This window comes from Klebsiella sp. CB_Kp196, from assembly GCF_040061575.1.
Lineage (GTDB): Bacteria > Pseudomonadota > Gammaproteobacteria > Enterobacterales > Enterobacteriaceae > Klebsiella > Klebsiella michiganensis.
Window position 1 is genome coordinate 1 of record NZ_JBEAFH010000032.1, and the last position, 57,671, is coordinate 57,671.

50 protein-coding genes, 1 tRNA gene and 4 pseudogenes are annotated in these 57,671 nt (G+C 53.6%); 22 read left to right on the forward strand and 33 right to left on the reverse strand.

Features of this window, described 5'->3' with window-relative positions; genetic code table 11:
* Positions 1 to 101 precede the first annotated feature (101 nt).
* The 3 genes from ABLU87_RS05765 to cspF all read right to left on the reverse strand — a co-directional run bounded on the left by ABLU87_RS05765 (position 102) and on the right by cspF (position 9,298).
* On the reverse strand, positions 102 to 8,684 hold the full coding sequence (locus ABLU87_RS05765; protein ID WP_348865954.1) for a glucoamylase family protein: 8,583 nt from the start codon (positions 8,682 to 8,684) through the stop codon (positions 102 to 104).
* 155 nt (positions 8,685 to 8,839) lie between these two features.
* Positions 8,840 to 9,010 carry a YnfU family zinc-binding protein gene (locus ABLU87_RS05770; RefSeq protein ID WP_348868964.1) on the reverse strand — a complete coding sequence of 57 codons (171 nt, stop codon included), beginning with the start codon at positions 9,008 to 9,010 and terminating at the stop codon, positions 8,840 to 8,842.
* A 75-nt stretch (positions 9,011 to 9,085) separates the two neighbouring features.
* The gene (gene cspF / locus ABLU87_RS05775) at positions 9,086 to 9,298 is read right to left on the reverse strand and encodes a cold shock-like protein CspF (protein ID WP_201158888.1); all 213 of its coding nucleotides are present in this window, start codon (positions 9,296 to 9,298) and stop codon (positions 9,086 to 9,088) included.
* 278 nt (positions 9,299 to 9,576) lie between these two features.
* Here cspF and ABLU87_RS05780 point away from each other — a divergent pair, with 278 nt between their 5' ends.
* From ABLU87_RS05780 to ABLU87_RS05795, 4 genes and pseudogenes are all read left to right on the forward strand, one after another.
* Complete coding sequence (locus ABLU87_RS05780; RefSeq protein ID WP_012543040.1) at positions 9,577 to 9,795, forward strand: cold-shock protein; 219 nt, start codon at positions 9,577 to 9,579, stop codon at positions 9,793 to 9,795.
* Positions 9,796 to 10,063: 268 nt separating this feature from the next.
* The gene (locus ABLU87_RS05785; protein WP_201158887.1) at positions 10,064 to 10,291 is read left to right on the forward strand and encodes a hypothetical protein; all 228 of its coding nucleotides are present in this window, start codon (positions 10,064 to 10,066) and stop codon (positions 10,289 to 10,291) included.
* Positions 10,292 to 10,856: 565 nt separating this feature from the next.
* Positions 10,857 to 11,261 (forward strand): H-NS family nucleoid-associated regulatory protein, encoded by a 405-nt coding sequence (locus ABLU87_RS05790; protein WP_201158930.1) that lies wholly within the window; start codon positions 10,857 to 10,859, stop codon positions 11,259 to 11,261.
* A 77-nt stretch (positions 11,262 to 11,338) separates the two neighbouring features.
* Positions 11,339 to 11,473 (forward strand): annotated as a pseudogene (locus ABLU87_RS05795) (arsenical resistance protein ArsH); the annotation flags it as partial.
* Between the two features lie 232 nt (positions 11,474 to 11,705).
* On the opposite strand, the gene ABLU87_RS05800 reads toward ABLU87_RS05795, so the two are convergent.
* The 5 genes and pseudogenes from ABLU87_RS05800 to ABLU87_RS05820 all read right to left on the reverse strand — a co-directional run.
* Entirely contained in the window at positions 11,706 to 12,077 is a 372-nt protein-coding gene (locus ABLU87_RS05800; RefSeq protein WP_201158886.1) for a VOC family protein, read from the reverse strand.
* Between the two features lie 387 nt (positions 12,078 to 12,464).
* Entirely contained in the window at positions 12,465 to 14,861 is a 2,397-nt protein-coding gene (locus ABLU87_RS05805; RefSeq protein ID WP_227636488.1) for an AAA family ATPase, read from the reverse strand.
* Positions 14,862 to 15,211: 350 nt separating this feature from the next.
* Positions 15,212 to 16,171: a zinc-binding alcohol dehydrogenase family protein gene (locus ABLU87_RS05810; RefSeq protein WP_201158884.1), complete on the reverse strand. Its 960-nt coding sequence runs from the start codon at positions 16,169 to 16,171 to the stop codon at positions 15,212 to 15,214.
* 119 nt (positions 16,172 to 16,290) lie between these two features.
* Positions 16,291 to 16,425, reverse strand: a pseudogene (locus ABLU87_RS05815) (RidA family protein); the annotation flags it as partial.
* Between the two features lie 261 nt (positions 16,426 to 16,686).
* Positions 16,687 to 16,866 (reverse strand): annotated as a pseudogene (locus tag ABLU87_RS05820) (type II toxin-antitoxin system PemK/MazF family toxin); the annotation flags it as partial.
* Positions 16,867 to 16,869: 3 nt separating this feature from the next.
* On the opposite strand from ABLU87_RS05820, the pseudogene ABLU87_RS05825 reads away from it, so the two are divergent.
* Positions 16,870 to 17,159 (forward strand): annotated as a pseudogene (locus tag ABLU87_RS05825) (molybdopterin-dependent oxidoreductase); the annotation flags it as partial.
* Positions 17,160 to 17,310: 151 nt separating this feature from the next.
* On the opposite strand, the gene ABLU87_RS05830 reads toward ABLU87_RS05825, so the two are convergent.
* Entirely contained in the window at positions 17,311 to 18,225 is a 915-nt protein-coding gene (locus ABLU87_RS05830) for a LysR family transcriptional regulator (protein WP_224293894.1), read from the reverse strand.
* Between the two features lie 100 nt (positions 18,226 to 18,325).
* Here ABLU87_RS05830 and ABLU87_RS05835 point away from each other — a divergent pair, with 100 nt between their 5' ends.
* Positions 18,326 to 19,324 (forward strand): aldo/keto reductase, encoded by a 999-nt coding sequence (locus ABLU87_RS05835; protein WP_128334955.1) that lies wholly within the window; start codon positions 18,326 to 18,328, stop codon positions 19,322 to 19,324.
* Positions 19,325 to 19,361: 37 nt separating this feature from the next.
* Here the strand turns inward: ABLU87_RS05835 and ABLU87_RS05840 are convergent, their stop codons facing one another.
* Positions 19,362 to 20,288: a LysR substrate-binding domain-containing protein gene (locus tag ABLU87_RS05840; protein ID WP_128334956.1), complete on the reverse strand. Its 927-nt coding sequence runs from the start codon at positions 20,286 to 20,288 to the stop codon at positions 19,362 to 19,364.
* A gap of 179 nt (positions 20,289 to 20,467) precedes the next feature.
* Between ABLU87_RS05840 and ABLU87_RS05845 the strand changes: the two genes are divergently transcribed.
* Entirely contained in the window at positions 20,468 to 21,085 is a 618-nt protein-coding gene (locus tag ABLU87_RS05845; RefSeq protein ID WP_128334957.1) for a glutathione S-transferase, read from the forward strand.
* A gap of 121 nt (positions 21,086 to 21,206) precedes the next feature.
* Here the strand turns inward: ABLU87_RS05845 and ldtA are convergent, their stop codons facing one another.
* The 3 genes from ldtA to nac all read right to left on the reverse strand — a co-directional run bounded on the left by ldtA (position 21,207) and on the right by nac (position 24,201).
* Complete coding sequence (ldtA, locus tag ABLU87_RS05850; RefSeq protein WP_009653331.1) at positions 21,207 to 22,148, reverse strand: L,D-transpeptidase; 942 nt, start codon at positions 22,146 to 22,148, stop codon at positions 21,207 to 21,209.
* A 78-nt stretch (positions 22,149 to 22,226) separates the two neighbouring features.
* Positions 22,227 to 23,177 (reverse strand): HTH-type transcriptional regulator Cbl, encoded by a 951-nt coding sequence (gene cbl / locus ABLU87_RS05855; protein WP_014229985.1) that lies wholly within the window; start codon positions 23,175 to 23,177, stop codon positions 22,227 to 22,229.
* A 106-nt stretch (positions 23,178 to 23,283) separates the two neighbouring features.
* Positions 23,284 to 24,201, reverse strand: a complete 918-nt coding sequence (gene nac / locus ABLU87_RS05860) for a nitrogen assimilation transcriptional regulator NAC (RefSeq protein WP_004852321.1) — start codon at positions 24,199 to 24,201, stop codon at positions 23,284 to 23,286.
* Between the two features lie 330 nt (positions 24,202 to 24,531).
* Between nac and ABLU87_RS05865 the strand changes: the two genes are divergently transcribed.
* Positions 24,532 to 24,607 (forward strand) — tRNA-Asn (locus ABLU87_RS05865).
* 150 nt (positions 24,608 to 24,757) lie between these two features.
* Here the strand turns inward: ABLU87_RS05865 and ABLU87_RS05870 are convergent.
* Together ABLU87_RS05870 and ABLU87_RS05875 are read right to left on the reverse strand one after the other, a co-directional pair.
* Positions 24,758 to 25,243 carry a hypothetical protein gene (locus ABLU87_RS05870; protein WP_046877335.1) on the reverse strand — a complete coding sequence of 162 codons (486 nt, stop codon included), beginning with the start codon at positions 25,241 to 25,243 and terminating at the stop codon, positions 24,758 to 24,760.
* On the reverse strand, positions 25,227 to 26,048 hold the full coding sequence (locus ABLU87_RS05875) for a winged helix-turn-helix domain-containing protein (RefSeq protein ID WP_025106066.1): 822 nt from the start codon (positions 26,046 to 26,048) through the stop codon (positions 25,227 to 25,229). The genes ABLU87_RS05870 and ABLU87_RS05875 overlap by 17 nt, the downstream gene beginning before the upstream one ends.
* Positions 26,049 to 26,851: 803 nt before the next feature.
* Here ABLU87_RS05875 and ABLU87_RS05880 point away from each other — a divergent pair.
* The 9 genes from ABLU87_RS05880 (at position 26,852) to ABLU87_RS05920 (ending at position 35,504) form a co-directional block, all read left to right on the forward strand.
* Positions 26,852 to 27,352, forward strand: a complete 501-nt coding sequence (locus ABLU87_RS05880; RefSeq protein WP_009653324.1) for a LuxR C-terminal-related transcriptional regulator — start codon at positions 26,852 to 26,854, stop codon at positions 27,350 to 27,352.
* Between the two features lie 39 nt (positions 27,353 to 27,391).
* On the forward strand, positions 27,392 to 27,934 hold the full coding sequence (gene fimA, locus ABLU87_RS05885) for a type 1 fimbrial major subunit FimA (protein ID WP_014229989.1): 543 nt from the start codon (positions 27,392 to 27,394) through the stop codon (positions 27,932 to 27,934).
* A gap of 72 nt (positions 27,935 to 28,006) precedes the next feature.
* On the forward strand, positions 28,007 to 28,546 hold the full coding sequence (locus ABLU87_RS05890) for a fimbrial protein (protein WP_014838896.1): 540 nt from the start codon (positions 28,007 to 28,009) through the stop codon (positions 28,544 to 28,546).
* A gap of 76 nt (positions 28,547 to 28,622) precedes the next feature.
* On the forward strand, positions 28,623 to 29,303 hold the full coding sequence (locus tag ABLU87_RS05895) for a fimbria/pilus periplasmic chaperone (protein WP_170927896.1): 681 nt from the start codon (positions 28,623 to 28,625) through the stop codon (positions 29,301 to 29,303).
* A 74-nt stretch (positions 29,304 to 29,377) separates the two neighbouring features.
* Entirely contained in the window at positions 29,378 to 32,005 is a 2,628-nt protein-coding gene (locus ABLU87_RS05900; protein ID WP_128334990.1) for a fimbrial biogenesis usher protein, read from the forward strand.
* A gap of 10 nt (positions 32,006 to 32,015) precedes the next feature.
* Positions 32,016 to 32,543 (forward strand): fimbrial protein, encoded by a 528-nt coding sequence (locus tag ABLU87_RS05905; RefSeq protein ID WP_014229993.1) that lies wholly within the window; start codon positions 32,016 to 32,018, stop codon positions 32,541 to 32,543.
* A 12-nt stretch (positions 32,544 to 32,555) separates the two neighbouring features.
* A complete protein-coding gene (locus ABLU87_RS05910; protein ID WP_348865952.1) occupies positions 32,556 to 33,059 on the forward strand; it encodes a fimbrial protein in 504 nt (167 codons plus the stop codon).
* Between the two features lie 17 nt (positions 33,060 to 33,076).
* Positions 33,077 to 33,982, forward strand: coding sequence for a fimbrial protein (locus tag ABLU87_RS05915; RefSeq protein WP_014229995.1), 906 nt, complete (start codon positions 33,077 to 33,079; stop codon positions 33,980 to 33,982).
* Positions 33,969 to 35,504 (forward strand): EAL domain-containing protein, encoded by a 1,536-nt coding sequence (locus tag ABLU87_RS05920; RefSeq protein WP_206619426.1) that lies wholly within the window; start codon positions 33,969 to 33,971, stop codon positions 35,502 to 35,504. Before ABLU87_RS05915 ends, ABLU87_RS05920 begins: the two co-directional genes overlap by 14 nt.
* Here ABLU87_RS05920 and ABLU87_RS05925 read toward each other — a convergent pair.
* Together ABLU87_RS05925 and ABLU87_RS05930 are read right to left on the reverse strand one after the other, a co-directional pair.
* On the reverse strand, positions 35,483 to 36,811 hold the full coding sequence (locus ABLU87_RS05925; RefSeq protein ID WP_128334989.1) for a 6-phospho-alpha-glucosidase: 1,329 nt from the start codon (positions 36,809 to 36,811) through the stop codon (positions 35,483 to 35,485). The genes ABLU87_RS05920 and ABLU87_RS05925 overlap by 22 nt on opposite strands.
* Positions 36,812 to 36,822: 11 nt before the next feature.
* Entirely contained in the window at positions 36,823 to 38,355 is a 1,533-nt protein-coding gene (locus ABLU87_RS05930) for a PTS transporter subunit EIIC (RefSeq protein ID WP_064391791.1), read from the reverse strand.
* A gap of 259 nt (positions 38,356 to 38,614) precedes the next feature.
* Here ABLU87_RS05930 and ABLU87_RS05935 point away from each other — a divergent pair, with 259 nt between their 5' ends.
* Positions 38,615 to 39,313, forward strand: a complete 699-nt coding sequence (locus ABLU87_RS05935) for a GntR family transcriptional regulator (protein ID WP_128334988.1) — start codon at positions 38,615 to 38,617, stop codon at positions 39,311 to 39,313.
* Between the two features lie 92 nt (positions 39,314 to 39,405).
* Here the strand turns inward: ABLU87_RS05935 and ABLU87_RS05940 are convergent, their stop codons facing one another.
* The 4 genes from ABLU87_RS05940 to ABLU87_RS05955 form a co-directional block, all read right to left on the reverse strand.
* Entirely contained in the window at positions 39,406 to 39,744 is a 339-nt protein-coding gene (locus ABLU87_RS05940) for a DUF1869 domain-containing protein (RefSeq protein WP_049079461.1), read from the reverse strand.
* Between the two features lies 1 nt (position 39,745).
* The gene (locus ABLU87_RS05945; RefSeq protein ID WP_049079460.1) at positions 39,746 to 40,078 is read right to left on the reverse strand and encodes a DUF1971 domain-containing protein; all 333 of its coding nucleotides are present in this window, start codon (positions 40,076 to 40,078) and stop codon (positions 39,746 to 39,748) included.
* 205 nt (positions 40,079 to 40,283) lie between these two features.
* Positions 40,284 to 42,209, reverse strand: a complete 1,926-nt coding sequence (locus ABLU87_RS05950) for an EAL domain-containing protein (RefSeq protein ID WP_057173926.1) — start codon at positions 42,207 to 42,209, stop codon at positions 40,284 to 40,286.
* A gap of 10 nt (positions 42,210 to 42,219) precedes the next feature.
* Positions 42,220 to 42,717, reverse strand: a complete 498-nt coding sequence (locus ABLU87_RS05955) for a molybdopterin-dependent oxidoreductase (protein WP_032693833.1) — start codon at positions 42,715 to 42,717, stop codon at positions 42,220 to 42,222.
* Positions 42,718 to 43,020: 303 nt separating this feature from the next.
* On the opposite strand from ABLU87_RS05955, the gene shiA reads away from it, so the two are divergent.
* Entirely contained in the window at positions 43,021 to 44,346 is a 1,326-nt protein-coding gene (shiA, locus tag ABLU87_RS05960) for a shikimate transporter (RefSeq protein ID WP_025106058.1), read from the forward strand.
* 18 nt (positions 44,347 to 44,364) lie between these two features.
* Complete coding sequence (locus ABLU87_RS05965; protein WP_047723384.1) at positions 44,365 to 45,096, forward strand: lipoate--protein ligase A; 732 nt, start codon at positions 44,365 to 44,367, stop codon at positions 45,094 to 45,096.
* On the opposite strand, the gene ABLU87_RS05970 is transcribed toward ABLU87_RS05965, so the two are convergent.
* Positions 45,089 to 46,006: a LysR family transcriptional regulator gene (locus tag ABLU87_RS05970; protein ID WP_004852363.1), complete on the reverse strand. Its 918-nt coding sequence runs from the start codon at positions 46,004 to 46,006 to the stop codon at positions 45,089 to 45,091. The two genes, ABLU87_RS05965 and ABLU87_RS05970, sit on opposite strands and share 8 nt — an antisense overlap.
* 112 nt (positions 46,007 to 46,118) lie before the next feature.
* Here ABLU87_RS05970 and ABLU87_RS05975 point away from each other — a divergent pair, with 112 nt between their 5' ends.
* Positions 46,119 to 46,508, forward strand: a complete 390-nt coding sequence (locus tag ABLU87_RS05975) for a tautomerase family protein (protein WP_025106055.1) — start codon at positions 46,119 to 46,121, stop codon at positions 46,506 to 46,508.
* Here ABLU87_RS05975 and ABLU87_RS05980 read toward each other — a convergent pair.
* The 6 genes from ABLU87_RS05980 to ABLU87_RS06005 all read right to left on the reverse strand — a co-directional run bounded on the left by ABLU87_RS05980 (position 46,505) and on the right by ABLU87_RS06005 (position 52,612).
* Entirely contained in the window at positions 46,505 to 47,509 is a 1,005-nt protein-coding gene (locus ABLU87_RS05980) for a LacI family DNA-binding transcriptional regulator (RefSeq protein ID WP_049069621.1), read from the reverse strand. The two genes, ABLU87_RS05975 and ABLU87_RS05980, sit on opposite strands and share 4 nt — an antisense overlap.
* 123 nt (positions 47,510 to 47,632) lie before the next feature.
* Entirely contained in the window at positions 47,633 to 48,574 is a 942-nt protein-coding gene (locus ABLU87_RS05985; RefSeq protein ID WP_348865949.1) for a sugar phosphate isomerase/epimerase, read from the reverse strand.
* Positions 48,571 to 49,020 carry a PTS sugar transporter subunit IIA gene (locus ABLU87_RS05990; protein WP_014230008.1) on the reverse strand — a complete coding sequence of 150 codons (450 nt, stop codon included), beginning with the start codon at positions 49,018 to 49,020 and terminating at the stop codon, positions 48,571 to 48,573. Before ABLU87_RS05990 ends, ABLU87_RS05985 begins: the two co-directional genes overlap by 4 nt.
* Positions 49,021 to 49,043: 23 nt before the next feature.
* A complete protein-coding gene (locus ABLU87_RS05995; protein ID WP_014230009.1) occupies positions 49,044 to 50,054 on the reverse strand; it encodes a Gfo/Idh/MocA family oxidoreductase in 1,011 nt (336 codons plus the stop codon).
* 21 nt (positions 50,055 to 50,075) lie between these two features.
* On the reverse strand, positions 50,076 to 51,500 hold the full coding sequence (locus tag ABLU87_RS06000) for a sugar porter family MFS transporter (protein WP_014230010.1): 1,425 nt from the start codon (positions 51,498 to 51,500) through the stop codon (positions 50,076 to 50,078).
* Between the two features lie 380 nt (positions 51,501 to 51,880).
* Positions 51,881 to 52,612, reverse strand: coding sequence for an HPP family protein (locus tag ABLU87_RS06005; RefSeq protein WP_014838906.1), 732 nt, complete (start codon positions 52,610 to 52,612; stop codon positions 51,881 to 51,883).
* Positions 52,613 to 52,797: 185 nt separating this feature from the next.
* Between ABLU87_RS06005 and ABLU87_RS06010 the strand changes: the two genes are divergently transcribed.
* Positions 52,798 to 53,907: an adenosylhomocysteinase gene (locus ABLU87_RS06010; protein ID WP_025106052.1), complete on the forward strand. Its 1,110-nt coding sequence runs from the start codon at positions 52,798 to 52,800 to the stop codon at positions 53,905 to 53,907.
* Between the two features lie 368 nt (positions 53,908 to 54,275).
* Here the strand turns inward: ABLU87_RS06010 and cobS are convergent, their stop codons facing one another.
* The 5 genes from cobS to sbmC all read right to left on the reverse strand — a co-directional run bounded on the left by cobS (position 54,276) and on the right by sbmC (position 57,627).
* Positions 54,276 to 55,016: an adenosylcobinamide-GDP ribazoletransferase gene (cobS, locus tag ABLU87_RS06015; RefSeq protein WP_014838908.1), complete on the reverse strand. Its 741-nt coding sequence runs from the start codon at positions 55,014 to 55,016 to the stop codon at positions 54,276 to 54,278.
* A gap of 70 nt (positions 55,017 to 55,086) precedes the next feature.
* Positions 55,087 to 55,299 carry a bifunctional adenosylcobinamide kinase/adenosylcobinamide-phosphate guanylyltransferase gene (locus tag ABLU87_RS06020; RefSeq protein WP_004852374.1) on the reverse strand — a complete coding sequence of 71 codons (213 nt, stop codon included), beginning with the start codon at positions 55,297 to 55,299 and terminating at the stop codon, positions 55,087 to 55,089.
* A 193-nt stretch (positions 55,300 to 55,492) separates the two neighbouring features.
* Positions 55,493 to 55,828 (reverse strand): DUF496 family protein, encoded by a 336-nt coding sequence (locus ABLU87_RS06025; protein ID WP_004103624.1) that lies wholly within the window; start codon positions 55,826 to 55,828, stop codon positions 55,493 to 55,495.
* Between the two features lie 168 nt (positions 55,829 to 55,996).
* Positions 55,997 to 57,055, reverse strand: coding sequence for an FUSC family protein (locus tag ABLU87_RS06030; RefSeq protein WP_004103626.1), 1,059 nt, complete (start codon positions 57,053 to 57,055; stop codon positions 55,997 to 55,999).
* Positions 57,056 to 57,153: 98 nt separating this feature from the next.
* The gene (gene sbmC / locus ABLU87_RS06035) at positions 57,154 to 57,627 is read right to left on the reverse strand and encodes a DNA gyrase inhibitor SbmC (protein WP_128334802.1); all 474 of its coding nucleotides are present in this window, start codon (positions 57,625 to 57,627) and stop codon (positions 57,154 to 57,156) included.
* Positions 57,628 to 57,671 lie beyond the last annotated feature (44 nt).

Genomic DNA, 57,671 nt, shown 5'->3' on the forward strand with positions numbered 1-57,671 from the left:
AACACAACCCGCTACGGGGGAGACTTACCCGAAATCTGATTTATTCAACAAAGCCAATCAGCGCATTAACGGCAGACGTTAATGCACCTCCGGGATCAGGGTCAGTTCTGAATGATCTCAACCGTATGGTTTTGTCCATCATCCTTCAGCGGTATTCTGTCATCAGGGAGGAGAACACCATCCAGCGTCACGCAATATTCTGCATCGCCGCGTGAAACACTAATCTGATAATGGCTTTCACCATATTGATATGCCATAGAAAAAGACGACCACTCATCCGGTAACCTGGCATGAACACTAAAGTCAGTGCCGGAACGTTTTATCCCCAGTAATTCCTCGGTAAGTAAACGCCAGGCCCAGCCTGCGGAACCGGTATACCAGCTCCACCCTGCACGTCCGGTATGGGGAGCGACGCTGTAGACATCAGCACTCATGACATAAGGCTCAGCTTTATAAATCCCGACAGAGTCCGCATTCAGGGTATGATTTACAGGGCTGAGCATTGACCAGAGTTGCCAGGCTCGTTCGGCATTCCCCATTCGGGCAAAGGCCATCACTGCCCAGATGGCGCCATGCGTATACTGCCCTCCGTTTTCCCGCACGCCGGGCAGGTACCCCTGTATGTAGCCCGGATTTGGACCGTGTCCGTCGAAAGGAGGCGTTAACAGTTTGATCAGCCCTCCTTCGTTATCCACAAGGTGCTTATCCAGCGCCTGCATGGCCTTTGCGCACCGTCCCGGGCTCGCGGCGCCGGACAATACAGACCAGCTCTGCGCAATCGCATCAATCCGGCAGTCCTGTGAGGTTTTCGATCCCAGGGGAGTACCATCGTCAAAATACCCGCGCCGGTACCATTCCCCATCCCAGGCGTGGGCTTCGAGATTACTTTGCAGGCGCAGAGCCTGTGAACGGCACATCGCGGCGACGCTTTCATCCAGCCTGCGCTCCGCCAGCGCTGCAAACCGCTGCAAAATGTCGTACAGGAAGAAGCCCAGCCAGACGCTTTCACCTTTGCCTTCGATACCCACCCGGTTCATCCCGTCATTCCAGTCACCAGCCCCCATCAGCGGCAGGCCATGCTCCCCGAAGCGAAGTCCATAGTGAATAGCTTTGACGCAGTGTAACCAGAGTGTCTCTTCGGTGCCGCTGATGACCGGCGTGTCATAGACAGACTCTTCACCAGGCTGAAGCGAGCGTCCCTCCAGATAAGGAATGCGTATTTCCAGTGCATCCATATCCCCCGTCGTTTCAACATAGTGGCAAGCAGCAAGCGGCAGCCAAAGATAGTCATCGGAACAGCGGGTACGCACACCGTTGCCGTGTGGCGGGTGCCACCAGTGCTGCACATCCCCCTCGATAAACTGCCGTGATGCACAGAGTATTATCTGTTCACGCATCCGGTCCGGAGCAGCGTGGCTCAGAGCCAGCGTATCCTGCAGCTGATCGCGAAAACCAAATGCACCGCCAGACTGATAGTAGCCACTCCGGGCCATAAGACGGCAGGCGACCGTCTGATACAACAGCCAACCATTAACCAGTAAATTTACGGACGTGTCGGGGGTGTTAACTACGATTTTATCGAGAACATTGTGCCAGTGATTATGAATCCGGTTCAGCTCCTGGCGGACCGTATCCTCGTTCATGTAGCGGGCCAGCGTCTCCTGAGCACAGACATCATTCTCCTCTGCGCCGAGGATAAAAATAAACGTCCTCTGGTCCCCGTCAATTAATGTAACCGCCGATTGCACCGCTCCGCAGGGATCCAGACCGGCCCCCGTCTTACCAGAAAGCTTTTGCAGTTTCATGGCCGAAGGGGCGTGAAGGGAACCATTACGGCCAATAAACTCCCGGCGATCCCCTGTCAGAGAACAGTCATTACCGCTGACGGCAAAAAATGCAGTTCGGCCGCCACCATTATCACCATAAAAGTTATTCGCAAGCACCCCGCAGCCGCCGGGCGTTCTGGCCACATGTGTCACAATGTGAGGGGCTGAGCGCGTTCGTGTTTCTCCGAGCGTCCACTCTACATAGCCTGTGACGGAAAGTTGACGTGTCCGTCCCGAAGAGTTGCTGAGCGTCAGGAGCACCAGTTTAACCGGATCTTCTTCAGCAACCAGGACCGTCAACTCGCTGTCTATACCACTCTCACGATGGGCAAAAACGCTGTAGCCAAAACCATGGCGGGTCAGGTAATCACCGTGTCCGCGAACAGGTAAAGCCGTCGGCGACCAGCACTCCCCGCTCTCTTCATCGCGCAGGTAAAATGCCTCGCCGCTGCGATCGCTCACCGGATCGTTCTCCCACGGCGTCAACCGGTATTCATGGGCATTCTCATACCAGGTATAGGCCTGCCCTGCCTCTGAGATCACACAGCCAAAACGAGAATTTGCCAGTATGTTCGACCAGGGAGCCGGTGTAAGCGCATTTTCCCGAAGGACGATCTGATACTCCCGCCCATCCTGAGAAAATCCACCGTACCCATTGAAATGGCATAACTGACTGGTATCAGGGCTCCAGTCCGTATGTTGATTACGGTCGCGCACAGCACGCGGAATGAATGCCCTTGCCGGCGATTTCAGGGTATGAATACGCTGGTTAAGCTGCTCATTAATACCCCCTGCGCGGTCATCAAGATAAAGACAGGCCACGCTCATCAAAAGCAACTTATCCTCAGCGGAGAGATGCTCACCGTTCCGGACAAAAAGCCCGCCCTTTTTATCCAGCAGACTGGCTTCAGACCCGGCATAAATTAACTCCATAATCTGATTTTGTAATCCCTGCTGGTAGCCGCCGGGGCTGTTATTCAGGATAACCAAATCAACATCCAGCCCTTTCTGTCTCCAGTAACGGTGTGCCTGAATCAGTGTGGTCACTGAGGTGATACTTTCCTCGCTGGTTATACTCAGCAGCACTATCGGCAGATCCCCTGAAATTGCCCAGCCCCACAGTCCGGACTGGCCACGCCGGTTGCGGCCGATCGCCTGGCCTTCGGCTCGCAGCTCCTGGACAGGATAAAGCACAGCGCTGGCGAGACTATTGAACAACGTGGCATCATCTTCACTGGCGTTCATCTGGCGCAATACCACCAGACTGTGAGACCAGGCCAGTTCAAAGACGCGATCGGCGATAGGGTAATCGCGATATTTCTCCAGCAACGCCAGGCTCTGCTGACGGGTCTCGCTGATGCCATAAATGATATCAATCGTAACCGGCTGCCCCGGCTGCAGAATGATGGCGTGGCGAATTGCCAGTATCGGATCCAGCACCGAGCCCGACGTGTTGCTTAGCGTCCCTCCCGCCTCTATTGCCAGGGCATTCGCAGGGTTTCTGCCACGTCCAATAAAGCTTGCCCTGTCCGTTTCAAACGACACGTTATGTCGGTTATCGCCGTGCACCACCATCATGTGAAACAGGCAAGGGCCCGGTTCATCCGGTGAGCGCGGGCGCCGGTGGCAAAGAATAGCGTCACGCTCAGGAGCCAGCTCAGTCTGAATAAACAAATTGCTAAATGCCGGGTGTGCCAGATCGCTGACATCAGGTGCCAGTACCACTTCAGCATAGGTTGTCAGCTCCAGAGAGCGAGGTTTGCGACCACGATGAATCAGTGTGAGCCGTCGCAATTCAACATCATCCTCCGGAGAGATCACCACCTGAGTTTTGACGCTGAGTCCCCCGAAGCTGCGTCTGAATTCTGCCCCCGCATCGGTGAATAACACTTCCTCGTCTTGTCCGCTGGTGTAGCCTGTCGGTTGCCAGGTATTGCTCCACACATCTCCCGTCTGGGTATCGCGGAAGTAGCAAAATGCTCCCCAGTTATCACGGGTGGTATCACTGCGCCAGCGGGTTAGTGCAATATCATTCCAGCGACTGTAACCACCGCCCCCCGCGGTCAACATCAGATGATAATGGCCGTTGGACAGCAGTTGAATATCCGGGGTGGGGGTATCCACGCTATAGAAAATACGGGGTTCATAGCGGACGGGTTTGACCCTGCCCTCATGAGATTCAAAATGACGGCGCGGACTGTACAGATCGACCGCATCCGGCACGCGCTCCTGTAACAGCAGACTCGCTGACCGGAATACCGTACTGGACATAAAGCGTTCAGTCATGGGGGCGTCAAGCAGCACATGAGCCAGCGCCTGAAATGCCATACCTTGGTGATGCGCCATCCAGGACTGTACCACCGCATAGAGCTGGCCGGTTGCAAGACGTGAGGGGGTATAGTCCAGCGCTTCATAAAAACCGTATTCTCCGCGTGCACCATTTTTTTGCAGCCTGAACAGGTTCTCACAGGCTCTCTGTGGGGAAACCATCAGCGCCAGCAGCGTGGCGTAAGGAGCAACCACCATGTCATCGGCAAGCCCCCTGCGCAGACCGAGACCCGGTACGCCAAATGCCTGATACTGATAATTATGCTGAACATCAAAAGCATGATAGCCAGACTCTGAAACACCCCACGGTACCCCGCGTTCTTTCCCCCAGTGAATCTGGCGCATAACCGCCGACTGACTCATTTCATCGAGCAGGCTGCCGGGGCTGGTGGGCATCACCAGATTCGGCATCAGGTATTCAAACATGGACCCGCTCCATGACATCAGGGCAGTTTCGTTATCAATCGAGGTAAACAGTCGACCCAGCGCGTACCAGCTTTTAAGAGGTAGTTGATTAGTCGCAATGGCAAGAAAACTGGTCAGCCGGATTTCAGACGGCAGGAGATCGTAGTGGCTCTTGTCAGGCATATTGGTGTCACAGTTATAACCGACGCTGAGCAGACTGGTTGCTTCACTGTACAGAAAGGCGAAATCCATCCGGGCATGCTCATCCAGCCGCTGTTCCAGCTCGGTGATAATATTGAGTCGCATTCGGGCCTGCTCCGCCGCTAACGCCGGAGGCGTTCCTGTACCGGTTAATGTCGGACGGGCAAGCTCGCTCAGCGTCGGCAGCGTCTGTTCATTCCAGCATGCAGGTAACCAGCCAAGCAACAGAGACCACTCATGGCAAAGCTGAACCAGTTGATGCTCCAGATGTCCAGCCCAGCGCATCTGAAGAGGAGATCCCTGATGACATGCGCTGGTCAGATGGTTACACTGGGTGCGCATGCTTTTCAGTTCGCTGAAAAACGCCTGCGGAGAGAGCGACATCGTATTCAGGCAATGCTTGCGCAGCAGTCTCAGGCTGTCAGGTGGGTTCTTACCCCACTGTTTTTCCAGAATATCCAGCGTATCGTTCAGTCCTGCCAGTATCTGTTGGCTGCTTAAAACAGGCTGATGACGCATGGCGGACAAGCCTGCACGCAGGGTCAACAAATGCCCGGCCATGTTGCCGCTGTCGACGCTTGAGATATAGCGTGGACTGAGGGGGACCAGTGTCCGGGTGTCATACCAGTTGTAGAGATGGCCCCGGTAGTGTTCCATTTTATCCAGCGTGTCGAGCGTGAGCGACACGCGCCGGAGCACCTCTCCGCCGGGTAGGTAGCCAAAGTCCCATGCCGTCAGGTTAGCCATAAGGGAAAGACCAATATTGGTAGGAGAAGTTCGGTGTGCCACCGTCGGTTGTGGTATTTCCTGATAATTATCAGGCGGAAGCCAGTTCTCTTTTTCTGTGGCAAACGTTTCAAAAAAAGCCCAGATTTCACGGCTTGTCTGGCGTAACAGCTGTTTTTGTTCCTGAGTTGGCGAAAACACCTTACGCACGGGCTGGCGACTCAGCCAGCTCATCAGCAGCGGGGCCACACACCATACCAAACCGATCGGTAACGCAATCCCCAGCAGCTGTGGGGCAAACTGTCCGGTCAGTATTGTCAGCGTCACGCCACTGGCAACGTTTAGCCACATGGCCTGATAAAAGCTTGCAACAGCGAGTCTGGCACGATCGCTGTCCTGGCTGTGGCTGACCCACTGGCTGAGGTGACGCCTGCTGATCCCCAATCGCCATAGCGTCACGGCGATCGCTTTCAGCGAATATCCGGCTTCGTGCGGCAGTATCGCAAAATTAAGGCTGATACCTGACAAACGCTTCAGCGCGCCCGCCCCCACCAGTAACAGATGCGGCTTCACGCGGCGACGCAGAGGTTTATGCAGAAGGTCATGGCTGATGCAGAGGATGGCTGGCAACAGCCATATCAGCAACAGTATGCCCAGCCAGTAAACAGGATTGGGTACCCAAAGCAGAGTGAAGAACAGCAATATCAGTAAAGAGGGGGCGACCAGACTGCGACGTAGATTATCGAGTAATTTCCAGTAAGAAAGCGCGGTCAGCGGATTCCTGACATGGGTTCCATCGGCTTTTCTGACGCGTGGTTTCAGCCAGTTAAGCAGTTGCCAGTCACCCCGGATCCAGCGTGAACGTCGTGCAACATCCGACAGATAATTATTAGGGTACTGTTCGTAGAGTAACACCTCGCTCAGCAGACCCGAACGTGCATAGCATCCTTCAAGCAGATCGTGGCTGAGTACCAGATTTTCCGGGCAGATGTTGGCAGTGGCCTGCATAAAAATATCAACATCGTAAATCCCTTTGCCCACAAACGAGCCTTCCCCAAAGAGATCCTGATAGATATCCGAAGACATCATCGAATAAGGGTTATTGCCCGGTACGCTGCTGCGCAGGGCTGCGTAACGCCCCTGACCGTTGCGTGGTATCTCCTCCGCAAGACCGGGCTGTAAAATACCGAATCCTTTGACAACCTTCTGGCGTACCGGATCATACTCTGGCGTATTCAGCGGATGGGCCATCGCCGCGACGAGTTTGTGTGCCGTATCGCGCGGGAGCACCGTATCGCTGTCCAGGGTAATGACGTATTTTATGTGACCCGGTAAAAGATGGGCAGGCATGTCTGCAACGCTGACGAATTGCGTTCCGGGATGGCGCAACCAGCTGTTAAGTAACGCCAGTTTTCCCCGCTTGCGTTCATAGCCCATCCACGCTCCTTCCGAGGGGTTCCATTCAGGCTGACGATGTAACAGATAAAAACGTGGTCGGCCGGAGGGGTAGCGGCGATTAAGCGCCTGCGTATCGGCGATAGCCTGTCTGAGCAGCGCGTGACTTTCCGGCGAGGGTTCATTTTCAGAATCAGCGAAGTCTGTGAGCAGCGCGAACCTGAGATTTTCGTTTTGATTCCCCAACCAGCAAACTTCAAGACTGGTGAGGAGCTGGCTGAAACTTTCGTGGCTGGTCAACATGCAGGGAATGACTAACATGGTGGCATTGTCAGCGGGAATACCGGCTGAAAAATCCATCCCCGGCAAGGGTCGAGGAACGCGAAAACGGGTGGTTGCATCACTGAGTAAATCGCTCATTAACTGAGTTAAAGCAATAATCAGAGGCAATATCACCGCGATCAATAGCCAGTCTGCGCCCTGCATGGCGGTTTCGTGCATTATTGCTGCGGTCGCTGCGGTTGTCAGCAACGCCAGGCTTCCAAGCCATGACAGCAGGGTTATTCTGTTGAAACTGTGCCGCAAGCGTATGAGCCTTGAGGCGTCTGCCAGGAGATGAATATCCAGCGCCTGTCGACCTTCGCCCGCAAGATAATAACCAACATGATGTTCCGGTGTATCGGGCGCTTTTTCCTCTGAAAGCGCCAGCACCTTCTCAGCAACCTCAGGCTCGCTGAGACCGCTGTCTCTGGCCAGAACCTCAACTACGTGCCGGTAATGATCCCGGGTATTGAAGTGCATACGGGGATAAATGCCGGCAGGATCATTGCGTAATGCCTGTTCGACAACGCTTATCGTTTCGGCGAAATCAGCCCAGTCCGTTTCACTCAATAATCGCAGGCCCGCGATGCTGTTACTGACGGACAGCTGGCTGGCGGCAAGCTGCTGATTGAAACTATGTATGAGAACGTCAGTGGTGATCCCCTGTTCCCGAAGGCACTGATCAACCCAGGTCAGAGGTAACGACAGCGCGTTGCCATGCCCCTGCAGGCGCCGCACCAGCTCTGCGACAAACGCACTGGTTAACGGAGGTCGGGAGCGCGCCATATCGGCAACCACCATAATTAAATCACCAGGCGCACTCTCTGCGCATTCGACAATCCTTGTTATCCACGTATCGGCAAGGTTTCTGTCCTGCTGCGCTTTTATCACTTCCATACTGATACGACGAAGATTTTCAATCAGCGCCAGTCGCAGCATTCCCGGTAACGCCCAGACTTCACCCAGCGTCAGCGGCGTCACCTGTTGATAGGCTGTGAGATAGCTGGTCAGGCTGGCGGCATCCCAGCGGCCATCGCCGTGAGCAATGGCCTCTGATGCAATATGATAAATTCGTGGGCAATTCAGCGGCGATACCAGCGACGGAAGACCTTTGCCAAAGCTTTTCGGCAGGTGCTGGCGGACAGTGCGGATTTGTTCCTCAATCAGATAATAATTGTCCAGCAGCCATTCACCGGCGGGCATGATACTGGTCTTTTTACCCGCGTTAAGCTCATAGCAGTTTTGGGTAATGACGGCCTCATTGTCGCCAAGCCGTTTCAGAAGATAATAAGGATGCCTATCCGGTGATACTTTATGAGTCCGCGCCAGCTTCTGGCCGTAGCGTTCCATCTGGACGGTCGAAAAGAGTTCTGACCGCGGCGAGCTTTCACCGGCAGGATCGTTCGCCGAAAACGTTATGTTTTCGGCAGCATTCATCAGAATACGGGAGCGGTTAAACCACGCTCTGGGGATCATTTTCATAGCATTGCTCTGATGCGACGTTAGCGCGCAGGAGCAGTTGCGAAATCAGTTCAGAAACGTTCTCTCAGGATGGGCGTCAGGCATCAGGGATTTAACAGCTGCCGGAATCTAACATAAGTATAGGACATGAGCTCTGTTCTGCGGTTTTGGTCGAGCTAACGTCGGGAGATAAACAGAGCCTTACATCCGGGGCAAAGCATGGTTTGGTTGAGCCGGATTTTTGACAACGGATGTACTGATTTTAACCCACAAACAGGACAGGCAGCAGTGGCAGTAGACGCACTGCTGAAGAATTTCATTGCGTAATTGATAACAGACATAACCATTAACCTTTCAATGAATGAGCTTCACCGTACCACATGTGGTTAAGTTTTAATCTATCTATTTTGACACACTGAAAATCAGGAAAGATAAATGTTCGCAGCCACAGGCCCCCTGAGACCGTTTATCCGGCAAAACTCTATGCTGCTTCCAGGGATGAGTAGTTCTGATTCGCGAGAGTTAACGGCTGAAATGTGAAGCAGAACGTCTTTTCGTCCATCAGATGGGATGATGAGGCCTTTACCACTAAGAATATCAAAGCTTTTGACAATTCCTGTCATTTTATGGGACAAGTCAATTCCTTATTGAAAACACTTAAAGACTATACATTGAAAATGGCATTCAGCCACTTTTATTTTCCCTACAGGACCTCTGGACGGCTAAAAGATAATTTGCTTATATCGATTCCCTGTGCCTTAATGAATCCCATCAGTTCGATGTACTAATGAAAGTTAGAAATTTTCCGGGCAGTTCTCATTACCAGGCGCTATCGTTGATATCCCCTCTTTTGAGTACATACGTTTAATCTTATACGTTTACTATCAATACAATCATGTATAACGGAGTCAGTATGACCTCTAGAATTATGGGCCTGGTTAAATGGTTTAATGAAGACAAAGGTTTTGGTTTCATCTCTCCTCTTGATGGCAGCAAAGATATCTTTGTCCATTTGTCTGCACTTAATGGCGACAACTTTAAAACTTTATTTGAAGGTCAGAAAGTTGAATTCGCCATTCACCGCGGAGACAAGGGTCCTGCTGCTGCAAACGTAACACTTTGCGATAAATAAATCATTGTGGGTCTGCGATAACGATGAAGGATTATTCCTGAGTAGACAGATCCATAACTTAAATCAGATGAAAGTCGTTTATTCTTAATATCTGATCAGCATATTTTTCAAAATTATGAGTATGCTAACCGATGTGATGAAGTACAGTACTACTGCATAAAAAGTCTAAAAGCACAAGCTAACCACATGTTAAATAAGAAGTGCGTAATGGCTTTGACCTTAATGGCATCTGCCAGTTAATATCCACGAGAGAACAGGGTAATAGAATATGATTAAAGTCCTTGTTTTCTTTAATGCTGAATCCTGTAAAGTCATGACCGCTCTGGAAGGTATATCCTCTATCAGGCAGGAATATCCAAACGGTGAAGAAACACATCTTCGGATTATGTCTGCAGGTTTTCCTTCCTTAACTGGCGATCATGGTATTGTTTACGTGGCTACTGACAGGGAGTTAACGTCACAGGAGATACTTGATGCGGCCAGGAAATATTTATAGCATTTTTGTCATGCTCTCTGCTCCACGTTTAATTGCATGCTTACCCTATTTATCAGAATCGAACAAAAAATGAGTTAAAAACATTTATGGCCTGCTAACAGCAGGCTTTTTTTTACATTACACTATTTTAGAAACACCTCTATAAAGAGAGAGAGTAATTCGCTACCCTCTGACAAAATGCAGGTGTCTCTCCCCTGCGTGCCATCTTGCCATTTGTGAAAAACCTTGCTAAGCGGCGGCGCTGTCTCTCCTCATTTTAAATCTCATCAGGTGTGACTGAAGCAATAAGTTATGAGGGTATAAAAAGGCTCTCCGGATGACTCCTGGCATCATAGTTTTAAGTACCTTCAAAAATGCATGGACATTTCGTAGGAGTTGTAATTTAGTTCTTGCACATTCCTCTTAATTTTGTCTTGCGATAAGAGATTTATATAACTAGTCTAAACCTCGTTAATAACAATATGTACCAATCGTATTAAAATGCTCAGTAAGAAAAATCGGGTTGATGAGCAACCGTCGACATTGGTATTTGCTGAACAACGAAAAAACTTTAAAAGGTCTCTTTATGTCAGATGCTCTTACACAGTTAAACAATATCCGTACCTTACGTTCTCAGACTCGTGAAATGTCATTAGATGTACTGGAAGATGTTCTGGAAAAGTTTAAAATTATTCTTATAGAACGACGAGAAGAAGAGACATTACGTCTTGCAAATGAAAGTCAGCGCCGCGATAAACTGGAAACACTTCGTCAGATGATGCTTGATGAGGGTATCGACCCATCCGAACTTATGGCTGCTATTGGCTCTCTGGGTAAGGTTAAAAAGACGCGCTCCCCACGCCCCGCGAAGTATCGATATACTGACGAAACTGGAGAGTCAAAAACATGGTCAGGTCAGGGGCGAATGCCGAAGCGGATCTCAAAGCTGATTGCTGAAGGTGGGGAATTAAAAGATTTTGAAATCAGTTAAAAAGAGCCGGGTTATACCCGGTTCTTTTTTATAGGCCGCAAGTTGCCTTAGAGAATAGTCGAGAAACATTTATTTCCGTCGATGTAGCCGAGGAGCTGTTTAAAATCACAGTGCAGCTTAAGGGACAAACCGGTTATCTTGCAGATCGTTACAGCGAGCGAAATGAGAGCCATCAGGAGCTTTCATTCCGAGTCAATCAGGACAAAAAATAACGTATGTTCTTCGTGAATCCATACTGCATGAGCTTAACAACGTCTGCTATTGGTACGGAGCGGACCGACCAGCTTGTTGTCAGGTCCGCTTTGAGCGAGGAGCGGAAGTAATGAATCACAACAGGTATTAATAGCTTTACCTTGTCTTAATCAGCGAAGAGCAAGCTACATCTTTCCCTGTCAGTTCGGTCGCCTTTTGTTGGCGACCGATTTACGCAAATACTACCCTTAATTACTTCCTCAGAATCTGTCCAACGTCTATTCGATTTCCATCCGGATCAGCGAAAACAAATGCCCGAATGCCGTATTCTTTATCTTGTATGCCTTTTATAATTCTGGCACCGATATTCTGACATTGGGTATAAAGTGCATTTGCGTCATCCACAAGAAGGTGAGCGACTGGAAAGGAAGGCGCTTTGTGCTGTGGCTGCAGAGTCAAATGTAGCTCAGCGTCTTCACGTTTTAATATCATGAAGCCCACAGGGTCTCCATTTGCAAAAACATCATTGAAACTCAGTCCATTGATGTAGAATTCACTGGAAATTTTTATGTTTTTTACTGGTATTACGGCTGCTATACGACCAAATCTAACGGGATGCTGCATGATCAACCTCATGGTTGTAAATCAATAGTATAGCGATGGGCGGTGCCGTAGCTAAGCGACTGGACGGTGCCAGGTGATTGATAAGATTATTATATTTTCTTCATCAATGAAATTGAAACTTTTAAGTGCAGTGACAAGTACTCATACGCTAACTTTTTTTGTGATATTAACGTCCGATTCAGGAACGAAGCGGACGAGCTAACTGAGCTGAAGGTCCGTTGCGAGCGAGGAGCGGACATTTACTATTCATACCTGTTTAGCGCCACACTCTTTTGAGTGTTCCGATTGTCCGTACATCAGTGAGTACTCTTCCGGCGTGTTTGAGAGGCGCATTCCAGATCCGAATAGCGCCTCGCTCACCGTAAAAAACTCTTTATACTCTTTTTCCTAAGGTGACCTTGGTGGTTCGCCAATGCTTTTTAACAAGGAGTTGTATTGATGCGGATCTGACGCATAAATCTTATCCAATACGTAGTTTGCCACCTTGGAAATTTCTGGTATCTCCACAGGTTTGAATCCGCGATCAGGGATTGATTCGAGATGTGAAAACTCGTTGTTAAGTCTATTCACAAGAGCTATCGCTGTCGGATCCTCTTCGCCAAAGAATTTCTTGATCCGTTCAAAGGCATCGTTCTTGTCATCATGGTGCGGGAACTTAAAGAACAGAAATGCCTCAAGGAACTTGCGGAGGTTGTTACCGAATCCATAGTATGGTTCATGAGATTCATTCGCTCCACCTTGATTACGGCACTTGTAAATCTGATGAAACAGGTAGTTGAATTCAGTGATGTAGTCTCGCAGATATGAAGGCATCAGGAAAATCTGACTTGCCCCTCCATTTCTCTCAACAATGAAATGTTGGCATCCACCGTGATTCCTCTCATTAGGAAGTGATATTTTCTTTAGATATTTCAAGAAATCTAGGTTGTGAGTGGATATAAAAAGCTGCTTGTAGCGATAGCTGTTTGTTCCATCTGCATTCTTGATGGGTTTCGCAATCAGGCTTTCAATCAAGCTGAACATGAAGAAAATGTGATTTCCGTCTAGGCTGGAAATCGGGTCATCTATATAAATGATCAGATCCTTACCTTTGCTTTCTGGCTCTTCCAACTTGGCTATGAAGTAGCAGAAAGCAATCAAGCTGCATTCGCCTTCGCTCAAGTTGTAGGCAGATTTGCCATCTCTGCTGACTTCAAACTTAACCGAAGTATTCTCAACATTGTCTTTGGCTTCAAGCTCGATGCCGTCATGACCAAAGAAGTGGCTGAGCAACTCATTCACTCGCTCCGCGCCCTTGCGTTCATCCTTCTGCTGACCCTGTAGACGGGTCACTTCGGTTTCTTGTTCAAGAATTTCGGCTTCAGCTTCGGTAAATGCAGTGTTGGCTGTGTCAGCATCTATCTTGAGACTGGCAATACGCGCTAATTCAGTATCGTAGGTGATGTCTGCGATAAAAGACGCCACATCGGTAAGCCGTAGAGATTCTCGTGCAGTGCTTTTATCGTTCTCCAGCGAAATTGTGCGGCCATTATTTTTGGCGATCAGATCATTGATGTCGCCCACGCATTGCTGAATTGCAGTCGGATCATGAATATAGACAGGCATGGGAACCTGCTGAAAAATGGCGTTCTTTCTCTTATCCAACGCCGCCTGCAGAGCTTTGAGGTCCTGCATGTAGCCTTTCAGATGTTCAGCAAGTGCTATCCTGCTGGTTTCAAATAATATTTTTTCTTCTGCGTAGAATTTATCGCCAGTCAAAGTCAAGAAGTTAGGAATAGCTTGTATTTCGGTGGCGATAGAAGTCAGACATGAATCGATACTCGACTCCAGAGCCGAGGATTCCTTACTGAAGTGAGAGTCTAATACCTGCCAGATGTCATGAGGAAGATTCTGACGGCAGAATGCGCAAGTGTCCCGCTTATCTTTGTGTAGCGGTATACCTTCCTTCACCCACATCTGGAGAGCCGTCTCATTCAACAACTCCTGAATTGGCAGGGTTGGCTTAATCAATCTTGAAAGGAGTTCTTCAGCTACTTTGCTTATTGATTCGATGTTGAGGTTTATCGATACTGTATCGGTAATATCAGGTAGGGCCTCTTGCTTCAAGAGATTGACCTTGGCTGCTTGTTCTTCGGTTGTCAGAGCTATGAAGCTAGGTTTTTTGACTGAGCCAATGTCTTTTTTGATGCTTTCTATGTTGTAGACAGCAGGACCGTAGATGCGATTCTGTTTAATCTTATTGTTGGCATGAGAACGAAGTTTGCCCTCTAGAGCATCAGACGCAGTTTTATGATTGTCTTTCGTCCGATCTCGCTCTTTCTTTTTAGCTTCAAGCTCATGTCGGAGGCCCGCCTTCGATTCAACACTGCCTAGTCTAGTTTGAATTGCGGTAATGGCATCTTCGATTTCTTTGTTCTTTTCACCAACGATAGCAAACGTCTTGATCTCGCCGTCGGTCTGATTGACCAAGAAGCTTAGGTTATCGCTCACAAAATCCCGGTTGTAGACCCGAACATCGTAGCCATGACCGGCAAGGCCTACCTGTGTCACATCACCTTTGTCACCACGAATAGTGAAATTTGGGTCCACGTAGTTGTGTGGAATGCGCCCCGTTTCCAAAGCGCGGAAAATTCGCGAGAGTGTAGTTTTACCAGAGTAGTTCCGTCCGTAGAGGATGTTGAGCCTCTTGAAATTCTGGACGTTGTTGCCTGCATCCTTAAGGCTATTTTTCCAACTGAGGTCCGTAAAACTACCGAAACTACCGATGTCAACCTGGCTAAACATGAACACTCCCCTAGCGCTGGCTATAGGTTGCCAATTTGCAATTGAAACAGATTGTTAATCTAGTCTACTCTGAGTTTAAGGAATGTTTGAATAGGTTATTGATACATTTGATGAATAATTTTATGAACTGAAATTCAACATCCATCTAAATGCCCCTCAAAAAGTTCATAGGTTGAGGTTGGGTAATGAAGCTGGGACCTGCTCCCACCTGGTTGAAGAACATAGAACGTTAGCTATGTCCGCTCCTGGCACAGAGCGGACATTACAGCTTGCCCCCCGGGCATCTGAACTTAGCCTTGACATCAGAACCAAGTAATTAGCCCGGCGCACTCATACTTGTCAAACGCGCCTCATGGCTTCATAACGATGCGGCCAAGCGGTTTCGCTGTCTCAGCGAATTCGTGGGCCGCGGCAGCGTTAGCTAGGGAGAAGATGCGGTCAATGACAACCCTGATGCGCCCTGCTGCTACAGCCTGCAACATGTCGTCCACACTTGTCCGAACTCCGGGCCTTTCAAAAAGGGGTCCCATGAATACTCCCATAAGCGTCTGGTTAGACTGCATTGCCGGCCATAAGTCGACAGTCAGACTGCCACCGCCGGCATTACCGACGAAGACGAGACGTCCTTCCGGAGCGAGTGCAGAAAGCGAAGCAGGCAACGTCGTCCCCACCGGATCGATGACGAGGTTAACACCGGTGCCATGGGTGTACTGTCGGACACTTTCCACGATGTTATCCTTTGTACGATCCACGACATGATCGGCACCAAATTCACGCAACCGACCTCGTCGCTGCGTTCCGCTTACCACGGCGATGACCGTTGCGCCTGCTTGTGAGGCAAGCTGAACGGCCGCGAGCCCCACGCCACCCGCTGCAGCCTGAATAAGAACGGTTTCTCCTTGCCGGAGCATGCCTCGTGCGAAAAGGCAATGATGCGCGGTTCCAAATGAAATCGGCAAGGCCGCCGCTTCTGCCATACCCACCCCATCCGGTATAAGCCAAGAGCGTTCCGTGGGTACCGCCCAACGTTCCGCATGCGATCCCTGCATGTGAAAAGCAGCGACTCTGTCCCCAACCCTACGGCTACGGACTTTCGATCCGACTGCAACCACTGTGCCCGCGGCCGAGTATCCGATAACCCATGAAGGATGAGGCGGCGGAGTTGAACGGCGGTTAATCAGATCTCCCCCTTCAATCGAGATAGCCTCGACAGAAATAAGGATGTCGTCAGGCCCTGTGACCGGATCGGGGATATCGACATATTTCAGAACGCCGGGAGCACCTTCCGCGTCATAAACCGCTGCTTTCATAAATTTTCCTCTGTCTCATCAGTCAATCCGGACCGTCGGGCAAAGTACCCCGATCCGGCATACACCTCTACAGACTGCGCGGGTTACCCTGGTGCATTTTCGACTGGCGGAAAGACCCGTCACGCACAGGGCAGCCTGACAATCACCTTAATCTCAAACTTGAATCCGTAAAGCCACGTCACGCCGAGCCCGGTCAACGTAGGGTAAGGCGCTTCCCCCCAATATTCTGGCAGGATACTCCAGATAGCGTCGAGGTACATTCCCCCTGTAGGAGACAGAATCAACGCCCCCTAGTAGAGGTAGACATAGTAGTGATGACCAAATGCTACATGGCCACTCAACTAAGATTTAAGTAACCAGCGCTTATTGGTGGTCATTCTGGTGGTCTTGACAGAAGGGGAATTCAGGTTTAGCTTGTTTATCAGCCAGTTAATGGCAAAGGTGATCCCAGTCAGAGGAGCCATATTTGAAAAGCCTGCTTTTGAAGCAGGCTTTTTGCTTTTCTGCGTCCTGCGTTAACTTAAAATTGCATCCAGCCTGGCAAGCACTTCATTTACCACAGCGTCTGGTATGCTTTCCAGCCGCTTGCCGTTCCGGGCAGCCATATCAATGGTTCTGGGCTGGTCGCAGCGAATAACGCCCGTTGTTTTTGTCCCTGCCCCTTCCAGTGAAACGGTGAAACCTGCCGTGCGAGCAAAGTACCGCTAAAGCGCTTCCTGCTGCATGTCGGCGCCGATCTCAGCGCGCTTGTCGACTTTCAGTGCGCGGATCGCTTGATATGGCCACCGCGCTGCATCCGAAAACCCTTCTGGCGCTGGATTTTGCCGGTAAGTCGTTGGCTGTGGAGTATGGTTTTCCGCTACGATTGCGGGAGCCGACCAAACTGAGGTTCAAAAACGCTAGGTATATCGCCGCCATTTTCGTCAGCGATACCAACCCCGGCGGCTACCGGGAGGATCGGGGCTACAATGGGTTTAGCGGTATTTAGCGCTAGCACTGCCCCGGAACCGAGCAGCGTTAACGGCGCGGGATGGCGACCGGACGATAAAGCCGCAGAAGCGTCAGGCGTACAGACAATACAAAAGAGCGTGATAAAATCAGTTTTTCATCCCGTCTATTTTCACCCGCCGTTTCACATGCTATTGCTGCAGGATATTTTTATTCATCGACATTACCCATGTTATAAATGTTCTCAGGGGGACCGGGATATGTTTGCGGCTCGGATAGTAAATATTAAAATGATCGGCAGGATAACGATAATCAGACAGTAAGCGGACAAGCCCGCCTTCTTTAATTTTATCCTGAACCAGATTCTCATATACAAAGGCAATACCTAATCCGGATTCCGCAGCCTGTATCATCGCCGCATCGGAATCCATCACCAGATCGCCCTTCACAGCCACTTCCGTTATAACGCCTGTAGCGCTAATAAACTCCCAGCGGTACAGATCCCCACCTGGAAAGCAACGATTAATGCATCTGAAATTAACGAGATCTTTTGGTGAAGAGGGTGCACCGCATTTTTTTATAAAATCCGCACTCGCCACTGGAATAAGAGATAGCGGCTCTCCAAAGGGTATGGCAATCATATCTTTAGGCACATCTTGCGTATAGCGTATACCCGCATCAAATCCTGAATCTATAATATTGACTTTTCTGTCCGTGGTGAATAACTCAAGTTTAATATCCGGATACTCATTTTTGAACGGTGCGAAGTAACGTTGAAAGTAGAGATCCAGCACAATGCGTGGCAAATTGAGTCTCACCACCCCTTCCGGCTTTGCTCTGTGCTCATTAAGGTTATCAATCACCCGCCTGTAGTCATTGAGCACAGGAGTAACGTCATTCAGAAACTCCTGGCCGATAGCGGTCAGGGAAAGACTGCGCGTAGAACGATTTAAAAGCCTCGCGCCCAGTTTCTCTTCCAGATTATTTATGGCAATAGTTAACGTTGGTGGAGAAATATTCAACTCTTTTGCTGCCTGACGAAAACTTCCATGCTTCACAATAAGAACAAGCATTTCTACATGTTGCAATTCGGGAATATTTTTCATTGTTAACATCCGTAAAATACTGCATTAGAAAGAGATTAATTGTTGTGAATGGAAAAGGGAAGTATATATTTCAGCACATTGTACGAGTGAGGAAAATAAAATGGAAACACGTTATCTGGGAAAGAACAAATTTCAGGTGTCGGCATTAGGTCTGGGTTGTATGGGAATGAATTTTGCCTATGGCGGAGCCGAAGAGTCGCAGGCAATTAACACCATTCACGCTGCGGTTGATTTGGGCGTCACCTTCCTTGATACCGCAGAAGTTTATGGCCCATTTGATAATGAAGTGCTGATCGGAAAAGCAATCAAAGACGTTCGCGACAAGGTACAGATTGCGACCAAATTTGGTTTCCGCATTCTTCCTGGCGGTCAGGGGCTTGAGCGTATGGCCGGCGTTGACAGCCGTCCTGAACATATCCGCGAGGCGGTAGAAGGCTCCCTAAAACGTCTCAACGTCGAGACTATTGATCTCCTTTATCAGCACCGCGTTGATCCCACCGTCCCCGTTGAAGACGTGGTGGGAACAATGGCAGATCTGGTCAAGGAAGGGAAAATTCTCCATATCGGACTTTCCGAGGTCTCTGCCAATACTTTACGCCGGGCCTGTGAAGTTCATCCGATCGCCGCCGTTCAGACCGAATATTCTCTCTGGACCCGCGAGCCGGAAGAAAACATTCTTAAAACTTGCCGCGAATTAGGGGTAGGATTTGTGCCCTATAGCCCGCTGGGTCGTGGATTTTTAACCGGCAAAATCACCGATCGGTCCGGCTTCGCCGAGGATGATTTTCGGCGCAATCTTCCTCGCTTCCAGCACGATGCCATGCGGAAAAACCAGCAGCTACTCAGCCAGCTGCGGGATGTGGCCGATAAATATCGCTCTACCCTGGCCCAGCTCGCTCTCGCGTGGGTGATGAGTAAAGGCGATGATATTGTCCCCATTCCCGGCGCGCGCCAAATCGCGCATTTGCAGGATAATGCCGGCGCAGCCAGCCTGGCTATTTCCGATGTTGATATTAAACTCATCGATCGTATCTTTACCCCTGACAATATTCACGGATTAAGATATACCCAAGGTGATTTTCATTTAATCGATAAGTAATATCCTGCTATAAATTCTCCCGCCTTTCCGGTGGGAGCTAAGGTTTACCGTCTCGCGCACATTTCTCCTCCACCGCGCCAGTTTGCTGGCGCCACGCGGTAACCTCCTCATCAAGCCAGGCCTTAAATAGAATGGCTTCGTTTTTCTGCTCTGCGCCCTGCGATGAAACCAGCCAGTAAGGCCACGGATAAGGGGCGGTGAAAGACGTAAGCTGTACCAGCTCACCTCTGGAGAGCGCATCCTGGACTAAAGAGCGGCGTTCCAGCGCGATACCTTTACCGAGCCGGACGGCCTCCAGCACCAGGTTTGAGTCGTTGATGCACAGACCGCCTGGCACAATCTCTCTTTCAAGCCCCGCGTTGATACACCATGCTTTCCACGACTCCATGGAAAAGATAATGTTGCTCTTCGCTATCTCTGACGGCGTACGGGGGAGCACGCCGCCGTTATAGGTTGGCGCGGCCACAACGATAAGCTGATCGGAGAAAAGGTAATGGCTCTCCGTTCCTTCCCAGTCGCCTTTTCCCATGCGTATAGCCAAATCCGCCCCTTCCTGCTGCATGCTGGTTATCGCCAGGCTCGCCTGTATTCGCAGCGAGATATGGGGGTATTTCTCCCGAAACCGTTCCAGGCGAGGCAACAACCAGTGGCAGCCGAACGAGGGCACCATCGCCAAGGTCAGCTCCTGCCGGCGGGGGTTGACCTGCACCAGCCGGGTGGCATCAGCAATATGGTGCAAAGCCTCGCGGACCTGTAAGGCATAGAGCCGCCCTTCTTCATTAATCTGCACGCCGCGGCCGTGACGGATAAACAGCTTGAGGCCGACCATCTCCTCCAGCACTTTAATCTGCTGGCTGATGGCTGAATGCGTAACGTGTAGCTCTTTCGCCGCCAGCGTCACGCTGCCAAGACGCGCCACGGCTTCAAAACTACGTAAACTCGCAATAGGGGGAAAATCCGCCATGTTACCGCTCCCACAACCTGACGCGTAAAACGTGACCCACAATCTGTCAGTAATACTAACCCAACCCGTAAGATACTGAAGATATTCGCCATGACGAATTTACTGTACTGTTTCTTCACCGCCGGCAATGAAGCATTAACCCCAGCCTATTTCACCAGCACAGGAAAACAGGAATCATGATGAAGCTTATTGGCATGATGGATTCGCCTTATGTAAGGCGCGTGGCGATTTCCCTTGAACTCTACGGCGTCGAGTTTGCAAGTCACCCGCTGTCCGTATTCAGCAGCTTTGAAGCCTTTTCCAGGATAAACCCTGCGGTCAAAGCGCCGACGCTGGTGCTGGATAACGGAATTCGCCTGATGGATTCGTCGCTGATACTCTCTTATTTTGAAGCCCAGGCCGCCCCGGGGCGCAAGCTGCTGCCGGTCGCGCCGGACGCGCTGGCAAGCGATCTGCAAACGCTGGGCTTTATTCTCGCCGCGGGTGAAAAGGCGGTACAAAATGTCTATGAACACAATCTGCGCCCGGCGGAAAAGCAGCATAATCCGTGGATAGCGCGCATCACGACTCAGCTGCTGGCAGCCTGCACGGAGTGGAACAGGCTACTGGAGGAGCGTCTGGAGGAGCGTCCGGCGGCCGCGGTTCCCGATCAGGTGGCCGTAACGAGTACGGTTATCTGGACCTTTATTCAGTCAACGATCCCTCACGTGGTTCATGCGGGAGACTTTAATCATATCCGGTCCGTTGCCGAATTATTTGAAACCCATAGCGCCTTTAAAAAACATCCCTTTAGCTAAAGCATCAGCTCAATACGATGAAGCTAAACCCTGAACGTGAATCGCCACGACAACCGAGAGCGCCCGGCAACCGCGGGCGCGTTATCCTGATGGAAGACATCGCCTGGCGTGAGGGAAAGGGTTAAAAACCGCTACCGGCGTGCAGTGCTGCACGACCAATTTCCACCGGCATCCCTGAACGGCGTTCAAGCGCCTGCTCCGCGTGATTCACATCCACCCCCTCGCCCTTCACAAAGGCCTGAATCGCCGGCGTGATGGGGAGCGGCACCTTCCGGTCAGATTCATACTCCGCGCGATTACGCGACAACGGTTCGTGAACTTCAACCCAGCGGCTGCCGTCCGGCTCGGCGGTATACTTCACCGGCTGGTCGATGATTTGCACGCGCGTCCCGACCGGAACGGTATCAAACAGGTATTTGATGTCGTCGTTACGCAGGCGGATGCAGCCCTGGCTCACGCGCAGGCCAATGCCGAAATTGGCGTTGGTGCCGTGGATCGCGTAGAGCCTGCCGATGTAAATCGCGTACAGGCCCATGGGATTATCCGGCCCTGCGGGCACAAACGCGGGCAGGCTTTCGCCACGGCTGGCGTATTCACGACGGGTATTGGCGGTGGGCGTCCAGGTCGGCGCCTCCTGCTTACGCTCCACGGCGGTGACCCAGTTACGGGGAGTTTCGCGTCCTGCCTGGCCAATGCCAATCGGCAGAACGTCAACCGTTGTGCCATCGGGCGGATAGTAGTAGAGACGCATTTCGGCCACGTTGATCACGATCCCGTTGCGAACCGTGGCGGGCAGGATAAGCTGCTGCGGGACCACCAGCGTGGAGCCCGACTTCGGCAGGTACACGTCGACGCCGGGGTTGGCCTCAAGCATATTACTCAGGCCCTGACCGTACTGAGCGGCGAAGGCCTCCAGCGGCTGGGTATTGTGTTGCGGAATGGTGATGGTCAGCGGGCTGCCCACCAGGCGGCTTCCTTCCGGCGGCAACGGATAGCTCACCGCCAGAGCGCTCTGGCTGGTGAGGATCATAATAAGAGAACAAAGCAGTTTCACACGCCGCACAATTTCCCTTCCTTTGTGGCGATAATCGTGAATGAATTATAGCTTCGTTTACTCTTTCATATCTGATTTATCATCCTGCTAAATCTGATAATCGATTGCGGCCTCTTCCGGCTCCATCGCCTGACGTTTAATTTCCTCCAGCGACAGCCCCGCGTTACACAGTTCAATAAAGCGCCAGACGTAATTTCGCTGCAGCTGACCGCGCTTCAGGCCCAGCCAGACGGTATTGGCATCGAACAGATGGCGGGTATCGAGACGCGTAAAGGTATCAGATTCCCGCGCGTCGCCTGACTGCTCCGCCACCAGCCCTACGCCCAGCCCCAGCTCGACGTAGGTTTTGATAACGTCGGAGTCCTGAGCGCTTAATACGATATCCGGCATCAGCCCTTTACGGTTAAAGGCTTCGTCAATACGTGAACGCCCGGTAATCCCCTGGCGATAGGTAATGAGCGGCCAGCGGGCGATGGCATCGAGGGTTAACGGCGTCACCTGGGTCAGCGGGTGATCTTTGGGGACCAGCAGGCTGTGGTGCCAGCGGAACCAGGGGAAAGCCACCAGCGTCGGGTCGTTGCTCAAGCGCTCGCTGGCGATGCCGATATCCGCGCCGCCGTTGTGCAGCAGCGCTTCAATTTCCTGCGGCGTCCCCTGAACTAATTCAAGACGCACGTCGGAAAAGAGTTCGCGGAAGGCTTTGATCACCGGCGGCAGGCTATAGCGCGCCTGGGTGTGGGTGGTGGCGATGGTTAAGACGCCGGACGCATCGTTGGTAAACAGGTCCGCCAGGCGACGAACGTTGCTGGCTTCATTCAGAATACGCTCGGCAATCGACAGCAACGCTTTGCCCGGCTCCGTCATCCCCAGCAGGCGTTTGCCGCGGCGGATAAAAATCTCGATCCCCAGCTCTTCTTCCAGTTCACGAATATGACGGCTGACGCCCGATTGCGATGTATAGAGCATATTGGCGACTTCCGTCAGGTTGTAATCCTGACGGGCCGCTTCACGAATAATTTTGAGTTGCTGGAAGTTCACCCTTTCCTCCGGGCTATCAGACATAACATATGCACTATTGTTAAAGTCTGTTGTCCCTGCTAACAAATAATAAAAACCAGCAACTTATTCCATTCAGGAATATAGCCTAACTTACTAACAATAATTCACGGTTTTCCAGCGACGGACGGCTCACCAGCGACATTAAAATTTCCTTAACCGCCTGCGCCTGCGGCGACAGACTGCCGCGTGCCGACATATTGACCGACAGCGACAGGCTCATTGACGGCGTGCTGATGCGCGCCATCCAGCCATTCGCCGCGCTGCACAGCGAACGGGCGGCGGACTCAGGCAGAACGGTGACGCCCATGCCGCTGGCAATAGCCGCCGTCAGGGTGGTAATGGATTCAATTTCGCCGATAATTTTTGCCGACAGTCGACGCAGAGTGAAGGCTTCGGTGACCCTTGCGCGAACGGCGCTGTAATCACGCGGCAGGAACAGATTCATTTCCGCAACCGCCGTCAAATCCACGCTCTGCCCCGGGCAATCCCGGGTTCCGACCAGGTAGAGATCTTCCTTCAGCAGCGGCTGACTGACGATCCCGGCGACCGGGGAACGTTCATAGAGCACGGCCATATCCAGCTGACCGTCGATAAGCTTATCGTTGAGGATCGTTCCGCTGCTTTCCTGCAGATAGACCATAACTTCCGGCAGCTCGTTACGCACCGTTTGCAGCAGCGGCATGGTAATGGCCGAAGCCGCCGTGCCCGGAGCCAGCCCAATTGACACCTGGCCGCTTAGCGTCTGACCGACGTTGTTAACCGCCAGCTGCGCCTGCTCGCACTGACGCAGGATAGTCCGGGCGTGGGTGTAAAGGATCTTGCCCGCTTCGGTCGGCGTCACGCCGCGCTTGGTGCGGATCAACAGCTGCTGGTCCAGCTCGCCTTCCAGGGTCGCAACCTGCTGGCTCAGCGCCGGTTGTGCGATGTGCAAGACTTCAGCGGCCTGGGTCAGACTGCCGATATCGACGATTTTCACAAAATACTTCAGTCGTCTTAAGTTCATTTTGCCTCCTGTAAGGAACACCAGTACCAACACTGGCCGTTTAGATGCAGAAGGTTTTGCAATTTGCTTGCCAGCTTTTTTGCAGGGACGCAAATGCCGCTGCAGGCCGCGTAATAAGGGATACTGATAGCAAACCGCGATTTTGTTGCCCGGTAAGCGGATTGCGGTATGCCCCATTAGGGGTATAAATGCACCGCAACGGTGCATCCGGCGGCGCAATGCCGTAAAAACAGGCACTCTGCTGAAATTGTCGGCAAACGAACAAGTTAAGGTGATTCAGGCTTTGACAAGGGGGATGGTCATCGTTAATATGCGCCCCGTTCACACGATTCCTCTGTAGTTCAGTCGGTAGAACGGCGGACTGTTAATCCGTATGTCACTGGTTCGAGTCCAGTCAGAGGAGCCAAATTTAAGAAGCCTGCTTTCGAGCGGGCTTTTTGCTTTCTTACTCTCTCATTTCAGCCAGATCGTCTTCTTTAGTAACCCCCCGCACGCGTTCTGCAACCGCCTCACTCCTCTGGCTGTAACAGAGGAAAAACCCCATAACTTATTAATATCAATTGTTTACGCAAATAAACGAGGGTGAGTACAGGCTGCGGACGATCCAGCCATTTTTCATCTTTTGTATCTTAATATAGCGTCCCGAGTCCGGATCGGGGCTAAAAAAGACTTTTTGCATCATTCCCTCGATCATATTGTCGGCTTTCCGCTTCGAGATGGTCGTTTGGGTTAAGTGGTAAATGTTATTAGCTTTCTTTGCATAGATGAAATGATACGATCTTTCGACATTGTACTTGACGTTATCGACTATCACTTTTCCGGAAACGTCAAAATAACCGCTGTTATTTCCCCGCATCAGCAAGAAAGTTTTAAAGTTTGCATCAAAGCCAAATGAGCCCGATTCAATTCGCAAATTTGCGGAACAATCAAAATCGTTTTGCTGATGAAAATGATTTATCAGCCAGCCGCAAACAAAAACAGCAAATAAAATTGACAACAGAACATAAACGCGCTTTACCTTAACGTTATTCAGGAATTTCATAATCAGGCCTATAGTAGTTCTCACATGAATACAGCGCACCTGGTTTTATTTTTGAGTAGATACAGTGGGCCAAAAAAATCCTTCCCTCATTGGCTTTTAATACAGATTCCGAAATATTAAAGTAAAAAACGCTGTTGCCTAAGCACACCATTTTCTGTTTTGCGATCAGCTGGCGGACCAGAACCATCATCTTTTGCTGTTGCTCATTCGGTATGGCGTTAAAAGTTCTGACCGGGCAAGAATCAATGCTTCCCAGATAATAGCCTTCATCCTGGCCGGCCGCAAAAATCAGGCGATATCGGTCGGCACTCACGCTCCAGAAAAGGATAACCAACACAAATAGCGCAAGCAGCGCATAGCCAGACTTTTTTGCCCATCCCGCAGAAAATTTACGTGTTCCCTTATGTGTACAGCCGCTGCTGCTTAACGCAATAGCTTCCGCATCGTTTTCATTACGTATGACAGGGGCTGAATTATCCACCCTCTCAATCAGTATGCTCGCGGACACCATAAACCCAACCCGGGGCACGGTAACGATAATCTCCTCGACACAGCCCATATTCCTGAAGATGGCTCTCAGGTCAGAAATATATTTATTGAGGCTATGGCTAGAGGTCCGCAGCCCATGCGCATCCCAGACTTTTTCAAGTATCTCGTTCCTGTAAACCACATGCTCCCTGTGGTCTAAAAGGAACTTAAGCAGGCGGCTTGTGGTGGCTGTCAGCGTGACGCATGAGTCTTCATCGAGCCATATTAGCCCATCATCGCTCCTGAAATGGATCGTTCCTTGAATTTTGTAGATCATAAACCAGCCTTACAAATAATCCTCAGTCGCACACAATCCGCACATCAGGCACATGCGCAGTATTTTATACTGATAACAACCTTAACTTTATTGTAAATTGAATTTTAACACCTAAAAACCAATAAAAGAGAATACATATAACTAAAAAAAAACACAATGCTATTATTGCCTTCATCGAAACACACGGCGTAACCAGGCCCATCTGAGCTAACCTTGCGCCTGAAACAATATAGACCACCAGAACATCATTCGGGATGTATGAGCTGAACGCGTCCTGAAGCTGTGAGAACCGAGGAGATAAATGATGATTAAATAATACCATCACGCAATTAACTACCTGATACATGAAATGACCAGGGATGATATTTTCACCGCCTGAATTAGCGTCCTGAAGACAGCGTAAAAGCGAGAATCCGGACACCTCTATAGGGATATACACAGGCAGATAAAAAGAAATCTGATTGGCTAAAGATAAAGATGTCAGACATTTATCAAGGAATGTTCCCTAAGAAAATTCCAATACAAAGAGTGTGCCTATTGTTCAGAGCTTAATGATAACTCAACCCTATCATTTTTAATTTACAAAAACCTATAAAAAAACAAATTATAAACCTTTAACACCATTTACAATGAAAATCACAAACAAAAGACCCACAAAATGATAACTTTGCAGTGGTTACGTCTTTTAGAGCCTCAGCTGCATGCCTCATTGAGACGGGTGATGTTAGATTACTCTCAATTCGCTGAATGGTTTTATTAACGATGAGTTAAAGGTCAACCCAAGGATGAGATCGCGTTCAGATATGAATCTATCAACTAATATTTTATCTAAGGATAAATATTTCACTCTGGGCCTGATTGAACTGCTTGGAGTAGAGTTTATTGACAATTTCTTTTTGATTATAGATTTGGACTCTAACGACCTTTCGGGTTCGGAGTGGATTTATTTTTCAAATAAAAACATTGTTGCCTTCGCATCCAGCGACTTAGCTTTTTATAAGTCCGAGCTATTTGAAAAAATAACCGTACTGGACAAAAAAAGTAATACCAGAAGCATCCTGAATTTCTTTTTAAAGAAAGAAACCTCAGGAAATTATCATACAAAGTACCGGCTAAGCCTGCGTGAAAAGCAGATGTTAAGCATGTTAAGCAGAGGGGAAAGCAACCAGGAGATCGCAGAAGAGTTTGGCGTGAAACTTAAGACTATTTATACGCACCGCCGCAACCTGATGAATAAATTAGGTTGTAAAAACAGGATTACGTTTCAAAAGTTATTTTTCAACAATAAATGTTTTTTTAAGTGAAGCATAGCTTCAGGATTATTCATAAACAGGAGTTTTATCATGAACAAATTAGCACTTATCGTTATTTCAGCACTGTCCCTGAGTTCTGCTGCGGCTCTGGCCGATACCGTTACGGTGAACGGCGGTACGGTGCATTTTAAAGGGGAAGTGGTTAACGCGGCCTGCGCAGTCGATGCTGGTTCTATCGACCAGACCGTTCAGTTAGGCCAGGTTCGTTCTGCAAAGCTGGCGACCGCAGGCAACACCAGCACGGCTGTCGGCTTCAATATCCAGCTGAATGATTGTGATACCACCGTCGCCACCAAAGCCTCCGTCGCGTTTACCGGCACGGCGATTGACAGCGCCAACCCAACGGTACTGGCCCTGCAGAACTCCGCCGCGGGCGGCGCGACTAACGTCGGCGTACAGATCCTTGACCGTACCGGTACCCCGCTGGCGCTGGATGGCGCCGCATTCGGCGCGCAAACCACGCTGAACGATGGCACCAACGTTATCCCGTTCCAGGCTCGCTACTACGCGACTGCCGCAGCCACTGCCGGTACCGCTAACGCTGACGCCACCTTTAAAGTGCAGTACGAGTAATTTTTTCATCAGGCAGGGAAGCGCGTCGGGCCAGGACGGCCCGTTATCCGAATAAGAGTAAGGGTGATAACGATGCAAAGAATGAAGTCTGGTCTGTTGATTTTATTGCTCCCACCGCTGGCGCTGGCAGGAAACCAGTGGGACACCATGCTGCCCGGCGGGAACATGCGCTTTCAGGGGATAGTCATTGCCGAGTCCTGTCGCGTTGAAGCGGGCGACCGGCAGATGACGGTCAAGATGGGGCAAATCAGCAGCAATCGGTTTCATTCGGCCGGGGAGGACACCAACCCCGTCCCCTTCGATATTCACCTGCAGGAGTGCAGTACCGCCGTGAGCCAGCGCGTTGGCGTGGCGTTTCACGGCGTCGCCGATGGTAAAAATCCGGACGTCCTCTCGGTTGGCGAGGGTCCGGGGATCGCGACCGGCATTGGCGTTGCCCTGTTTGATAAAACCGGCAGTCAGATCCCGCTCAATGCGCCCGCAGGGGCATGGACGCAGCTGCACACGGGGCCAACGACGCTGCATTTTGTCGCCAAATATCGTTCCACCGGGAATCAGGTCACCGGAGGAGCGGCAAATGCTCAGGCCTGGTTCTCCCTGACCTACCAGTAATCAGCGCCGGTAACAGGAATTCACCGTGAGAAAGAAAGAGATAAGCATGAAAAATAGACGGGCTACCACGCGCGGGATGCGCGGTTTACTGGCAGGACTCCTGCTGCTCTCCACCGCCGGTTTTACCGCTCAGGCGCAGGCCGGCGTGGCGCTGGGCGCGACCCGCGTGATTTATCCGGCCGGACAGAAACAGGCTCAGCTGGCGGTGACCAATAACGACGACAGCACCTATCTGATCCAGTCATGGGTAGAGAACGCCGATGGCGCGAAAGACGGGAGCTTTGTCATTACCCCGCCGCTGTTCGCCATGCAGGGGAAGAAAGAGAATACTCTGCGCATCCTCGATGCCACCAACGGCCGGCTGCCGCAGGACCGGGAAACGCTGTTCTGGATGAACGTCAAAGCAATTCCATCGATGGATAAATCAAAGCTCAGCGAAAACACGCTACAGCTGGCGATTATCAGCCGTATCAAGCTTTATTACCGCCCGGCCAAACTGGCGCTACCGCCGGATCAGGCCGCGGAAAAGCTGAAGTTCCGCCGCAGCGGAAGCTCACTCACGCTGATTAACCCAACCCCTTATTACCAGACGGTCACCGAGCTCAACGCCGGAACCCGGGTGCTGAAAAATGCGCTGGTCCCGCCGATGGGCGAAGCCAGCGTCAGTTTACCGTCCGATGCAGGTCGCGAGATTACATACCGGACGATTAACGACTACGGCGCACTCACCCCGCGTATGAAAGGCGTCATGCAGTAACTGACCGGGGAGCAGCGCTCTCCCCCTGAACGAAAAAAATAACGATGGCCGGGCGACTTTGGACCGGAGGGACTATGTCACATCTGAAATATGGACTCGACCACTTGGGCTCCCGGCGAATGACTCCAGGATCTGCTCGCGTATTCGCGCAGATCCCCCTTGCCCTTTTACTTTCCTCACCGGCTTTTTACGCGCAGGCGGAGCTCTATTTCAACCCACGCTTTCTGGCGGACGATCCCGCCGCCGTGGCGGATCTGTCCGGTTTTGAAAAGGGCCAGGAGCTGCCGCCGGGTACCTATCGCGCGGATATCTACCTGAATGACGGGTATATGACCACCCGCGATATCACCTTTAATGCCGCTGAAAAGGGCCACGGGCTGGCCCCCTGCCTGACCCGCGGACAGCTGGCCAGCATGGGCGTGAATACCGCGGCCATTGCCGGAATCGACGTGCTGGCGGCGGATGCCTGCGTACCGCTAACCGAGATGATCAAAGACGCCACCACCCGCTTTGATGCCGGGCAGCAGCGGCTGTATCTGACCGTGCCCCAGGCGTTTATGGGCAACCGCGCCCGCGGCTATATTCCGCCTGAGCTCTGGGACCACGGAATTAACGCCGGGCTACTGAACTACAACTTCACCGGCAACAACGTGCACAACGACGTCGGCGGCAGCAGCAACTACGCGTACCTGAACCTGCAGAGCGGGCTGAACCTCGGCGCCTGGCGCCTGCGCGACAACACCACCTGGAGCTACAGCAGCAGCGGCAGTTCGACGACCAATGAAAACAAATGGCAGCATATCAACTCGTGGCTTGAGCGTGATATTACGCTACTGCGTTCGCGCCTCACGCTGGGCGACAGCTACACCAACGGCGACGTCTTTGACGGCATTAACTTCCGCGGCGCGCAGCTAGCTTCCGACGACAACATGCTGCCGGACAGCCAGAAGGGTTTCGCCCCGGTCATTCACGGGATTGCCCGGGGCACGGCTCAGGTATCGGTCAAACAGAACGGCTATGAGATCTACCAGAGCACGGTGCCGCCCGGCCCGTTTACCATCAACGATCTCTACGCCGCGGGCAACGGCGGCGACCTGCAGGTGACCATCAAAGAGGCCGACGGCAGCAGCCAGGTGTTCACCGTCCCCTACTCGTCCGTTCCGGTGCTCCAGCGCGAGGGCCATACCCGCTATGCCGTTACCGCCGGTGAGTACCGCAGCGGCAGCAATCAGCAGGAGAAACCTAAATTCTTCCAGGGCACGTTGCTGCAAGGACTCCCGGCGGGCTGGACGCTGTACGGCGGCACCCAGCTGGCGGACCGCTACCGCGCCTTTAACCTCGGCGTGGGGAAAAACATGGGGGAGCTGGGCGCGCTGTCGCTGGATATCACCCAGGCTAACGCCACCCTGCCCGATGACAGCGAGCATCAGGGGCAGTCGGTGCGTTTCCTCTATAACAAGTCGCTGACGGATACCGGCACCAATATTCAGCTGGTGGGCTACCGCTACTCGACCCGCGGCTACTTCAGCTTCGCCGATACCACCTACAGCCGGATGAGCGGCTACAACGTCGAGACCCAGGACGGGGTGATTGAAGTGAAGCCTAAATTCACCGACTACTACAACCTCGCTTACAACAAGCGCGGCAAAGTGCAGCTTAGCGTCACCCAGCAGCTGGGGCGCACCGCCACGCTCTATCTGAGCGGCAGCCACCAGACCTACTGGGGCACCGGCAAGGCCGATCAGCAGCTTCAGGCAGGACTCAACGCCGCCATCGACGATATCAACTGGACGCTCAGCTACAGCCTGACCAAAAACGCCTGGCAGCAGGGGCGCGACCAGATGCTGGCGGTCAACGTCAATATTCCGTTCAGCCACTGGCTGCGTTCCGACAGCAAATCGGCCTGGCGCCACGCCAGCGCCAGCTACAGCATGTCCAACGATCTGAACGGCAGAACCACCAGCCTCGCCGGGCTGTACGGCACGCTGCTGGAGGGCAACAACCTGAGCTACAGCATGCAGACCGGCTACGCCGGCGGCGGTGAGGGCAACAGCGGAGGCACCGGCTACGCGGCGCTGAACTACCGCGGCGGCTACGGCAACGCCAACGTCGGCTACAGCCGCAGCGGCGGCATCAAACAGCTGTACTACGGCCTGAGCGGCGGCGTGCTGGCCCACGCCGACGGCGTCACCCTGAGCCAGCCGATGAACGACACGGTGGTGCTGATCAAAGCCCCCGGCGCAGACAACGTCAAAGTGGAAAACCAGACCGGGGTTCAGACCGACTGGCGCGGCTACGCCGTGCTGCCCTACGCCACCGAATACCGGGAAAACCGGGTGGCGCTGGACACCAACAGCCTGGCCGATAACGTCGACCTGGACGATGCGGTAGCCAGCGTGGTGCCGACCCACGGCGCCATTGTCCGCGCGGAATTTAAGGCCCACGTCGGGCTCAAGCTGCTGATGTCGCTCATCTATAACGGAAAGCCGGTTCCCTTCGGCGCGCTGGTGACTTCTGACGGCAGCCAGGCCAGCAGCATCGTCGCCGATAACGGCCAGGTCTACCTGAGCGGGATGCCGCTGGCGGGCAAAGTGCGGGCGAAATGGGGCGAAGGTCCGAACGCCAGCTGCGAGGCTGACTACAGCCTGCCGCCGGAAAAACAGAACCAGCTGCTGATCCCGCTGTCCGCCGAGTGCCGCTAAGGAGACCATGATGAGAAAAACCCTGTATCTGCTGAGCGCCCTCGTATCGCTGGCGGTCAACAACGCCAGCGCGGCGGACAGCACCATCACCATCAGCGGCTACGTTCGGGATAATGCCTGCGCCGTGGCGGGTGAGTCGAAAGATTTTACCGTCGACCTGATGGATAACGCCGCGAAGCAGTTCCATGCGGTTGGGGCAACCACGCCGCTGGTGCCGTTTCGTATCGTGCTGTCGCCCTGCGGCAGCTCGGTTACCGCGGTGAAGGTCGGCTTTGTTGGCGTTGCCGACAGCATCAATACCGACCTGCTACAGCTCGACGGCGGCGCCTCAGCGGCGGCGGGGATGGGCGTGCAGATCCTTGACGCGCAGCAGACGGCGCTGCCGCTCAATGCCGCATCGTCAGCGATCCCCTGGACCACGCTGACCCCCGGCCAGACCAACACGCTGAACTTTTACGCCCGGCTGATGGCCACCCGGGTACCGGTGACCGCCGGACACGTTAATGCAACCGCAACATTCACGCTTGAATTTCAGTAACCGGAGGCGCTGATGAACCCGACCTATTCCGGATGGCTGCTGGCCGCGATGCTGGCGGCGTCCTCCCCGACGCTACAGGCCGCCGACGTCACCATTACCGTTAACGGCAAAGTGGTGGCCAAACCCTGTACCGTTTCCACCGTTAACGCCACCGTCGATCTCGGCGATCTCTATACCTTTAGCCTGGTCTCCGCCGGCGCCGCTTCGCCCTGGCACAGCGTGGCGCTCACCCTGAGCAACTGCCCGGTCGGCACGTCGCGGGTCACCGCCAGCTTCAGCGGTACGGCGGACGCCACCGGCTATTACAAGAACCAGGGTACCGCCGGCAACATCCAGCTTGAGCTGCAGGATGAGGGCGGCAACACGCTGAACACCGGCGCGAGAAAAGAGGTACAGGTCGACGACGCCACCCAGTCCGCCAGCTTCCCGCTACAGGTCAGAGCGCTGACGGTCAACGGCGGTGCGACGCAAGGAACTATTCAGGCGGTGATTAACGTCACCTATACCTACGCCTGAGCCAGGAGAACAGAGTAATGAAAAAGATAATCACACTGCTGTTAACGCTGCTGCTGGCGGGCTGGTCGCTTAACGCCTGGTCGTTCGCCTGTAAAACCGCCGCCGGGGTGACAATCCCCATCGGCGGCGGATCGGCGAACGTTTACGTGAACCTCGCGCCGGCGGTCAGCGTCGGGCAGAACCTGGTGGTGGATCTCTCGACGCAGATTTTCTGTCATAACGACTTTCCGGATTCCATGATCGACTACGTAACGCTGCAGCGCGGCTCGGCCTACGGCGGGGTGCTGTCGAGCTTTTCCGGCACCGTCAGGTATAACGGCATCAGCTACCCGTTTCCAACCACCAGCGAAACGGCGCGTATGACCTATAGCTCCATTGTTGATAGCCCCTGGCCTACCGTCCTCTATCTGACGCCCGTCAGTAGCGCAGGCGGCGTCGCCATTTCCGCCGGGTCGTTGATCGCGGTCCTGATCCTGCGTCAGACCAACAATAAGGATAACGACGACTTCCAGTTCGTGTGGAACATTTACGCCAACAATAACGTCGTGGTGCCAACCGGCGGCTGCGACGTTTCTGCTCGCGATGTGACGGTGACGCTGCCGGAATATCCCGCATCCGCCGCCATTCCGCTGACGGTTTACTGCGCGCAAAACCAGAATCTCGGCTATTACCTCTCCGGCACCACGGAGAACGCGGGCAACTCGATATTTACCAATACCGCCTCAGCGTCCCCTGCCCAAGGGGTGGGCGTTCAGCTGACGCGCAACGGTAGCGTCGTACCCGCCAACAGTACGGTGTCGTTAGGCAACGTAGGCACCTCGGCGGTCAGCCTCGGATTAACCGCCAACTACGCGCGCACCAGCGGGCAGGTGACCGCGGGTAACGTGCAGTCGATTATCGGAGTGACTTTTGTTTACGAATAATCTCCCGCCCCCCGGCGGCGGGCAGCCGCTCGTCGCTATCCTGTCGCCCTGTTCGCTGGCTGCCGAGGGGCTGAGCGGGATAATAGCGAAGGGAGGAGCCAGGCCCGTTGTGCTGCCCCCGGAGACGCCGCCCCTGCCTGCCGGCGTTCGCCGCGTGGTGGTGTTTCTCCCGGAAGGCCCCGCCGGGCTACTGGCAACCCTGAAGCGGGCCGCCGCGCTGCTGGCGCGGTCCCCCACGCCGCTGCCCATGCTGTTCCTGAGCCGCAGCCCGGCAAGCTGGCTGTGGCCCACCCTGGTGCATCAGGTCGCAGACCGGCGTTTGCTTACCGCCGTACGGGCCGCCGCTTCCGATTTGCCGGTCCCCTGCCTGGCGGCGCTGCTGCGCGACGCCGTGCTCGAAGAATACCCCTCTCTTGAGCAGCTGGCAGAGGATGAAACGCGAGCGCTCGGCAAGCGCCCCGCCGGGATCACCCGGCCGGAGCTGGACGCTATCCTCGGTTTACTCTGCGGCTACCGCGCCAGCGCTCAGGCTCAACGCCGCGGCATCAGCCACAAGACGCTCTACAATCAAAGAACCGCAGGATTAAAAAAAATGGTGGAACACCACCCTGAAATGGCCGCCCGCTTTCCCGGCAGCCAGATAAGAGACCAGAAAAGCGAGAGCATCGCCGCCCTTTCTGCTTTCGAGCGTGAACTTGTCCATGCGATCCACAGCCGACAGATTTTTCCGGTATTTCAGCCCATTACCGATGAACACCAGCAGGTAAAGGGAATGGAGATCCTCTCCCGCTGGAACCGAAACGGCAGCGTGCTGGCTGCCGGCGATTTTTTACCGCAAATACGCTCGGAATATGCCTGGCTGGTGCTCACCGCGTTTGTCCTTCAGGAAGCGGTGCAGAATATTAATCAGCATTCCGGCGAGTGTTATTTCGCCGTGAATATTCCCGCCGCCGTCGCCGGCAACGAGAACCTGCTTCGCATGATGGAAACCGCGCGCCAGCAGCTGCGTCAGCCGCACAGGTCGCAGAGGCTGGTGCTGGAGTTTGCTGAAAATACCGACCTCAACGGTCACGGCAAAATCGCCGAAAATATCGCCCGCCTGCAAAAGCGCGGCTTCCCTATCATGCTTGATGACTGCTTCTCGCAAAGCAGCGTGATGTTTCCGGTGCGCACGATGAGATTCTGCGCTTACAAGCTGGATATGAGCATCGTCAACGATATGCAGCACGATCCGCACGCGCTGGCGCTGATCAGAAGCCTTATCTTCTACTGCCAGCTGACCGGCAGCCGCTGTATTGCCGAAGGCGTAGATAGCATGGAGAAATTCAACAAACTGCAGGCGCTGGGAGTCGACCGCTTTCAGGGCAACTACCTCTCGGCGCCGGTTGGCAGGGAGAACGTGGCGGAGCTTCTTCAGCCGCTTTCGGGCGAGGCGGAGCATCGCTCCGCCATCGCGGTACCGGTAACGCCCGATGGAAAACATCGGGCATTGGCGACACTTCAGCGCAGCTCCGGCCAGTAGCCACGGTTGGCGACGATCAGTTCATCAAGGATAGCTTTTGCGACCGAAGCGCTGGGTACCGTTTTGGACAGGGTCATCGCCTGCCAGAGCTTCTGATAGCTTCCTTCAACCCAGGCATCGACCACCAGTTTTTCAACCGCCACCTGCTGCTCCATCATCCCCTTTTGAAACAGCGGGATCTTACCCATCGCCAGCGGCTCGGGGCCATTAACGCCCACCAGGCAAGGCACTTCAACCATCGCGGTATCGTCAAAATTCGCGATAGCGCCGTTGTTTTCCACAATCAGCAGCATTCTCTCCTGGGTGTTAAAGGCGATGGCGCAGGCGAGGTCGACAATAAAGGTCGCATGCGCCCCGGCATGGAAATGCGCCTCTTTGGCACTTTGCCGGGCGACGATCTCTCTGGCCATATCAAACACCTCCTTCTCTCTCCCCACCATCACTTCATTGGCGCGAGTAAAGTCAGGGTCTGAATGGGCAACCTCATAGTCGGCATAAAAATAGTACTTCAGATAAGTATTGGGTAACGTATCGGTATCCAGCGCAAAAACGTCCTTCACCTTTTTGAAGGTCTCAATCCAGCTCGGCGCTTTATGCTGAAAATCCTCTTTCGGACTGCAATAGCCCAGCTCGGCAACGTGGTTTTTTAACGCCGGCATTAAATCGTTGCCGGCCTTATCGGTAATGCTGGTCCACCAGCCGAAATGGTTGAGGCCAAAATAACGGACGTTCATCTCTTTACGCGATTTCAGCCCGAGAATATCGGCGAATAACCCTTCAATAGCCACCGGCATATCGCAGATATTAATAATTTTGGCCGTCGGGCGTAGCCGACGCGTGGCCTCGGCAACGATCGCCGCCGGATTGGAATAGTTGAGCATCCACGCGCCCGGCGAATACGTTTCCATGTAGTCAACCAGCTCAAGGACGCCGGCGATAGAGCGCATACCATAAGCGATACCGCCCGGGCCGCAGGTTTCCTGGCCAATCACGCCATATTTAAGCGGAATTTTCTCGTCTTTCTCGCGCATCTCATAGAGGCCGACGCGAATATGCGCCATCACGAAATCGACGCCCGTAAAGGCTTCCTGCGGGTCGGTGGTGAAGCTAAAAGCAACGTGCGGATAATGTTCAGCCACCAGAATCGCACAGGCTTCGCCAATCACTCGCTGGCGATCGTGATGATTATCATAGAGACGAATTTCGCTTAACGGAAACCTGTCCATATTTTCCAGCAGCATCATAACAATCCCTGGGGTATACGTACTGCCGCCGCCGGCTATGGTCACAACGAATTTATTTTTCATCTTCCACCTCATTATTCATGTACATCTAAATAGCGATTCACGGCATTACGGATTTTATTAACCCCTAAACCATAAATAACCTGAACGTGATTGCCTTTGATAATGACGCTGGTACCGCCGCTGGTCTTCAGAATGTGTTCCTGAATTAATGCGGGGTCCCGCACGTCAACCCGAAGCCGCGTAAAACAGTTCTCGACCGAACAGACATTTTCTTTGCCGCCAAGGCCCAGAATGACCTGTTCGCCGGAAGCCCTGTCAGGCGCGCTTACGCTTGCCGGTTGGTTAGCCCCCTCCCCCTGCTGCTCCTGGCCCGGCGTACGCATTTTGAAACGCAGAATCAGAAACTTACCGATATAAAACATCGTCGCGGTTTCCATTAACCCCAGCGCGACAAACACAGGCCAGCGCGTGAGGTGTGCTCCCGCCGGAATGTTGTAAACAATAAAATCGATAATGCCGTTGGTGGCGCAGACCCGCACATCAAGCAGCCACGCCAGCATCTGGAAAAAACCGTCCAGTAATGAATAAACCAGCCATAGCAACGGTGCGGTAAAGATAAATAAGAACTCAAAAGGTTCGGTGATCCCCACCAGGAATGAAGTCACAATCAAAGGAATCAGCGTGATTTTCAACTTTTGCTTATTTTCCGGCCTGGCGGTTGTATAAAAGGCCAGGGCCATTCCGGCGGTACCGAAAATTTTCACCATACCGTAGGTGAGAAATCGCGCCGAGTCGCTTAACGGCCCAGCGCTATGGGCAATTTCAGCGAGGAAAATCGGTTTTGCCCCCACCACCGTCTGGCCATCAATCAACAGCTGTCCGCCAATGGAGGTAAAGACAAAGGGCGACCAAATCAGGTGGTGTAGCCCGGTCGGGATAAGAAAACGATTGAGAAAACCGTACAGAAAAACGCCGGCGGCGCCGAAGGTTTTCATCACCCCGGTCAGCGCCGATATGCCATGTTCAACAATCGGCCAGACGTACACCGTGGCGATGGCAAACACGCCGACCAGCGGGATCATTACGATCAGAACCAGCTTGCTGTTGCCATAAATTGAGAATGCGCCGCGAAACTCGATATCGACAAAGCGGTTATGAATGAAAGCCACCGCGCAGCCCAGAATGATGCCAAGAAACACGCCCATATCAATGACCTGGAAGCCAAAAATAAAGGTTTGCCCGCTGCCGTAAAGCTGCGCGTTGCTGCTCCCCTCAACAAGCCGCCCGGTCAGAGTAAGCCAGCTATTGTTGGCCGCCAGGTACATAAACCAGGTCATTGCGGCAACAAAAGCCGCTTCCGCTTTTCGGGTTTTTGCCAGCCCGCTGGCCAGCCCGAGGCAAAAGAAGAAGCCAAGATTGTTCATGATGGCCCAGAGCATGCTGGAAACGTATTTCCCCAGCAGATAAAGCGAGCTCTCTTCTGCGACCCAGATTTTATTGGTTGTCATACTAAACAACGCAATCAGCAGACCAATAACCGGCAGATACAAAACCGGCCCAATCATGGCCTTCGAAAAATCCTGTAATTTTTTTACCCCGATCATCCTCACCCCCTGTCCCGCACATCGGCCGTCAGCGCCCGATACATGCGTTTCAGCCTATGCGCCGGCAGACATAATTCAGAGCGGTGAAATCGTCATCTGTGATGAAAGTCATATCTCTCTTGCGGCAACAGATATATAAGTAAAAGCAGATAAATAGATGACAGAGACAAAACAACGCCCCGCAATGATAAAAATACGTTAATTATTAAAAAGATAAAATTATAATCCGCTGACAGAACACACCACGAGAAATCTATAAGTGATATATAAAACAATCGCAGACAGGCTAAAAAATCGCATCAATAGCGATGAATTCGAGGTGGGAGATGCGCTACCGAGTGAAAAAGCGCTGGCCGGGGAGCTACAGGTCTCCGTCATGACCCTGCGCAAGGCGCTCACGCTGCTGGAAAGTGAGAAGCTGATCGTCAAACGCCACGGCAGCGGTTCATACGTGGCGCGTAAGAGCAATTATCGCGGCGGGGAACTTGACGGCTTCAACTACCAGATGCACATCGGCGGCGTCACCAACTATCGCAATAAGGTCATTGAGTTCACGATGCTTGATGCGCCTTTGGCTATCGCACAACAGTTGAAAATTGAGCCGGGAGAGAAGGTCTATTACGTCAGACGCATTCGGATGATTGACGACGTACCTATTCTGATTGAGAACAGCTATATACCGGTGGCGATTTTTCCCTGGCTAAGCGTTGGAAATCTGGAAAGATCGAAATTTAACTATTTCAAGAAAGAGTGCAATATCACCATCCTGGAGAGCCACCGCAGCTATACCCCGGTTCTGGCCACCCGGAAGCAAGCAGAGCTCTTACAGGTTCCACAAAACAGCCTGCTGCTACGGGTGCAGTCGATCAGCTATGCCCATAACAATACCATTGTTGATTTATCCGATATTTACCAGAATACCAACAAATACAATGTTAAACATATTACGCGCCGCTAAATACCGCGGGATACGGCTGACGCAGGCCACCGAGAGCCGTCCAGCGTCAGCTGACGATAGACGACAGCTGACGATTCTGCGTCGGCAAACGACTACCAGCCGCAGACGTTAGTCTCTTCGTCGGACTCGTAGCCGCGGACAATATTAATCAGATCTTTTACCGCATCGGCCGCCGTCTGCGGATCCTGCAGCTCAGCCAGAGAAGCAAACTCGCTATCGACCGAGACGCCGTTATTATTGTTGGTCACCGTCAATATAAATCCCTTTCCTCCGGCGTTTTCCACCGACAGCGTGGAAATAAGCTCAGCCACGGCCTGGGTGGCAATATCAGGGACATAAAGGGCCATCGGTTTAAGATACACTTTTTCTTTTTTATCTTTATTATTCCCGTTGATCAGCGCTAACGCATAGCCTTTATTTTCACTGTTCATATTATCCCTCGATAAGAATTTTAGGATCAACGTAAAAGTCCACGTTAAATACGGTATCCTCGGTTAACGCCTCGATGCGGTGCCACTTTTCGGGCGGAAAAACGCCAAATTCACCTTCGGCAATGGTCAGGGTTTCCACCGGTTCCGCGCTGGTTTCATCGGCATATCCGAGATAGCGTATCGCCCCTCGCATCACCGACAGGCGCGGATAGACGCCCTGCCGGGTACCGGCATCCAGATGCCGCTTCCAGATTGAGGCCGGCGCCGTCCGCTTCGTCCACAGCGGCGTGCTCCGGGTATGCACATAGTGGGTAGGAATAATGATTCGCTGCATGATTTCACCTCTCTTAACGCACCACATATACGGTCGAAAATGGGAAAATATGTTGCATATGATATACCCCTTTTAATCATTGCGGGTATTATTTTTTACCAATGCGTTTTCCTACCCCTTATTGTACTCATTAGGGATTAGATCTATTCAAAAATAAATATGGGCGATTTTAGATAAACTAGAACCGCCCATATTAAAAGGCAAATTACTTATTTTCAGGTGAACTGAGCGGTCCCGGTTTACCGATTAAATACCCCTGGACCAGGTCACAGCCTAATTTGCGTAAGGACTGCAGCTGCTCTTCTGTTTCGACACCTTCGGCCACGATGCGCATATGCAGGCTTTTACCCATGCTGATAATCAGCCGCACGATATCGAGGTCATCTTTCTGATCGGGAATGTTAATCACAAAAGAGCGGTCGATTTTTATCTTATCGAACGGGAAATAGCTTAGCCGCGATAGCGAAGAATAGCCGGTGCCAAAATCATCAATGGAGATCTGCACCCCGAGCTCGCGCAGCTGGCTCAGGATCTCGAGAGAACGGGTATTTTCGTTAAAGACGTCAGACTCGGTAATTTCCAAATCCAGCCGATACGGATCCAGCCCGGTTGTTCTTAAGATGGTTACCACGGTATCGGTCAGTGAACTGTTCATTAACTGAACCGGCGACACGTTAACCGACACTTTGAGCGGCGACGACCAGCTGGCGGCCGCTTCGCAGGCGGTTCGCAGCACCCACTCGCCCAGCTGATTAATCAGGCCAATCTTTTCCGCTACCGGAATAAATTCGGTCGGCGGGACGCTGCCGCGCAGCGGATGAAACCAGCGCACCAGCGCTTCGTAGCCGTAGATTTCACCGTTCATGGTGTCGGCTATCGGCTGGTAGTAAACCCTGAACTCACCTTTGTTCAGCGCCTGCATCAGGTCATCTTCAAAGGATTTATTCTCCTGCTGGCGCTGAAGCAGTCCGGGACGGAATACCTGAACGTTGCCGGAACCCTCTTTTTTCGCTTCATACAGCGCCAGGTCGGCGCATTTGTATAAATAGTCGGTACGGCTTTCCCCGTCAGAGATCACAATCCCGATACAGGCGCCAATCTGGATCAGCGAGTCGTAAATCTGATACGGCTGGCTGATCTTTTCCCGGATCACCTTCGCCCGCTCCAGCGCCATCTCTTCGGTTAAATCATGGGAAACCAGGGCAAACTCGTCCCCTCCCAGCCGGTAGAGCGTTTCTGACGTTTTGCGAAAAAAGGAGAGACGGCTGGCCAAATCCTGCAGCAGCTTATCCCCGGCATCATGACCCTGGGTATCGTTGACGTCCTTGAAATTATCCAGGTCAAACAGCATTACGACCGCCGAGCCGTTATAGGGCCGCACCTGATTGACGACCTCCTGCAGACGTTGCCAGAAAGAGAGACGGTTGGGCATCCCGGTCAGCGAATCATGATAGGCATCGTACTGCAGACGGCGATTCTGCACCTGAAGCTTTTCTTTTGAGGCCTGCAGGTCGGTCGCCAGTAATTTCATCCGCACGTGGGCGCGACGCAGGGTGTTATTCTGCTTCAGCATCAACAGCCCGAGCGTGATACAGAGAACAATCAGCAGAATGGAAATCGCCGAATAGATGTAATAGAGATTTTGTATTTTATCGTGGGTCAGATTAACCAGATTAAAATCCTGGGCGAGCGAGGTGGACGCGAGTGAGGTCAACGGCCCGTCCAGGGTACTCATCTCCTGCAGCATCAGCTTCAGCTGCGCTGTCGTCATGGTGTCCAGCTGCTTATCCAGCCGGTCCAGAAGATCAATCAGGCTGTTAACTATCGCCTTACGGTGAGGATCTTTGCCGATAAACTTTCCCAAATCACCCTGCTGCAGCAGCGCAATCTGGCTCATCATAATTTCCAGACGCAGGCGCACCTCATCGTGGTCGCTTCCCTTCACCCCCAGCCCCATCGCGCTGAGTCGCGCCTCGAGGCGCATGTACTCGGAGACTATCTGGGAAACGGACCACGAATCAGTATAACGGGTTAATTTTTGCAGTTCACTTTGCCGCTCATGCACCAGATAAGTAATGTAACCGGTCACAATGAAGAGCGACAAAATAATGGCAGTGAGTATTCGATTCAAGATCAAACCCTTACTCAATTATAATCTTCGAAACCTGCCATGCCGAACGGGAATAATAAATCTGATTCTGCAATTCCGGGCTACTGTCGTAAGGATAAACAATAAATAAGGGCCCTTTATCACGAATGCGCATATATTCGCCGTTCATTTTTAAAGCCAAAATTACCGGAAATTTATGAAAGTCGTCCAGGGGGACAATCGTGGTGTAATCGTTGAGCGCCAGCACCCGGGCTGACTTGCCTTTGGCGCCGACTAAATCCATGAGTTTACTGAGGGAAATGCCGTCAAAGCGGACCTTGCCCGAATACCATGGCGTGGTCGTCACCAGCGTTTCCATCCCCAGCTTTTCTAATGCGGCGACATCAAAAACGGCGGTATCGCCCTCATTCGTATTAGCAATCAGGCCGGAAATAGTTAAAACGGGTTTGCCGACAGGCGCTGGCAGTTTTTCTGCAAAAGCGGAAGGCGAAACCATGACACAAAATAAAGCTGCAAAAATTAAACGCATTTAACTCACCCTTCCGAAATTGGAGACTTGTTAATTATAAACCATTTAAGTCATTTCTTAAAAGGTGTCCCCGTTGGGTTCAAAAATTAAAATTAAAAACAATAAGCGAAGTCCTAAGCTCGCATTCTGAACGGGCTACAAGGGCGTTCATCCCCCGGCGAAGCAAACGCTTTATGCCTTTAAACGCCCAGAGCAGGTAAAAATCTTTTCACATGCCCTTCTGCGCGGTAGTCTCAGGACAGGCGCGAATTCGGAAAGCGTCTCATTCCAATAATTAAAAACTCAGCAACAGACAGGACAGGTATGGACTCAACGTTAATTTCTCAGCGCCCCGGCAAGGAGGCATGTTCACTCAACCGCGCCCGCAGAGCGGCCTGGGGCAGCTTCGCCGGGGCCGTGGTCGACTGGTACGACTTTCTTCTCTATGGCATCACCGCCGCGCTGGTATTTAACCGGGAATTTTTCCCGCAAATCAGCCCGGCAATGGGCACCCTCGCCGCCTTTGCCACCTTCGGCGTCGGCTTCCTCTTCCGCCCGCTGGGCGGCATTATCTTCGGCCATTTCGGCGATCGCCTCGGGCGCAAACGCATGCTGATGCTGACGGTATGGATGATGGGGATCGCCACCGCCTGTATCGGTCTGCTGCCCTCCTTCAGCCAGATTGGCTGGTGGGCGCCGGTTCTGCTGGTCCTGCTGCGCGCCGTCCAGGGCTTTGCGGTGGGCGGCGAATGGGGCGGCGCGGCGCTGCTGGCGGTAGAGAGCGCGCCGAAAAATAAGAAGGCGTTCTACAGCAGCGGCGTGCAGGTGGGCTACGGCGTCGGATTACTACTCTCTACAGGGCTGGTGTCGCTGATAAGCTCCTGTACCACCGATGAACAGTTCCTCAGCTGGGGCTGGCGTCTGCCGTTCCTGTTTAGCGTCGTGCTGGTGCTGGCGGCGCTCTGGATCCGCAACGGCATGGCGGAATCCGCCGAATTTGAACAGCAGCAGCGCGAACAGCAGCTGCAGCCGAAGAAAAAGCGTCTGCCGGTCGTGGAAGCGCTGTTCCGCCATCCGGGCGCGTTCTTAATGATTATCGGCCTGCGCCTGTGCGAGCTGCTGACGATGTATATCGTTACCGCCTTCGCGCTTAACTATTCCACGCAGAATCTCGGCCTGCCGCGCGAGCTGTTTCTGAATATTGGCCTGCTTGTCGGCGCCATCAGCTGCCTGACGATCCCCTGCTTCGCCTGGCTGGCGGACCGCTTTGGCCGTCGCCGCGTCTATATCACCGGGGCGCTGATCGGCACCCTCAGCGGCTTCCCGTTCTTTATGGCGCTCGAAAGCCAGTCATACTTCTGGATCCTGTTTTTCGCGCTTATGCTGGCAAATATTGCGCACGATATGGTGGTTTGCGTTCAGCAGCCGATGTTTACCGAAATGTTTGGCGCCAGCTATCGCTACAGCGGGGCCGGCGTGGGGTATCAGGTTGCCAGCGTTGTCGGCGGCGGTTTTACGCCGTTTATCGCCGCCGCCCTGGTCACCTTATCCGGCGGCGCCTGGCATAGCGTCGCTATCTACTTGACCGCAGGCTGCCTGCTCTCCGCCCTTACGGCGATGCTGATGAAACCCAGCCGCCATGGCGAATAGCATCGATAAGGAGAAATCATGATTCAGGAACCCTGCTGGCCGCTGCGCTTTAGCCACCAGCAGCTACCGGTTGGTTACTTTGCCGATCCCACCCTTGCCGAGCAGCCGCTGTTTGCCCGGGCGCTCGACGGTGAGGCGGTGGCTCAGCTCTGGCAGGCCCCGCAGGGGTTTGTGGTGCCGGGAAGCTACCGGAAATTTGCCGAACTCCCGGCGGTGAGCGAGCAGTTCGCCGGCCAGGGATGGCCGGTCTGGCAGCGCCGCTCCGGCGGCGGGCTGGTGCCGCAGGGGCCGGGAATTGTCAACCTCAGCCTGGCCTGGCCGGTCTATCACTCGCTGGGCGAAGCCGCAGAGCCGATTTATCTTTTCCTCTGCGGCCTGTTGCAGCGCACGCTGGCGACCTTTGGCGTGGCCAGCCACTGCCGGGCGGTTAGCGGTTCATTTTGCGATGGTCGCTATAATCTGGCCTGCGGCGAGGGCGAGCAGGTGCGAAAAATAGCCGGCACGGCCCAGTACTGGCGACCAATGGCGGAAGGTCGAGGCCATGTGGTTCTCGCGCACGCGGTGGTATTGCTGGATGCCGACCTGGCGGCGGCTCACCGGGCGGCCAATGATTTCGAAGCCCGGCTTGGCAGCGGGCGGGAATACCGCGCCGATAAAACCGTGACCCTGGCGGAGCTGGTTTCAGAAGGCGCCGATTTGCTGCCCCGCTTTCGCGAGGCGCTGGCGCAGCAGCTGGAAAATATCAGCTGAAGGTCGCCTTCAGATAGCGGCTAAACGTCTCTACCGCCCGCGATACGCGCGGCGTGTAGGGGCGAATGACGTACAGACTTTCCGCAAACGCATCCACCGGCCGCCATCCCGGCAGCAGCTCCTGAACCAGCCCGCGGCCAATCGCCTCCCTGGCGCTAAAATCCGGCAGTAAGGCAACGCCCAGCCCCGCCAGCACCGCGTCGCGCAGGGATTCGCTGTTATTGGTGGCAAACGGCCCCTGCACCTTCACGCTCACCCGCTCGTCGTCGCGCTCAAAGGTCCAGTGCGGGCTTTGCGGCCCGCGCGGGTAGGTGAGGCATTGATGCTGACGCAACGCGTCAGGCGAATCGGGGCGGCCAAAGCGGCGAATATAGTCCGCCGAGGCGACCACCAGGGTAGCCGTACGGCACAGCGGCCAGGCCACGTGGGTCTCCGGCAGCAGCTCGCGGCGACAGTGGCGAATAGCAAGGTCGAACCCCTCGCTGGCGAGCGACACCAGTCGGTCGGTCACCTCCAGCTGGAGATGAAGCTGCGGATGCTGGTGCAGAAAAGGGGTGATGGCCGGGACCAGCTGCTGACGTGAAAATGCGACCGGCGCGGTCAGGCGCAGCGTACCGCGCAGGGGGCCGCCTTCCTCGTCGCAGGTGCCGGTAAAGATCTCGCGAATCTGCCCAAACGGCTCGTTCAGCTCCGCCACCAGCCGCAGACCATCTTCGCTTAAGGTCACGCTGCGGGTGGTTCGGTGCACCAGCGTTTTACCGGTAACCCGCTCCAGCTCGCTGATTTTCTGGCTGATGGCGGATTTGCTGACCGCCAGCTTTTCCGCGGCGCGGGTATAGCTTTTTTGCTCCTCCAGCACCGTAAGCCAGTACAGGTGGGTCCAGTAAATTTCCGGGCGGATCTCGCGCATAGTAATTGTTCACAGATAAAAACAATGAGTTCAAATATAGCGGTTTTTGCCGGCTTCAGCACGGGTTAGCATCTCTATCACTGAGGTAATCCGACAATAAGGACCATCTGCTATGCCATTACTGACGTTTGATATCATTGAAGGACGCAGCGAAAGCGAGATCAAAACCCTGCTGGATGCGGCACATCGCGCCGTGGTGCAGGCGTTCAAGGTGCCAGAGCGCGATCGCTACCAGATTGTTCACGAAAACAAAGCTCATCATATGATTATTGAAGATACCGGGCTGGGGCTGACGCGAAGCCGGGAGGTGGTGGTGGTGAGGGTATATACCAGCCCGCGCAGCGAAGAACAGAAGCAGCTTTTTTATGCCACCCTGCAGGCTGAGCTCCGGGAGCACTGCGGGCTGAGCGGCGATGACCTGATGATCTCGGTAATCAGCAACCATAAAGGGGACTGGAGTTTTGGCTGCGGCGTGGCGCAGTACATCACCGGCGAACTTTAGCCCTGGCGGCGATGGGACTGGCGCACGATGGGTTCCCCGGTGCGCCAGGTCGCCGACGGCCCTTCAGTTACATCGATGAGCCGATTCAACGCCTCTTCCACCAGCCGCTCGCGCCGCTGATCGTAGGTAGTAAGCTGCCATTCCGGCGCCGCCGCCTCATCGATATTATCGAAACCGACAATACCCATCGTTAAATCGCGCTCGCGCAGCGCCTGAAGCGCGCCTATCGCCAGAATATCGTTTTCACAGAACAGGGCATCCACTCTTTCGCCTGCGGACGTCGCGTCCAGATAGTCGCTCATCGCCGCATATCCCCGGGTACGTAAATACTGTCCGGCAACCAGCAGAGTATCAAGCCGGCAACCTGCCTGCTCCAGCGCCGCTTCGTATCCTTCCATCCTCATTAAATGGTGCGAGGCGGTATCCGGCCCTTTCATATAGCCAAAAGTGCGATGCCCCTGCGCCAGCAGCAGTTCGGCAAGCTGTTTTCCGGCAATCCAGCCGTCAATATTGACCACCTGGATTTCCGGATGATCGGTATTACGGCCAATCTGCACCAGCGGAACGCGATGAATTTCAGTGGCAATCGCGATGAGTTCCGGCGTCAGGACCGTGGCCATAAACAAGATACCATCAACCTGGAGCTGGTAAGCCAGCGCCATCGCCGTGCGGGTGTTTTCTTCGTCGGTAACGTTAATCACCAGCGCCATGTAGCCGCGATTCTGCAGCTGGCGGGTCACTTCGTTAAGCAGTAGCACCATATTGGGATTGCGCAGCTCGTCTACCGCCACGCCGATAATATGCGTTTTCTTTTGCGTCAGGCTACGCGCCAGTAAATTTGGTCGATATCCCAGAATATTAGCGGCTTTCATCACCTCTTCCCGGGTTTTGGGCTGGATAGAAGCCCCGGGGGTAAATGCCCGGGAAACCGTCCATTTGGAGACGCCAGCCAGTAACGCAACGTCGCTGGCGGTCGCTTTTTGTCGTTTAGGGGCGCTCATACTCGGTTTTAACGTTCCTGATAAAAAACATCCAATAGAACGTAAAATACAGCAAGATAAAATCCGCTCAACAAAAAACGCGCCGCGTTCTCCCGCCCCCCGGAGGGAAAACGCGGCCCGTTATCACTGATTTAATGTGGCGTTGAGGGCATCAATAGACGTCCGTAGCCCTGCTTCAACGCTCATCGTCAGGTCCTCCATCTCCAGCGACACATAACCGTTATATCCGGTCATGCGCAGCACCGAGAAGAACTCTTTCCACCACTTCAAATCCTGTCCACAGCCAACCGCCACGTAGTTCCAGGTGCGGGTTTTGGTCTGCGTAACCGGCTGGTATTCCAGTAAGCCGTCGACATCCGCCAGCCCGCGTTCAATACGCGCGTCTTTGCCGTGAACGTGATAAATCACCCCTTCAAGCTTACGGGCTGCGGCAATCGGGTCTGCCCCCATGGCGATCAGATGCGACGGATCGAGATTCATGCCGATGATGTCGCCAACCGCCTCACGCAGGCGCAGCAGCGTGCTCGGGTTGTAAACCAACTGGCTGGGGAATTCCTCGAGGGCAATCTGTTCGATGCCGTATTCAGCCGCATGGCGGGTAAAAGCCTGCCACCAGGGAATAGCAACCTCGTTCCACTGGTAATCGATCACGCCTGGCATATAGTCCGGCCAGGAAACCGTCGAGGTGATCCAGTTAGGGATTTTATCGTCCGGCCCGCCGCCCGGCAGGCCGCTCATCATGACTATCTTTTTCACTCCCAGCTTCGCCGCCAGCTCGACGGTACGGTAGCTGCTGGCGGTGTGCTTCTCGCCAAGGGCGCCGGGGGCCAGCGGGTTACCCGAACAGTTCAGCGCGACGATCTCCATTCCGCGCTTTTCCAGCTCGCCGCGAAACGCCGCCAGCGCTGCCGGAGAAGCCAGCAGTTCTTCAGTTTTAACATGCGGACAAGGCGACCAGCCGCCTGCGGTCATCTCCACGCCCTCAATGCCGTACTGCTTGACGCGATCGAGCATTTCCGGGAACGCCAGGCCGGCGAGAACATCGGTACAGAGTGCCAGTTTCATATTCTATCCTTCTTAAATGAGTGTCCTTCGAGGATCTGCATAAACGCGTCTTTGCTGTCGGCGCTGGCCAGCAGCGTGGTTTTCACTTCGTCATCAAGCAGGTCTGCCAGATCCGCTATAACATCAATGTGTTCATTGTTTTTTGCCGCCACGGCGACCACAAGGAAGGCCACTTTACCCTCCCCCCAGCCCACGCCATCCGGAAACTGAAGCAGCTGGAAACCGGTTTGCCGCACCAGATCAATACCCTCCTTGCTGCAGTGGGGCATGGCGACCCCCGCCCCGAGCCAGGTAGAGAGCGCCTTTTCGCGCTCCACCATTGATTCAAAAAAACCCTCGCTGACGTAGCCGCTGGCCTGCAGGGAATCCGCGGCAATACGCAGCGCCTTTTTCTTTGAATTCGCCCGACAGCCAATAAAAATATCTTCTGGTTTCAGAGTTAACATGCGCCTCTCCCTTCGTTAATGGGTCAGCGGTAGAGCGCCGGACACTCCGGCAGAGAGACGGCGTGCTTTTCGCCATCCTTCAGCGACGCCAGGCCGGCATCACATACCATCGCCACGACAAATCCGTCCCACGATGATGGCCCGCTCATCTCCGCCCCCAGGTTTACCCGGTCAACGAAATTCTGCACCTCGCGATCGTAGGCGGTGGCGAAACGTTCCATGCAGGTTTTGGGGATAGCGCGGCTATAACCCTGCGCCGAACGGACGGTGGTAAGTGCCTGTTCGGTCAACGCGCTGATGGCATTTTCGCCAATCACTTCACAGCGAATGTCGTAGCCGTAATCGCAGTTAACAAACAGCTCATCATCAATACGTACGCCGGATTCAGTTTCAAAAATCACAATCAACGGATCCTGCAGATGCGCGCAGGCTCTGCGCGTTTTCTTCTGCGGTTTATCGACGCGCACCGAAACGATATTTTCGTTAAGCAGATAGCGGATAATATCGATTTCATGGGTCGCCGAATCGTTAATCGCCATCTCCAGGGTGTAGCTCTCCGGCACGGAGGCGTTGCGATGGGCGCAGTGGATGAGCAATATTTCCCCCAGTTCACCGCTATCCAGAGTGGCTTTTAGCTGGTTGTACCCCGGGTCGAAACGGCGCATAAAGCCCAGCTGCAGCATACGTTTGCCGTAGGCTACTTCAGCATCAATAATCGCTTTGGCTTCATTCGCGGTCGGGGTTAGCGGCTTTTCGCAAAACACCGGTTTACCTGCTTTAATGGCCGCCAGAATTTGTTCTTTATGTACCGGGCCAATAGAGCAAATAAAGATCGCATCCACGTCGTCTGATTGAATCATCTCGACTGCATCGTAATAGGGCTGAGCGCCATATTCGCGGGCAATAGCGTCGGTCACATTACGATTGATATCGCAGACGGCGCTGACCCTGGCGTTCTGGATAACCGTCTGGAAACGCTGGAGATGGTCGCGCCCAATCATACCCAAACCAATTAAACCGATATTAACTGTCATATATTCCTCCACGTTGCTAAATCAGAATCTGAATTTTTGTTCAATTTGTTCGAGGGTTAACCCGCGGGTTTCCGGCAGGAACTTCACCAGCAGAATCAGCATTATGACGTTGGTAGCCGCGAAGAAGCCGAAGGTCATTCCGCCGCCGTAGCTGTTGAGTAAAATCGGGAAAATAGACTGAATGATGAAGTCAAATATCCATAAACCGAATACCGCAAAACCCATTCCCAGACCGCGCATCCGCAGCGGGTAGATTTCCGCGAGCATCAGCCAGAACACCGGTGCGATCCAACCCTGCATAAAGGTCAGGAACACCAGCATCAGGGCGAGAATGATGTAGCTGGCACCGGTAAAGTTGGCGTGCAAGCCGCTGACGCCATCGACGGTTTCCATATGGAAGAAGAGCTTGAACGAGAGGCCAATCAACACCAGGCTAAGGGTGACGCCGATCTGTCCGGTAAAGAACATTTTCCGTCGGGAATGCCTGCCAATTAACAGCATCCCCAGTAGCGTGGCCAGAATAGAGACGACGCCATTAGCCACGGCGCCGGTCACCGCCGCCGCATCGCCAAGTCCGGTGGCTTTCAGCACCGTCGGCGCGTAGTACATAATGGTATTCACGCCGGTTACGCGCGTTGCCAGCACAATCATCAGGCCGATCAAAATCAGCTGCAGTACCCATTTTCTCTTCAGCTCGTCAACAAATCGGCCATGGTTGATGCCAATCTGGCTCACCTGCTGGATATCGCGGATCTCCTGCTCCACCTCTTCGGGCCGACGAATCGTTTTCAGCACCGCAACCGCTTTGTCTATTTGCCCCTTACGCACGAAGAAGCGCGGAGACTCCGGCATTACCAGCATACCAATCCACAGCAGCGCGCCGGGCAGCGCCGGAATGGCCAGCATCAGCCGCCAGTTGTGCGACATGTCGGGATAGAAATTGACAATGGAAGCGTTGACGGAGTAAGCGAGAAACTGCCCGGTGACGATCATCAGTTCGTTGACCGTCACCAGCCGTTCACGCTGCGCGGGTCGCGCCAGTTCGGAAATATAAATCGGCACCGTCACTGACGCACAGCCAACCGCCAGGCCAAGAATAAAGCGGGCGATTATCATCGACGACATATCCCAGGCGACGGCGGTACCGAGGGCGCCAAAGATAAAAATCACCGCCACCCACAGAATATTTTTCCGCCGTCCCTGTCGGTCGGATAGCCAGCCGCCGCCGACAGAGCCGATTGCCGCGCCGAATAATAAAAACGATGTCACCAGCCCTTCCTGCAGAGGAGTGAGGCCAAGATCGTTTTTCATGAAAATCAGCGCGCCGGAAATAACCCCGGTGTCGTAGCCAAAGCACAGTCCACCGATGGTTGAGACGAGGGTTATTAATCTGATTTTCTTATCATTATCTGTTTTACGACTTTCAGTTATCACATGATCGGTCATTTTGTTGTCCTGTCAGGGATGAGCGTTCTATCGTTTTGTTTTTATGAATAAAAAGATCACATTGCCGAACCAGATACGGCAGGTTCTGGCATCAGGAATACATTTGCACCTTTTTGCACCCGGGTGCATTATTTAACAACTTGTTATACTCCGCCGGATTAAAAAATCCATAAAAAGTTATTTTGAAATATTCATTTCGTTAAGGGCGTCAACTTTTTGCTCATTGAATGGCCAATTTTGTCGATCGCAGTCACGATCCGCAGAGCTTGTTGCTTTCGGGGGGAGAAAAATGCCTGGTTCAGGCTAATGGCCGGGGAGGAAGGCAATAAAAAGGGGAACACGTGGGTTAATCCGCGTTCCCCAGAGAGCCGAAAAGCTCATCAGGATTGCCGGGCGCTGGCGATACGCTGTCTGGCTTTTTGTTCAATATTTTCCAGCAGCTCCTGCACGTCGTCTTCATCGATATCGAGAAACTGGCCGTCCAGCAGGGCCGCATGAATATCATCGCGGGTCACCGACAGGCCCAGCGGTACGGCTTTGGCCTTTACCTCTTCCGCGGCCAGCGGGTGCGGGTAGCGTCGTCCCACCAGGTTGTTGAAGACGATGGCCAGCAGCGCCAGCATCAGGGAATTGAGCAATACCGGCGTCAGAACAAAGTGGTAGCCTTCACTCTGCACCCCCGCCCCGCCGAGGATCGCCGTTAACGCCACCGCCCCACCCGGCGGATGCAGGCAGCGCAGGAAATACATACCGGCGATCGCCAGCCCCGCCGCCACGCCGCAGGCCAGCGCCAGGTTCGGGATCGCCATTCCCACGGTCACGCCAATCAGCGCCGAGAGCACGTTGCCGCCGACAATCGACCACGGCTGGGCCAGCGGACTGCTCGGGACGCCAAACAGCAGCACTGCCGATGCGCCCATTGGCGCGATAAACCAGATATTGACCTCGCCTAACAGCCAGTGGCTGAACATGCTGGTCACCGCCAGTCCCGTCCCGGCGCCGAGAGAGGCCAGAACAATATGTTTTCTGGCAACCGGCAGGGCGTGCGGCTTGAGGCGACCGAGGAAAATGCGGATCCGCGAAAAGAGCGATCCGGGTAAAACGCTTAACATCGTGTAGCTCGCTTACGTCATAATAAGAACTTATGTTTCATTTTCTTTTTTTAACCTTATTTTAACAACCATGTCTTTGTCGTGGCTTTTCGTCATTCATTTTGTGAATGTAAAAACGGCGCGCGCTACGTTAAAATCCCCTCACCTCTGGGTATCAGCATTCTATGGATTGAAGGTCAAACACGTTGAATAACAAGATAAAATTAGAGAAAGAGATCGCATGGGCCAGTCAGAATATGCCGCGCACCCTGCGTCAGGTCGCCGCCCTGCCGGATCTCAGCCAGGTGCGTCTCGCCTGCTGTATGCACCTCGATATGAAAATGATCCCCCTGGTGCAGGGAATTCTGGAGAAAGGGGCGAAGGTTTTTCTTACCACCTGTAACCCAACGACGGTGCAGGATGACGTGGTCGCCTGGCTGGTGGAGCGCGGCGCGGAAGCCTGCGCCTGGCGGGATATGAGCGACGCCGACTGGCAGCAATCCTGGGAAAAAGCGATTGCCTGGCAGCCGACGCATCTGTGCGAAATGGGCGCGGATATTACCACCCTACTGCATCAGCGCGGGGAGTTTGGCAATATCGTCGCGGGCCTTGAGGCGACCGGCTCTGGCGTTAGCCGCCTGGGCGATATTCACCCCGGCTACCCGATTTTTAACTGGGATGATTTGCCGGTAAAAGAGGGACTGCACAACCGTCATATGGTCGGCCTGACCGCCTGGCACACCTTTTTCCAGACGACCCACCTGACCCTGCATGAGAAAAAAGTGCTGGTCATCGGCTATGGTCTGGTTGGCCAGGGCGTAGCGGCGGCGGCGAAGGCCTTCGGCGGCCAGGTAATGGTAGCGGAAATCGACCCGGCGCGGAGACTACAGGCGGCCTACGATGGCTGGCACGTCGTTGAATTACAGGAGGCGATTGCCTCCGCGGATGTGGTGGCCACGGCGACCGGCGGTAAAAAAGTCGTCAACCGCCAGGCGCTGGATAAGTCCAAAGACGGGGTGTTTATTCTCAACGTGGGTCACGTGGCGGAAGAGATTGACTGTGAGTACCTGCGCCAGTTCCGTCATGAAGAGGTCATGCCCTATATCAACGCTTACCGGATGGGCGATAAAACCGTTTATCTGATGGCGAACGGTTCAATGCTCAACCTGACCGCGGGCTTTGGCGATAGCCTGAACGCCTTTGATGTGACCCTGGCGGTAATGGCCAGCGGCATTCAGCATATCGTGACCGACGGCATGACGGCGCCGGCAGATGTTTACCTCCTGCCGCAGAGCGTATGGCAAAAAGCGCTGTAAGCACGTGCGCTGAATAATTTTCCCGGAGGCGGCGCGCTGCGCCTGTCCGGGCTACCAGCCCGCAGACGGTGATGCACCCGTAGCCCGGTCATACAGCAGCGCCACCGGGAAGAAGCCGCACCGATACATTAATCCCGGCACATTCCCCGGGTTGCGGCGCTGCGCGCCTTACCCGGGCTACCGGTCCGCAGACGGCTGTAACCCCGTAGCCCGGCTAAGCGCAGCGCGAGCCGGGAGAAACCACGCCAATCCGTCACTCCGACACATTCCCCGCAGGCGGCGCGCTGCGCCTTGCCCGGGCACCGGCCCGCAGACAGCGGTGGACTGGTAGCCCGGTCAGCGCAGCGCCACCGGGAATAAAGCAACTCCTACAGCAGGGCCAGCAGAAATATGACTTCGCCCAGCTCAATCGCCGCGCCTAATGTGTCACCGGTTTGCCCGCCCAGAGTACGCTTCAGCGCCTGACCCAGCGCCCAAACCAGCACCAGAGTGATAAGCGCCGCCCGCAGACCGTTGACCCCGAGCAGCAGCGTCGCCAGCGCCAGCGCGATCCCCATGGTAATCAGCATCTGCCGCAGCGTGATTTTGCCGATAAATAAGTTGCCCAGCCCCTCTTCCCGGGCGTAGCGCTGACGATACATCAGCAGCACCGCCATACCGCGGCCGACGGCGCAGGCGGCAGCCAGCGCGGCAAGCGCCGACGTGCCGCGCAGCGCCACTTCGCTGACCACCAGCACTTTGGCAACCAGCACAAAAATCAGCGCCAGCCCGCCGTGAGTGCCCAGCCGACTGTCGCGCATGATTTCCAGCATCCGCTCGCGGCGGCGGGCGGAAAAGATGCCATCGCAGGTATCCGCCAGCCCATCAAGATGGAACCCGCCGGTCAACAGCGCCAGCGCCAGCACGCCGAGCAGCGCGGCGAGCGGGCCGCCGCACCACGGCTGCAGCAGCATCACAACAGCGCCAGCAATCGCCCCCAGCAGCAGCCCCACCAGGGGGAATGTGATGATACTGCGTTGATATTGTTCAATTTCCAGCCCCTGAGATAAACGCGCCGGGACCGGCAGGCGGCTGATAAATGATAATGCGGCAAAAAAAGACTTAATCATTGAGTGATGACTCCTGTCGATAAACCCCGCGGCAGCGGTTATTCACGCCCGCCACCGACCGTGACCTGACTTATCCGCGCGGCTGCCGCGCGGAGAAAGCCTGCCCGCGTTCTTCCAGCCGCCAGTGGGCAAGCCGGGTATCACGGTGGTGTTGAATGCGCGCGGCCATTTGGTTGTCGGAGAGCCGGGAGGTAGCGATGAAGATCGCCGAAACGAAAGAGTTGAGTAAAGATTCGGCGTCACGGCGTTGGCCGCTAAGCGCGTCGCCGGTCATCAGTATCATCGCGGCGGCACCTGTTGCAGGGACAGCATGAGATAAACCCTTCCGATATCAATATGTTTACGGCGGAAGTATACCAAATTCCTGGGTAAAGGTTCAGCGTCGCGCGGGCGGTTTTGCTAAGGAACTGTGAGGTCACGCAAGAGGAAGAAGAGGAACTCCGGCGGCGAGCGCCGCCGGAGCGCATTAACGGGGCTTACTCGGCAGATTTATCTTCGACTTTCGCTTCGCCCATCGCTTTCAGCTTTTTAGAGATATCGCGACGTTCTTTGGAGATCTCGGCGTTTTTGATGATGTAATCGTCAACGCGATCTTCGTAATCGCTCTTCATGCTGGCGATGATGCCCTGAATAGCTTCAACGCTCATGCCCGGCTTGATGTAGTCGCTCAGGTTGTCCAGCAGCAGTACGCGCTTCTGGTTATCACGGATCTTTTTCTCAACGTCCTGAATTTCACGCTGCAGTTTGTTCTTACGACGGTACAGGCGAACAAACTCCAGTACGTCCTGGAAAGAAGGCTTAGTTGTTTCCATTTTTATACCCCTAATATTTGAGATTCGGATTCGCTAAAGCGACTGCTACATAGGGCTAACATAACTGTTAGCAGCCGCTGATGACAATGTTTTTTCCTTTGCCGTTATCATAACCCTAAACGCTGCTGAATCGAAGCAAGCGATGGAAAAACCACGTGAGTCTGGTCTTTATTTACGCAACGCACGGCAGATTAAATGCGACAGCAGTTCGAGCTGGCGCGCCAGCTCGATAGTTAACCAGACATAACCGTGAATGGGCGTTTCGGAGAAATTGTCGTCCTGCTGCTCTTTGATGAGCTGGCGCAGTTCGGCCACAATTTCGTTGAGCTTTTCATTGTTGGCAAGAATCGGCTGCGGATTGCCCTCATACAATGCGTGGGCGATAGTCAGCAATGTTTGCTGGGTCATTTGCTGGGTTTCGCGCAGCGTATGGGCGTTAAGCATCACGAAGTGGCCGGGACGCGACGCCCAGTAGGCGTTGATTTGCAGCTCCAGCATACACACCAGGTTACGGCTGACGGTCTGGATCGCCTCAAAGATGGCCTTCTGGATATGCGTCTCTTTGCTGGCGGGGGTAATTAATCCGCGCATTTTCACCACGTCGTTAAGCACCTTCTGCATATGCTTTTCCAGACGCGGACGCTCAACGAGGTTCGGCGAGAAGCCCGCCTGATACAAACGGTTGAAGGCGGTGACGTAGCTGGCCATCTGGATGCGCCAGTGCAGGAAAGCCCGCTGCGGCCAGATACCGGTAAACAGCATCGCCAGCAGGGAGCCGAAGATAACGTCGCCGCTTCGCCACAGCGCGGTGGTCATGTCGCCCGGCGGCGCGCCGACCACTACCGCCAGGGTGATGCCGATCAGCAGCGCCTGGTAGGGCTTTTTGCCCAGCGCCAGCCAGCCGCAGAGGAACATCGCCACCGCGCACCACAGCAGCATAATGGGCAGAGAGATAAGCTCCAGCTTGAGCGCCACCAGCCCGAGCGCCGAGCCGAGGATCGTGCCGCCGATACGTTCAAACGCGCGCGGTACGACGTTTCCCCAGAAGGAGATAGGCCCCATCACCACCACCAGGGTGATGAGGGGCCAGGTGCCTTCAGGAACGTTAAGCAGGCGCACCAGCACAAAGGTGAGCACAAAGGCCAATGCTATTCGCACGCCATGGACGATGCGGTAATGGCGATACAGCCGAATTTCAAATGGCTTAAGTGATTTATCCGCGCGCACAACCTACTCCGACACAACGAAAAGGCCAATTGTAACTGCTTTTTCGCCGCAAGCATCACGCGAATGTAATAAACCTTGTCAAACGAAGGGACAATGTTCTACTTCACCGCCGGCTCGACCGCGATATACATATCAATATCCCAGTAGCCGTCCTGGTTACCATCGTTAAGATAGACTTCAAAACAGGGCTTCATCGCCATCTGATGGGTTTTGCTTTGCATCAGGCTCTCGAAGAACTGGTACCACGGCGTCGCAAAGTCAAAATTCTCGACTCTGGCCCGGGCAACCGCATAATCGCCGCCGGCGATTTCGGTCATCATCACGCCTTCGCTACCCTCAGGAATCTGGTAGTCGTCCGCCACCGTGACGGCGGTATCGCAGCGCAGCTTTTCCGCCGGGACTTCGTCCGGGTTGTCGTAGTAAACGGCCACCCACTCCTGCGCCGGCACCTGGCTGTTATCGACCCACATCATCAGCTGTTCAAACCCCTGTTTTACCGTCTGCTCCCAGGGACCGACCAGATGAAAACCAGCAATTTTCTTCTTGCCTACGGATTTAACGTTATAGTCCATGCTGCCTCCACTGTTGATAAAATACTGTATGTATATACACATAA

What these genes read in the sequence shown, in the direction of transcription:
- ABLU87_RS05765 (WP_348865954.1), bottom strand. Translation starts at nt 8,684, where the DNA reads ATGAAAATGATCCCCAGAGCGTGGTTTAACCGCTCCCGTATTCTGATG.
- ABLU87_RS05770 (WP_348868964.1), bottom strand. Translation starts at nt 9,010, where the DNA reads ATGGTTATGTCTGTTATCAATTACGCAATGAAATTCTTCAGCAGTGCG.
- ABLU87_RS05780 (WP_012543040.1), top strand. Translation starts at nt 9,577, where the DNA reads ATGACCTCTAGAATTATGGGCCTGGTTAAATGGTTTAATGAAGACAAA.
- ABLU87_RS05785 (WP_201158887.1), top strand. Translation starts at nt 10,064, where the DNA reads ATGATTAAAGTCCTTGTTTTCTTTAATGCTGAATCCTGTAAAGTCATG.
- ABLU87_RS05790 (WP_201158930.1), top strand. Translation starts at nt 10,857, where the DNA reads ATGTCAGATGCTCTTACACAGTTAAACAATATCCGTACCTTACGTTCT.
- ABLU87_RS05800 (WP_201158886.1), bottom strand. Translation starts at nt 12,077, where the DNA reads ATGCAGCATCCCGTTAGATTTGGTCGTATAGCAGCCGTAATACCAGTA.
- ABLU87_RS05805 (WP_227636488.1), bottom strand. Translation starts at nt 14,861, where the DNA reads ATGTTTAGCCAGGTTGACATCGGTAGTTTCGGTAGTTTTACGGACCTC.
- ABLU87_RS05810 (WP_201158884.1), bottom strand. Translation starts at nt 16,171, where the DNA reads ATGAAAGCAGCGGTTTATGACGCGGAAGGTGCTCCCGGCGTTCTGAAA.
- ABLU87_RS05830 (WP_224293894.1), bottom strand. Translation starts at nt 18,225, where the DNA reads ATGAAAAATATTCCCGAATTGCAACATGTAGAAATGCTTGTTCTTATT.
- ABLU87_RS05835 (WP_128334955.1), top strand. Translation starts at nt 18,326, where the DNA reads ATGGAAACACGTTATCTGGGAAAGAACAAATTTCAGGTGTCGGCATTA.
- ABLU87_RS05840 (WP_128334956.1), bottom strand. Translation starts at nt 20,288, where the DNA reads ATGGCGGATTTTCCCCCTATTGCGAGTTTACGTAGTTTTGAAGCCGTG.
- ABLU87_RS05845 (WP_128334957.1), top strand. Translation starts at nt 20,468, where the DNA reads ATGAAGCTTATTGGCATGATGGATTCGCCTTATGTAAGGCGCGTGGCG.
- nac (WP_004852321.1), bottom strand. Translation starts at nt 24,201, where the DNA reads ATGAACTTAAGACGACTGAAGTATTTTGTGAAAATCGTCGATATCGGC.
- ABLU87_RS05870 (WP_046877335.1), bottom strand. Translation starts at nt 25,243, where the DNA reads ATGAAATTCCTGAATAACGTTAAGGTAAAGCGCGTTTATGTTCTGTTG.
- ABLU87_RS05875 (WP_025106066.1), bottom strand. Translation starts at nt 26,048, where the DNA reads ATGATCTACAAAATTCAAGGAACGATCCATTTCAGGAGCGATGATGGG.
- ABLU87_RS05880 (WP_009653324.1), top strand. Translation starts at nt 26,852, where the DNA reads ATGAATCTATCAACTAATATTTTATCTAAGGATAAATATTTCACTCTG.
- fimA (WP_014229989.1), top strand. Translation starts at nt 27,392, where the DNA reads ATGAACAAATTAGCACTTATCGTTATTTCAGCACTGTCCCTGAGTTCT.
- ABLU87_RS05890 (WP_014838896.1), top strand. Translation starts at nt 28,007, where the DNA reads ATGCAAAGAATGAAGTCTGGTCTGTTGATTTTATTGCTCCCACCGCTG.
- ABLU87_RS05895 (WP_170927896.1), top strand. Translation starts at nt 28,623, where the DNA reads ATGCGCGGTTTACTGGCAGGACTCCTGCTGCTCTCCACCGCCGGTTTT.
- ABLU87_RS05900 (WP_128334990.1), top strand. Translation starts at nt 29,378, where the DNA reads ATGTCACATCTGAAATATGGACTCGACCACTTGGGCTCCCGGCGAATG.
- ABLU87_RS05905 (WP_014229993.1), top strand. Translation starts at nt 32,016, where the DNA reads ATGAGAAAAACCCTGTATCTGCTGAGCGCCCTCGTATCGCTGGCGGTC.
- ABLU87_RS05910 (WP_348865952.1), top strand. Translation starts at nt 32,556, where the DNA reads ATGAACCCGACCTATTCCGGATGGCTGCTGGCCGCGATGCTGGCGGCG.
- ABLU87_RS05915 (WP_014229995.1), top strand. Translation starts at nt 33,077, where the DNA reads ATGAAAAAGATAATCACACTGCTGTTAACGCTGCTGCTGGCGGGCTGG.
- ABLU87_RS05925 (WP_128334989.1), bottom strand. Translation starts at nt 36,811, where the DNA reads ATGAAAAATAAATTCGTTGTGACCATAGCCGGCGGCGGCAGTACGTAT.
- ABLU87_RS05930 (WP_064391791.1), bottom strand. Translation starts at nt 38,355, where the DNA reads ATGATCGGGGTAAAAAAATTACAGGATTTTTCGAAGGCCATGATTGGG.
- ABLU87_RS05940 (WP_049079461.1), bottom strand. Translation starts at nt 39,744, where the DNA reads ATGAACAGTGAAAATAAAGGCTATGCGTTAGCGCTGATCAACGGGAAT.
- ABLU87_RS05945 (WP_049079460.1), bottom strand. Translation starts at nt 40,078, where the DNA reads ATGCAGCGAATCATTATTCCTACCCACTATGTGCATACCCGGAGCACG.
- ABLU87_RS05955 (WP_032693833.1), bottom strand. Translation starts at nt 42,717, where the DNA reads ATGCGTTTAATTTTTGCAGCTTTATTTTGTGTCATGGTTTCGCCTTCC.
- shiA (WP_025106058.1), top strand. Translation starts at nt 43,021, where the DNA reads ATGGACTCAACGTTAATTTCTCAGCGCCCCGGCAAGGAGGCATGTTCA.
- ABLU87_RS05965 (WP_047723384.1), top strand. Translation starts at nt 44,365, where the DNA reads ATGATTCAGGAACCCTGCTGGCCGCTGCGCTTTAGCCACCAGCAGCTA.
- ABLU87_RS05970 (WP_004852363.1), bottom strand. Translation starts at nt 46,006, where the DNA reads ATGCGCGAGATCCGCCCGGAAATTTACTGGACCCACCTGTACTGGCTT.
- ABLU87_RS05975 (WP_025106055.1), top strand. Translation starts at nt 46,119, where the DNA reads ATGCCATTACTGACGTTTGATATCATTGAAGGACGCAGCGAAAGCGAG.
- ABLU87_RS05980 (WP_049069621.1), bottom strand. Translation starts at nt 47,509, where the DNA reads ATGAGCGCCCCTAAACGACAAAAAGCGACCGCCAGCGACGTTGCGTTA.
- ABLU87_RS05985 (WP_348865949.1), bottom strand. Translation starts at nt 48,574, where the DNA reads ATGAAACTGGCACTCTGTACCGATGTTCTCGCCGGCCTGGCGTTCCCG.
- ABLU87_RS05990 (WP_014230008.1), bottom strand. Translation starts at nt 49,020, where the DNA reads ATGTTAACTCTGAAACCAGAAGATATTTTTATTGGCTGTCGGGCGAAT.
- ABLU87_RS05995 (WP_014230009.1), bottom strand. Translation starts at nt 50,054, where the DNA reads ATGACAGTTAATATCGGTTTAATTGGTTTGGGTATGATTGGGCGCGAC.
- ABLU87_RS06000 (WP_014230010.1), bottom strand. Translation starts at nt 51,500, where the DNA reads ATGACCGATCATGTGATAACTGAAAGTCGTAAAACAGATAATGATAAG.
- ABLU87_RS06005 (WP_014838906.1), bottom strand. Translation starts at nt 52,612, where the DNA reads ATGTTAAGCGTTTTACCCGGATCGCTCTTTTCGCGGATCCGCATTTTC.
- cobS (WP_014838908.1), bottom strand. Translation starts at nt 55,016, where the DNA reads ATGATTAAGTCTTTTTTTGCCGCATTATCATTTATCAGCCGCCTGCCG.
- ABLU87_RS06020 (WP_004852374.1), bottom strand. Translation starts at nt 55,299, where the DNA reads ATGATACTGATGACCGGCGACGCGCTTAGCGGCCAACGCCGTGACGCC.
- ABLU87_RS06025 (WP_004103624.1), bottom strand. Translation starts at nt 55,828, where the DNA reads ATGGAAACAACTAAGCCTTCTTTCCAGGACGTACTGGAGTTTGTTCGC.
- sbmC (WP_128334802.1), bottom strand. Translation starts at nt 57,627, where the DNA reads ATGGACTATAACGTTAAATCCGTAGGCAAGAAGAAAATTGCTGGTTTT.